At 64.6% G+C, this 41,350-nt stretch carries 53 protein-coding genes (1 of these 53 running past the window's edge); 47 read left to right on the forward strand and 6 right to left on the reverse strand.

The features are described from left to right. A protein-coding gene (locus FYW95_RS22580) for a hypothetical protein (protein ID WP_160050747.1) crosses the window boundary here: on the forward strand, positions 1 to 320 show its 3' end. Its footprint begins 457 nt before the window's first position; the window shows 320 of its 777 coding nt (coding positions 458-777); the start codon falls outside the window, past its left edge; the stop codon is at positions 318 to 320. 177 nt (positions 321 to 497) lie between these two features. Here FYW95_RS22580 and FYW95_RS22585 read toward each other — a convergent pair whose 3' ends face one another. Then, the gene (locus tag FYW95_RS22585) at positions 498 to 1,307 is read right to left on the reverse strand and encodes a transposase family protein (RefSeq protein ID WP_160050793.1); all 810 of its coding nucleotides are present in this window, start codon (positions 1,305 to 1,307) and stop codon (positions 498 to 500) included. 589 nt (positions 1,308 to 1,896) lie between these two features. On the opposite strand from FYW95_RS22585, the gene FYW95_RS22590 reads away from it, so the two are divergent. The 18 genes from FYW95_RS22590 to FYW95_RS22675 all read left to right on the forward strand — a co-directional run bounded on the left by FYW95_RS22590 (position 1,897) and on the right by FYW95_RS22675 (position 14,573). Beyond that, entirely contained in the window at positions 1,897 to 2,961 is a 1,065-nt protein-coding gene (locus tag FYW95_RS22590) for a hypothetical protein (RefSeq protein ID WP_160050748.1), read from the forward strand. Between the two features lie 29 nt (positions 2,962 to 2,990). Beyond that, a complete protein-coding gene (locus FYW95_RS22595; protein ID WP_160050749.1) occupies positions 2,991 to 4,256 on the forward strand; it encodes a hypothetical protein in 1,266 nt (421 codons plus the stop codon). A gap of 82 nt (positions 4,257 to 4,338) precedes the next feature. Continuing rightward, positions 4,339 to 5,469 carry a Kelch repeat-containing protein gene (locus FYW95_RS22600; protein ID WP_160050750.1) on the forward strand — a complete coding sequence of 377 codons (1,131 nt, stop codon included), beginning with the start codon at positions 4,339 to 4,341 and terminating at the stop codon, positions 5,467 to 5,469. A 198-nt stretch (positions 5,470 to 5,667) separates the two neighbouring features. Then, the gene (locus FYW95_RS22605) at positions 5,668 to 6,636 is read left to right on the forward strand and encodes a transposase family protein (protein ID WP_201294989.1); all 969 of its coding nucleotides are present in this window, start codon (positions 5,668 to 5,670) and stop codon (positions 6,634 to 6,636) included. A gap of 497 nt (positions 6,637 to 7,133) precedes the next feature. Next, positions 7,134 to 7,481: a hypothetical protein gene (locus FYW95_RS22610; protein ID WP_160050751.1), complete on the forward strand. Its 348-nt coding sequence runs from the start codon at positions 7,134 to 7,136 to the stop codon at positions 7,479 to 7,481. A gap of 82 nt (positions 7,482 to 7,563) precedes the next feature. After that, positions 7,564 to 7,800, forward strand: a complete 237-nt coding sequence (locus FYW95_RS22615; protein WP_160050752.1) for a hypothetical protein — start codon at positions 7,564 to 7,566, stop codon at positions 7,798 to 7,800. Between the two features lie 131 nt (positions 7,801 to 7,931). Next, on the forward strand, positions 7,932 to 8,192 hold the full coding sequence (locus tag FYW95_RS22620; protein ID WP_160050753.1) for a hypothetical protein: 261 nt from the start codon (positions 7,932 to 7,934) through the stop codon (positions 8,190 to 8,192). Between the two features lie 369 nt (positions 8,193 to 8,561). After that, the gene (locus FYW95_RS22625; protein WP_160050754.1) at positions 8,562 to 8,822 is read left to right on the forward strand and encodes a hypothetical protein; all 261 of its coding nucleotides are present in this window, start codon (positions 8,562 to 8,564) and stop codon (positions 8,820 to 8,822) included. 168 nt (positions 8,823 to 8,990) lie between these two features. Next, positions 8,991 to 9,212, forward strand: coding sequence for a hypothetical protein (locus FYW95_RS22630; protein ID WP_160050755.1), 222 nt, complete (start codon positions 8,991 to 8,993; stop codon positions 9,210 to 9,212). Positions 9,213 to 9,315: 103 nt separating this feature from the next. Then, positions 9,316 to 9,684 carry a hypothetical protein gene (locus FYW95_RS22635; protein ID WP_160050756.1) on the forward strand — a complete coding sequence of 123 codons (369 nt, stop codon included), beginning with the start codon at positions 9,316 to 9,318 and terminating at the stop codon, positions 9,682 to 9,684. Between the two features lie 79 nt (positions 9,685 to 9,763). After that, a complete protein-coding gene (locus FYW95_RS22640) occupies positions 9,764 to 10,219 on the forward strand; it encodes a hypothetical protein (protein WP_160050757.1) in 456 nt (151 codons plus the stop codon). 4 nt (positions 10,220 to 10,223) lie between these two features. Beyond that, on the forward strand, positions 10,224 to 10,421 hold the full coding sequence (locus FYW95_RS22645) for a hypothetical protein (RefSeq protein WP_160050758.1): 198 nt from the start codon (positions 10,224 to 10,226) through the stop codon (positions 10,419 to 10,421). A 64-nt stretch (positions 10,422 to 10,485) separates the two neighbouring features. After that, positions 10,486 to 11,067, forward strand: coding sequence for a hypothetical protein (locus tag FYW95_RS22650; protein ID WP_160050759.1), 582 nt, complete (start codon positions 10,486 to 10,488; stop codon positions 11,065 to 11,067). A gap of 23 nt (positions 11,068 to 11,090) precedes the next feature. Continuing rightward, complete coding sequence (locus tag FYW95_RS22655) at positions 11,091 to 11,276, forward strand: hypothetical protein (protein WP_160050760.1); 186 nt, start codon at positions 11,091 to 11,093, stop codon at positions 11,274 to 11,276. Positions 11,277 to 11,336: 60 nt separating this feature from the next. Next, the gene (locus FYW95_RS22660) at positions 11,337 to 12,059 is read left to right on the forward strand and encodes a DUF3560 domain-containing protein (RefSeq protein WP_160050761.1); all 723 of its coding nucleotides are present in this window, start codon (positions 11,337 to 11,339) and stop codon (positions 12,057 to 12,059) included. Positions 12,060 to 12,497: 438 nt separating this feature from the next. Further along, a complete protein-coding gene (locus FYW95_RS22665; RefSeq protein WP_160050762.1) occupies positions 12,498 to 12,734 on the forward strand; it encodes a MerR family transcriptional regulator in 237 nt (78 codons plus the stop codon). A 136-nt stretch (positions 12,735 to 12,870) separates the two neighbouring features. After that, a complete protein-coding gene (locus tag FYW95_RS22670; RefSeq protein WP_236572276.1) occupies positions 12,871 to 13,782 on the forward strand; it encodes a class I SAM-dependent methyltransferase in 912 nt (303 codons plus the stop codon). Next, positions 13,779 to 14,573, forward strand: a complete 795-nt coding sequence (locus FYW95_RS22675) for a hypothetical protein (RefSeq protein ID WP_160050763.1) — start codon at positions 13,779 to 13,781, stop codon at positions 14,571 to 14,573. Before FYW95_RS22670 ends, FYW95_RS22675 begins: the two co-directional genes overlap by 4 nt. Before the next feature lie 355 nt (positions 14,574 to 14,928). Here FYW95_RS22675 and FYW95_RS22680 read toward each other — a convergent pair whose 3' ends face one another. Together FYW95_RS22680 and FYW95_RS22685 are read right to left on the reverse strand one after the other, a co-directional pair. Further along, complete coding sequence (locus tag FYW95_RS22680) at positions 14,929 to 15,162, reverse strand: DUF4177 domain-containing protein (RefSeq protein ID WP_160050764.1); 234 nt, start codon at positions 15,160 to 15,162, stop codon at positions 14,929 to 14,931. A gap of 93 nt (positions 15,163 to 15,255) precedes the next feature. After that, entirely contained in the window at positions 15,256 to 15,783 is a 528-nt protein-coding gene (locus tag FYW95_RS22685; protein ID WP_160050765.1) for a hypothetical protein, read from the reverse strand. 74 nt (positions 15,784 to 15,857) lie between these two features. Between FYW95_RS22685 and FYW95_RS22690 the strand changes: the two genes are divergently transcribed. The 4 genes from FYW95_RS22690 (at position 15,858) to FYW95_RS22705 (ending at position 17,851) form a co-directional block, all read left to right on the forward strand. After that, positions 15,858 to 16,163, forward strand: a complete 306-nt coding sequence (locus FYW95_RS22690) for a hypothetical protein (protein WP_160050766.1) — start codon at positions 15,858 to 15,860, stop codon at positions 16,161 to 16,163. An 82-nt stretch (positions 16,164 to 16,245) separates the two neighbouring features. Then, positions 16,246 to 16,554: an HNH endonuclease gene (locus tag FYW95_RS22695; RefSeq protein ID WP_201294990.1), complete on the forward strand. Its 309-nt coding sequence runs from the start codon at positions 16,246 to 16,248 to the stop codon at positions 16,552 to 16,554. 13 nt (positions 16,555 to 16,567) lie between these two features. Continuing rightward, positions 16,568 to 16,792: a hypothetical protein gene (locus FYW95_RS22700; protein ID WP_160050767.1), complete on the forward strand. Its 225-nt coding sequence runs from the start codon at positions 16,568 to 16,570 to the stop codon at positions 16,790 to 16,792. 762 nt (positions 16,793 to 17,554) lie between these two features. Next, complete coding sequence (locus FYW95_RS22705) at positions 17,555 to 17,851, forward strand: hypothetical protein (RefSeq protein WP_236572277.1); 297 nt, start codon at positions 17,555 to 17,557, stop codon at positions 17,849 to 17,851. Here FYW95_RS22705 and FYW95_RS22710 read toward each other — a convergent pair. Next, positions 17,831 to 18,484 (reverse strand): hypothetical protein, encoded by a 654-nt coding sequence (locus FYW95_RS22710; protein WP_160050769.1) that lies wholly within the window; start codon positions 18,482 to 18,484, stop codon positions 17,831 to 17,833. The two genes, FYW95_RS22705 and FYW95_RS22710, sit on opposite strands and share 21 nt — an antisense overlap. A gap of 32 nt (positions 18,485 to 18,516) precedes the next feature. On the opposite strand from FYW95_RS22710, the gene FYW95_RS22715 reads away from it, so the two are divergent. The 24 genes from FYW95_RS22715 (at position 18,517) to FYW95_RS22835 (ending at position 38,947) form a co-directional block, all read left to right on the forward strand. Next, positions 18,517 to 19,014 carry a phage terminase small subunit gene (locus FYW95_RS22715; RefSeq protein WP_201294991.1) on the forward strand — a complete coding sequence of 166 codons (498 nt, stop codon included), beginning with the start codon at positions 18,517 to 18,519 and terminating at the stop codon, positions 19,012 to 19,014. Positions 19,015 to 19,079: 65 nt separating this feature from the next. Beyond that, positions 19,080 to 20,639 (forward strand): terminase, encoded by a 1,560-nt coding sequence (locus tag FYW95_RS22720; protein WP_201294992.1) that lies wholly within the window; start codon positions 19,080 to 19,082, stop codon positions 20,637 to 20,639. Positions 20,640 to 20,655: 16 nt separating this feature from the next. Continuing rightward, positions 20,656 to 22,110: a phage portal protein gene (locus FYW95_RS22725; RefSeq protein WP_160050770.1), complete on the forward strand. Its 1,455-nt coding sequence runs from the start codon at positions 20,656 to 20,658 to the stop codon at positions 22,108 to 22,110. Next, positions 22,103 to 22,891: a VG15 protein gene (locus tag FYW95_RS22730; protein ID WP_160050771.1), complete on the forward strand. Its 789-nt coding sequence runs from the start codon at positions 22,103 to 22,105 to the stop codon at positions 22,889 to 22,891. Before FYW95_RS22725 ends, FYW95_RS22730 begins: the two co-directional genes overlap by 8 nt. A gap of 181 nt (positions 22,892 to 23,072) precedes the next feature. Further along, entirely contained in the window at positions 23,073 to 23,579 is a 507-nt protein-coding gene (locus FYW95_RS22735) for a hypothetical protein (protein WP_160050772.1), read from the forward strand. A 9-nt stretch (positions 23,580 to 23,588) separates the two neighbouring features. Further along, entirely contained in the window at positions 23,589 to 23,999 is a 411-nt protein-coding gene (locus tag FYW95_RS22740) for a head decoration protein (protein WP_160050773.1), read from the forward strand. After that, on the forward strand, positions 24,000 to 25,019 hold the full coding sequence (locus tag FYW95_RS22745; RefSeq protein WP_160050774.1) for a major capsid protein: 1,020 nt from the start codon (positions 24,000 to 24,002) through the stop codon (positions 25,017 to 25,019). It begins immediately after the preceding gene. Next, entirely contained in the window at positions 25,016 to 25,408 is a 393-nt protein-coding gene (locus FYW95_RS22750) for a hypothetical protein (protein ID WP_160050775.1), read from the forward strand. The genes FYW95_RS22745 and FYW95_RS22750 overlap by 4 nt, the downstream gene beginning before the upstream one ends. A 157-nt stretch (positions 25,409 to 25,565) precedes the next feature. After that, positions 25,566 to 25,799 carry a hypothetical protein gene (locus FYW95_RS22755; protein WP_160050776.1) on the forward strand — a complete coding sequence of 78 codons (234 nt, stop codon included), beginning with the start codon at positions 25,566 to 25,568 and terminating at the stop codon, positions 25,797 to 25,799. Further along, positions 25,799 to 26,098, forward strand: coding sequence for a hypothetical protein (locus tag FYW95_RS22760; RefSeq protein WP_160050777.1), 300 nt, complete (start codon positions 25,799 to 25,801; stop codon positions 26,096 to 26,098). Before FYW95_RS22755 ends, FYW95_RS22760 begins: the two co-directional genes overlap by 1 nt. 5 nt (positions 26,099 to 26,103) lie before the next feature. After that, on the forward strand, positions 26,104 to 26,478 hold the full coding sequence (locus tag FYW95_RS22765) for a hypothetical protein (RefSeq protein WP_160050778.1): 375 nt from the start codon (positions 26,104 to 26,106) through the stop codon (positions 26,476 to 26,478). 75 nt (positions 26,479 to 26,553) lie between these two features. Beyond that, positions 26,554 to 27,231: a phage tail tube protein gene (locus tag FYW95_RS22770; RefSeq protein WP_160050779.1), complete on the forward strand. Its 678-nt coding sequence runs from the start codon at positions 26,554 to 26,556 to the stop codon at positions 27,229 to 27,231. 63 nt (positions 27,232 to 27,294) lie between these two features. Beyond that, positions 27,295 to 27,474, forward strand: a complete 180-nt coding sequence (locus FYW95_RS22775; protein ID WP_160050780.1) for a hypothetical protein — start codon at positions 27,295 to 27,297, stop codon at positions 27,472 to 27,474. Beyond that, a complete protein-coding gene (locus tag FYW95_RS22780; RefSeq protein ID WP_160050781.1) occupies positions 27,467 to 27,769 on the forward strand; it encodes a hypothetical protein in 303 nt (100 codons plus the stop codon). Before FYW95_RS22775 ends, FYW95_RS22780 begins: the two co-directional genes overlap by 8 nt. Positions 27,770 to 27,837: 68 nt before the next feature. Further along, entirely contained in the window at positions 27,838 to 28,245 is a 408-nt protein-coding gene (locus FYW95_RS22785) for a hypothetical protein (RefSeq protein WP_160050782.1), read from the forward strand. Positions 28,246 to 28,270: 25 nt separating this feature from the next. Beyond that, the gene (locus FYW95_RS22790) at positions 28,271 to 32,134 is read left to right on the forward strand and encodes a phage tail tape measure protein (protein WP_160050783.1); all 3,864 of its coding nucleotides are present in this window, start codon (positions 28,271 to 28,273) and stop codon (positions 32,132 to 32,134) included. Between the two features lie 13 nt (positions 32,135 to 32,147). Next, complete coding sequence (locus FYW95_RS22795; protein WP_160050784.1) at positions 32,148 to 33,116, forward strand: phage distal tail protein; 969 nt, start codon at positions 32,148 to 32,150, stop codon at positions 33,114 to 33,116. After that, positions 33,113 to 34,288, forward strand: coding sequence for a siphovirus ReqiPepy6 Gp37-like family protein (locus FYW95_RS22800; RefSeq protein WP_160050785.1), 1,176 nt, complete (start codon positions 33,113 to 33,115; stop codon positions 34,286 to 34,288). The genes FYW95_RS22795 and FYW95_RS22800 overlap by 4 nt, the downstream gene beginning before the upstream one ends. Positions 34,289 to 34,318: 30 nt before the next feature. Next, positions 34,319 to 35,257 (forward strand): hypothetical protein, encoded by a 939-nt coding sequence (locus FYW95_RS22805; protein WP_160050786.1) that lies wholly within the window; start codon positions 34,319 to 34,321, stop codon positions 35,255 to 35,257. Next, entirely contained in the window at positions 35,247 to 35,636 is a 390-nt protein-coding gene (locus FYW95_RS22810) for a hypothetical protein (RefSeq protein ID WP_160050787.1), read from the forward strand. Before FYW95_RS22805 ends, FYW95_RS22810 begins: the two co-directional genes overlap by 11 nt. 80 nt (positions 35,637 to 35,716) lie before the next feature. Next, positions 35,717 to 36,727, forward strand: coding sequence for a peptidoglycan recognition protein family protein (locus tag FYW95_RS28465; RefSeq protein WP_236572280.1), 1,011 nt, complete (start codon positions 35,717 to 35,719; stop codon positions 36,725 to 36,727). Between the two features lie 223 nt (positions 36,728 to 36,950). After that, a complete protein-coding gene (locus FYW95_RS22825) occupies positions 36,951 to 37,196 on the forward strand; it encodes a hypothetical protein (protein ID WP_160050788.1) in 246 nt (81 codons plus the stop codon). Between the two features lie 72 nt (positions 37,197 to 37,268). Further along, the gene (locus FYW95_RS22830; protein WP_160050789.1) at positions 37,269 to 38,021 is read left to right on the forward strand and encodes a hypothetical protein; all 753 of its coding nucleotides are present in this window, start codon (positions 37,269 to 37,271) and stop codon (positions 38,019 to 38,021) included. After that, positions 38,018 to 38,947: a peptidoglycan-binding domain-containing protein gene (locus FYW95_RS22835; protein ID WP_160050790.1), complete on the forward strand. Its 930-nt coding sequence runs from the start codon at positions 38,018 to 38,020 to the stop codon at positions 38,945 to 38,947. Before FYW95_RS22830 ends, FYW95_RS22835 begins: the two co-directional genes overlap by 4 nt. 109 nt (positions 38,948 to 39,056) lie before the next feature. On the opposite strand, the gene FYW95_RS22840 is transcribed toward FYW95_RS22835, so the two are convergent. Then, positions 39,057 to 41,084 (reverse strand): type ISP restriction/modification enzyme, encoded by a 2,028-nt coding sequence (locus tag FYW95_RS22840; protein WP_160050791.1) that lies wholly within the window; start codon positions 41,082 to 41,084, stop codon positions 39,057 to 39,059. A 41-nt stretch (positions 41,085 to 41,125) separates the two neighbouring features. After that, positions 41,126 to 41,350, reverse strand: a 225-nt coding sequence (locus FYW95_RS28470; RefSeq protein WP_236572282.1) for a hypothetical protein, incomplete at its 5' end; no start/stop codon positions are given.

Consider the following 41,350-nt stretch of genomic DNA (forward strand, 5'->3'; position numbering starts at 1 on the left):
TGCTCACCACGGAGGACCTCGGGAAGCTCCCGGAAGACGTTCTCGGGGTGGTCCGCCCGGAGTATGTCGACGCCTACCCCGACCTGTCCGGCGCCGACGCGGGACGGGAAATCCTCTGGTTGCACCGCCGCGCCGAAGCAGTCACCGGGCAGGCCGTAAAGACCGTCACTCTGGACGGGGTGCCGTGTCCTTCCTGCGGGCTGATGATGCTCACCCGCAGGGCTGGGGAGGATGCCGTGTGGTGTGCGGGGTGTCGGACCGCAATCCCTATCGGGGAGTACACGGAGTGGACCTGTCAGCTGACACGACAGGTGGAGTGACCTGTACCAAAGGGCGCCTTGTGACGAAGTGTCCTCTGTAGTGATCACGAGAGATATCGCGTGTCCCGAGGCTCGCGGTGGCAGGGATGGATGCTCGCCTGGCTTATGAAGGGACCCATGGTCTCAGCTGCCACCCCGATAAATTACCAGGAGGCAGTGAGGTTTTCTCAACGAAGATCATTTCCACTGCCCGTTGAGGACAAGAGCCGCGCGGGCAATGTCTCCGATCCGGTTCGGGCTAAGCGTGACACGCTTCAACGTCCTCCAGCGCTCCTTGAGCTCGGCGGCGGTGCGCTCGCCGAGCGCGCGAACGTGCCGCAACAGCGCGTTGTACATCCGGGTATCCGCGTGGAGCGCCCCTTCGCCTTTGCCCGTAGGGCGCTTGATGGGGGTGTGTACGCCGATACCCGCGCCCTGATAGCCCTTGTCCGCCAGGGTGGGCAGGCCCTCGGCCGCTGCTTTGTACAGGGCAGGCAGGGCGTGGATGCGGGCGGCGGTGATGTCGGGGGTGGAGCCGGGTTCGGCCTCGGAGACCCACAGCGGGGTGCCGTCCGGCGCGGACAGGAACTGGATGTTGCCGCCGAAGGCCTTGTGTTTCTGGCTGAACCACAGGTCATTGCCGTTCTCACGGACTTCCGCGAGACGGTCGGACTCGATCAGCGTGCCGTCGAGGACAAGGTGTGCCATGCCTTCGCTGTGACAGCGGGTCAGGACCTCATGTAGGTCGGGGGCCTGGTCGGTGAGGACGTCGATGCCTTCGTGTAGGTAGCGGTAGCCGGTGGCCTGGGAAACGTCGGCGTCACGGGCCAGGCAGTGCACGCAGCCGTGCTCACGGAACCAGCGCAGCACCAGCACCGCCTGGCGGAAGGGGCCGAGTGTCCGCGAGCCCTTCGGGGTGCCGATCCGCCGCCGGTGGGCGGCCAGGTGACGGGCGAGGAACTCAACGAGGTGGCGCGGGACGTCGAGGGTGGCAGAATAGGTGACCAACGTGAAGCCTCTGGTAGCTACGGACATGATCTTGTGGTGAGACCTGTCCTACCAGGGGTTTCACGTCTGTCTGGGGTCAGGGTCGGCCCGTACCGTCTTGTGTTCGCTCACAGCAACCTGCTATTTCGCTGAGAAAACCTCAGTGGTGGCTGAGTTCCCCGGGAGCATGATGCCCGCTCCACTTGGGAGCCCCGGCCTGCAGCCAAGATCACCGCATGGAGTCACTAAAGGTAACGATTTCGGCGGGATAATCTCACCCAGGGTGAACCAGGCCCATAGCCTGCACACCTGTTTCCGCTGTCCCGATCGCTCTTGGCCACACCAAAGCCTTTGAGCACGGCGAAGGCACACCTGCGCACGCTCGCCAATACCACAACTAACCCCAGAAACACATCACCCTCAAATGCAACAAAAGAATAAATTTCTCACAAAGAAACAGCATACTCCACTGTCGCGAGAAAGTTAATGCAGGTCAACCGCACTTAGGGCGAAACATCACTCTAACCATGAACCATGGCTTCATGTTCAGCTAAACCTTATGGTACGATCACCATGAAACATGCATTAGTTTCCCCCATAAGAGAGAAAGATGTTCCCCCAAAAAAGAACTCAGATCGCAGCCTCTCTTCTTGGAATCAGCCTCGTTGGAATCGTACCAAGCAACGCATTTGCCAATGAGTCAAACCAAGATCCCTTTGCTCAGCTGCAAACCGCCAAAATCGATCTTGGTGAGATCGATATCAATACACCATCTCACGTGTCGACCTTCAGCTCGACAGACGAATCTACTTCCAAAGTAGATGAATATCTGGAACAGCAGGCGCGGGAGGGAAACCTCGTTGATATCGGCGATGTGAGAACGGCACAGCTAGCTGATCCACTCACAGAAGGCACAATTGATCTCGTATGGGTAGATGGTCTCATTCCCAGCGAGATCAACCGGTCCGAGCTGCCACTGGATGACGAACAAAGCCAAAGCGGCATCGGTGTAGGATTCGCCCAGGAACCCGCGACAGAAGAAGAATTCAACTCCCAGACAGTAGGCATGGGATACAACTATGCAGAGCCAAATGGGATGTATAGAGTATCTAACGACTGCTGGTGGGGGTATTTTGAGCCAGCCTATTCATCCGAAGCCGGAAACCATCATCAAATGATGAGTTGCTATGAGAAATGGGCCGAATCAGGCACCAGGGAATGGGCATATAACCGGTGGGGGCTTTGGGACATGGCCGCTCACTCTTGGGGCAGAGCTGAGACAGTCGATTACACTATTCGCAGTCGCCCTTGGGCAGGAACCTCGAGCGACATCACCAAGCTCAATAGGTGGGTTCCCCTCGGTCCTTCGCAGTGCACTCCTTCAGGAGGCACTTTCAGCCTGACCTTCGCAGGAGCCGGGATCTCCGTTCCTATTGGAGACTGCACCAATACAGAGGTTGATCCCAATCTCGCTGAACGTTCAATGGGTATCGACTGGAATGGGAAAAGCAGTAACCAACTGGGGCTCGACTTCGCAATGCATGTGACGGCTCGCGACTCCAGCCTCATCCCCTCGTTCGCAGACTACAACTGGGCTGAAGTCCAGAACTGCGGAGCATTCTGCGCTCCTGGTAACCCGGTCTATGCACATGTCCACAAAGATAGCGGCTGGTAAATAAGTTGCTTCAATTGAAGAACAATGGGATGCCTCGCACCAAGCGGGGCATCCCGCCCTTGTATTTTATTTTTATTTCATTTCTTGCGCTCGCAGTAGTGGGTTCTCTTTGTTACATAAAAACAACAGGCGTGGGCACTATCCGGTCCGCAGGTCCGCTTGAGAAAGAAGATCCATGTGAGAATCCAACACCAAGAGAAACTTGCTCTTTTGTTGCCACTGGTTCGGGTACAAGTCGCTACGGGTTCATAAGAGGAACAGGCGAAGAAGCAGTCATCGTTGATGTGGGTGGCCCAGGGTCTTCCATCCTCTCAGGCAGTATAAGGTTGGAAGAACTTGCTTCCTCCTTCTCTCTCCCGAACGATTATAGCTTCGTCTTCGTCGAGGAACCTTGGGTCCAAAAAGATAACTCCGAAGACTGCAGGAACATGCTGCAAACCTTCTATGCCGAAACGCGGAAGGAAGGAAGCCCGAACTCAGGATCAGCAGAAGCACTCGTTAAAAATTGTCAAATTGAAAACCAGGAATCATGGAGTTTCACGAAAGAATCTTATAGTGAAATCGTTGAAGCGATCGAGATAAAGGAAGATGTCAAAGTAAAAGCCTTCCTAGGTTACTCATTCGGTTCCGCCAGGCTTTCCTATCTGGAAGGACGCGACTTGGACTGGGTGACATTGATCAGGCCTTTTCCGGTTGGCGCAAGCGGGGAAGAACTGATCAACTCCAGAGCAAACCAAGCCCAAAAAATAATCAGCAACATGGAAACAAGTAGACTGCCAGGCGGGAATAACCTAAATGGGAGATCTATTCCAGTAGAAGAGTTCGACTATATATCCGCAGAAATAGCCCTAGGCTATCTCACCCCTCGAGAAATATCTGTTTACTCAGATAAGTTGCGCGAAAGACAAGATGACCAGCTGGCTGGAGAGCTATCTGATTCGCTCTGGCTAAGGTATGGCGAAAGCTCGATGTCTCCAGCTTACCTATCCTACCTGTCAGAGGTCTGCAACATAACTTCGGGTTGGCCCCAGGAAGAGTACTCGAGTCACAGTCACCTTTCTGTGATTTCTGGAATGCACACCCCTTGCTCTTTTATGGATGGCCAATACCAAGATTTTTCCGTTTCATCAAAGGAAACTTGCGTGGTGGTTTCCGAAAATGATCCATTGACTGATCCCGGCTTGATTAGAAGATATTTTGAGGAAATCGAAGATGTCACGTGGATCGAGTCCAAAGAAAACTCCCACCACTCTTCCGATGGAACCATGGAATGTCTAAACGCCATTCAAAAATAACTATTAGCATCCGCCTCTCCGTTTTTCTGATCGGTAATCTTCTATGTTTGGAAGTTCACAAAAAACATGGGGTCATGGTCGAATGAAGTCAAAGGCAAAGGTGGCATCCCAGCTTCTGGTACTAACCTTCCTGATAGCTTCCTGTGCTACATCTCAGGAACATCAGTGGAATGCGAAAATTTCCGTGAGCAATATTTCGGAGAGCCCGCTCGCCCTGCGTAATGAACACAGTCTCATCTGGTCCGGCGAAGAGCTACTGGTTTGGGGTGGCCACAGCACAACTCAGCACGACTCCTTCTCCGATGGCGCCGCCTATTCACCTGAAACTGATTCCTGGCGAAGGATAGCGGAGGGAGAACTGGAGCCGAGAACCCGACACACAGCCGTCCTAGTAAGAGAACGAATGCTGGTCTGGGGCGGGTTCACTCCTGATTATTCTAACCGCGAAGACGGTCACCTGACACGAGAAGGAGCCTTCTACGACCCTAAAACGGATACTTGGGAACCTATTGCGGAAGCGCCGGAGGCGAGGTCCTCGGCACGAGCGGTCAACCTCGACCAGCATGTGATTTTTGCAGGAGGATATAATGAACTTGGAAGCAATAGTCTTCTCATATACTCACTAGTGGATGACACCTGGGAAACCATCCCCTTAACAGGGGCAGATGCGGGTTTCCAGGTATACGACCTGCAAGTGCTCAATGACTCGGTAATGATCATCGGAAATTCTTCGCTCAAACTGTCCATGGCGATGTTCCGTGTGGGTGAAACAAGCGCTCCAGTCCAGAGCATCACCGGTTTGGAGGAGATCCAGGCGGAGCACATTTTCACAGGGCTGGCAATCTCGCCTACGGGTGAAGCGCTAATGGCGGTGCGAGGCGGAGAACAAACAAATCTGTATGAGCTTGACGAACAGGGTCAGGCGGAATTGGTAGGCGAACTAGATTACAGCGATTTTCGCCCTCCAGTTTCCTCAGCCTCTTATCAATCCCAGGCGGGAGAAATGGAGTTCCTAAACGAGGCTATGTTGATAGCAACCGCACCTGGGGAATTTAGCCTTTGGAATCTGGAGGAAGGTACACACCACCGTTCACAGGAAAATGAACTGAAAGGCTACTGCGACCTTCTCATACCCATTTCGGAGAATACATTGCTCGGCTGGGGCGGTTTTGGATGTGAACCGACAGGAGTCAAGGTCGACATGAATACCTAGTGCTCCGTTAGCAGGGTTAGAGATCCTACGTCTATCTGTTTCTGGAATTTAAGGACAGGTTAGTTCTGATCGGGTCATATGAGGGCCTTTGGGTGGATCGGTGACGAGTTCAAAAAGCACAAGCTTGATCACTTGCTTACGAATTGGTGCGTGATAGCGGGTGAGGCAAGGGATGAACGGCTGTGGCATGATCCCGCCGTGACGATCAAGGCCAACCATGCGGTCCTGGCCCATCCACGGCTCACCGGAATCTCCCAACACCACCTGGCCGCGCTCGTGGAGAAGCTGGCCCGCCCCTGGGAAGCGGCCGTTAAAGACCACCAGTACCAGGTCCGGGTCGGGGCGAGGAAACGGGCTGCCGGAGCCGGTGCCGGGCACCGATTGGTCTTCGTCGACCGCCTAGTGGCCACCCTGATCCACCTGCGCCATGACCTACCGCACGCGGTCCTGGGGCGGCTGTTCGGAGTGGACCGGTCCACCGTCACGCGGGCTGGGAGCCAGATTCGCGTGCTGTTGGCCGAGCGGGGGTGCGCAGTCCCGAACCGTCCGGGGGTGCGTCTGCCCACCTTGTCGGACGTGTTCGCTTACGCCCAAGCCGAGGGTGTGGAACTGCGGTTGGATGCCACCGAAGTCCAGGTGCGCCGGCCCCGTGCGGGTCGGGGCGGGCAGCGGGCGTTCGTGGCGGGTAAGAAGAAGCAGGACACGATGAAGGCCACCGTCGTGGCCGACCACCGCGGGCGCACGCTGTGGACCGGCTTCCTGCGCCCCGGACGCATGCACGATGCCACAGCGGTTCGGCTCGAAGGCATCGACGCGTGCTTCCGCCACTTCTCAGAGGTAGAAGTGCTGCTGGACGACGGTTACTTCGGTCTGCGGCGTGATCACCCAGGTCAGGCCATCACACCACCGCGCAAGCCGAACCGGAGCGCCCTGCCCGAGTTCCACGAGCGGTGGAAGCACCACCGCCACACGCATTCCTCAGATCGGATCACCGTCGAACACGCCCTGGCCGACCACAAGCGCTGGAAGCAGTTGACACGCTGGACCCACCGGCACGAGAACCTACCGGGCCATCGCCGGACTGGTCTCCGACCGCACCGCGAACATCTGAAAAGCACGGCAGACGGGGCCACCACGCCTCACCCGCTATCACGCACCCACTCGTAATAACAGCCGCTGTCCCCTACCGCTGCCGCGTTTACGCCCCGACCGTCTTGGCAATGACGGGATTTGCTATCCGTGGCTGGCTTAATCTCGATTGGGCTGCCTCATCCGCGGTTCGTGTTCCTCAGTGCAGGGTTTCGCCTCGGGCTTCCTTCCGACCCCACCTCGCGATGACACCGTTGCCTTCGGCTCACGGTTAGCACCGTCTCTTCCCGCAAGAGACTTTCGACCTCAAGCGCCAGGCGTACCAGCGATGACGCCCCTGAGGGTTCCTCCGGGTCATTTTTGGTGCTTCTGCTGTGCCTGCAAGCACTTCGTACCGAGGAAGTACGTGTAGAAGAGGAGGAGGGGATGGGCGGCCGGCCCAGAGGCCCTAAGAGGAAAACCGCCCACCCCGCACCAAACAACTCACTGAAACAGGAGCCATCTCCACCATGGTAGAGGATCGGCCGACAGAGACCCTCCAACAGATCGCGGATCGGTATAAGACGACGCTGAACATGGTGCGACGGAAGTGGTCCCACCACGCCGCGTGGCCCCGTCCTGCTGGCAAGGAGGGCCAAGCCTTCATCTACTACTCCGACGAGGTGGACGAGGCGACCCGGGTCATCTTCGGTCTGCCCCCGGAGGAGGGCTCACCCGATGACCTCCTGACGTGGGAAGGGGTGTGCGCCTACTTGACCAAGGGCACCGTCACGGCCGAGCAGATGTACCACCGCCGTTGGAAGGGCACATGGCCCCGGGGGAGGGTTGTGGACGGGGTCGAGCGGTGGACCCGCGAGGAGGCCGAGGCCGCGCATGTGGCGATCGTGCGATCCCGGGGTGGACGCGGCAACCCCTTGCTCTAGGTCCCATCCTAGGTATGGTCTGACCACAGCTGAGGGGCAGGAAACCCCAACGCGGCACCGAACGGCCTACCGAGGAGTACGCATGACCTTCCAGCCCGGCGACCGCATCACCTACACCGGCGACAACACGAACTGCCACGGCCTGACAGGCGGCATCCTCAAGGCCTGCGACTGCGACCTTTGTGACCACCAGCAGGAGACGGCAGGCGCCGAAGGCGAAACCCCCACCCCCCGCTACGTATGCCTGGGCAGCCGGAACTCCTGGAGCATGTGGGTCGTGCACCACGTACCCGCCGAGCACATGAGCCCGCGCCCCTAACCGCGACAGCCCCCGGATCACCGGGGGCTTTCCTTTTCCCAACGCTCTTGCTCTAGGTCCTATTTTCCTTAAGCTGACGACCACGGCGGGGCAGGAAACCCCGCCTCCACCGAACGACACCGGAAGACCACATGCGCATCATCGACACGCCCCTCTACAAGGCCGCCGCCCGCGCCCTGGGCGACATGGACCTCCTCGACGCCGAAGTCGAAACCGCACGCGCCGCGACCTGGACGCAGCCCGAAGGCGAGCAGCGCATCAACGCAGTCCGGCACTACTTCGCGCTGCGCCGCGACCAGGAGGCCGCCCGCGCCCGGTACGCCGAGGCCAGCGATCGACTCACCACGGCCTGCCTCGCCCTGGGCGTCACCCCGCCCCTGCCCACCGTCTAGCCACCCCCCGGGGGCTGCCGCAGGGCAGCCCCCACCGAACGGAGTCCCATGCCCTACGCCCCCATGCTTGGCCGCCTTCACCCTGGCCACCTTTCGCCGTGCCGGTATGCCTCCCGGGGGTGCCGGTGCTACGTGCCCTCGGGACAAACGGGCACTCGGGCGAAAGTTCTGCGCCGGAAGTCCCAACGCGCCAAGGAGAAGCGCGCACTGGCCCGGAGTGTGTTCCGAGACCGGTAGCTCCCCACAAGAAACCGGCGCGTTATCTTCCAGGAACCAGCTTGTCTTGCTCTAGGTCCCATCTAGCGTAAGCTCAAGACCAGAAAGCGGGGCAGGAAACCCCGCCAGCGCCAAACGACCAAGGGAGCAAAGATGCACATCACCGAGACGCCGATCTACAAGGCCGCCACCGCCGCCCTGGAGGCGAAGATCTACCTGGAGGACGAAGTCAAGCGCGCATACGACGCCGCCCTGAAGCAGCCCCGGGGCGAGGAGCAAATGGCGATTTCCTTCTACTACCTCAGCCTTTGCGGGGACCTGAAGGCCGTAGAGCAGTACTACGCCGAGACCACGATGAACCTGATCGTCGCCTGCCGCGCCCTGGGAATCGAGCCCACCATTCCTACGGCGTAACGAAGCAACCAAGGGGCACCTTCGGGTGCCCCTTTTTGCCTGAACGCCCCCACTATGAGCGATACAGGTAACTCCATCGTCCAAGTACCAACCCCAAATTTCGACTTGCTCTAGGTCGCATCTTCCTTAAGCTGGAGCCAGAAAACAGCGACAGGAAGGGACGAAATCATGAGCGCCAACGACACCCTCAAGGGCCTCGAAGACCTCACCGAAAACGAGTACCAGAAACTCGTGAAACTAGGAGCCGAAGTGCAGGCATGCAGGGCCATCGTCAACATTTCCAGGAATCTCAGTTTCCTCGGAGTCCTCGACGACGCAGAGTACGCCTTCACTGAGGCATGCGAGCAGTACGGGGCCGACCCTGACGAAATGAGAATGGAACTCGCCTAAAACCAGGGTTCCTCTGGCACCGAAAAACCAGGGGAACCCTGCTTGCTTCACCCCCCACACCGAGACAAGCTGAAGCCAACACCGAAACGAAAAGGAAAACACGATGAACATTGACGACAGCGGTTACATCTTCGACGAAGGTTTCAGCGAGAACGCGATCCTGGCCATCCTCGACGCCTGCGCCGAAGACAACGGATTTACGCCCCCCAACGGCAACGAGGGCGACATGATCGACCGGTTCGTGCGCGCATTCAACCGGTGCGCACCCAAAAATTACACCTTGAACGCCACAGACGCGACCATCGAAGCACCCTGGTGCAGCGAACTGGAAGAGGTAGAGAACGACATCCGCGACCCCAAAGAGATCATCCCCGACGACGAATCAGCCTCCTGGAAGCCCACCGAAGAGGAGATCGAAGATCTTTTCTACGAGACCGCGGAGAACGCTTTGAAAACCTTCTGGAAGAAATAGCACCGACAGATAAATAACTACGGCCAGCGGGCAGGAAACCCGCTCCTCCGCACCAAACGAAACCATCCCAGGAGCCACAATGTTGCACCCCATGGCCGCCACCGCACCGCCCACCACCCTCACCTTCAATAGCACCCACGCAGTCATCACAGGAGTCCGCTACCAGCACCTCGGCACATGCCGCGTATGCCGCAAGAGCAGCCACACATGGAGCGACAACGGCGAACTCCGCGTCGGCCTGCACATCCGCAACAACGGGAAGACCTGCCGGTGGTACTCCGAACTCCACCCCGCACCCCCGGTCCCCCATGACGCCTGCCCCCACTGCGGAGCAACAGGACGGTGGTGGTACCCGATGCGGAACACCAGCCCTCTCGACAGCAACCCCTACTACGTGAGCGCCATGGGTGACGCCTACGAGCGAGAGCAGGAGGTGTACGCACGCCTCCGAGAGGTGCGTCCCGAGGCGTGTGAACGTGCCGACCGCGCCGACGCGCGAGGCCACAAGCGGTTTCCGGCCCCGAAGGGTGCGTGACCTCATGCCCGACCTCGACCACGCCAGCGACGAGTTCCGCGCGCTCCTCACGGTGACCGTCTACGCCGTACTGACCACCGCGGGCCCCTCCCTCACCTTCGACATGGAAGCGATCAAGGCCCACGCCGAAGCCCGGGTCCTCTTCAAGCAGGTCTGCGACCTCGGCGGCATCCACCCCGACGACATCGCTGCCTACTTGTAACCCCCCGGTGGGGCGGGCAGGAAACCCGCCCCACCACACCACACGACACACCAGGAGCCCACCCATGTCCCTCTCCCCGTACTACGAAGGCGCACCCGAGTGGTACATCCGCGCCGCCAGGGAAGCACTCCAGCCCCTCCCGAACTGGCTCACCATGCCGTCACCAGGACACAGCGCCGAGGTGCTCCACGACCACGAGCACGGACAGGTCAACATCGCGGTCGCCATCGACACCGGCCGAACGCAGTACTACGACCGGCCGCGCCCCGGAGCGGCACGGGAGCAGTGGACGAAGGCCCGCATCGACGTGGCAGAACGGTTGGAGCAGGCCGGTTTCACCGTCACCCGGCTCACGCTCGCCGGTTTCAAGGCCACCGCCCCCGAACCCGATCCCAACGACACCCCCACGGTCGAGCTTGTCCGCTCCCCGGTGCTCGGCGAGGTCGGCCGGTACACCGCACACATCGCGGGACACCCCGAGCTGGTCGGCGACATCGACGCACACTTCGAGGTGATGCACAGCAACGGCTACACCCTGACCAGCCCGAAGAACACCACGGTCGGCCGGTACCCCACCGAACACGACGCCGCCCACGCCTGGGCCCTCCACTGCGGATTCCCGCCGCCCACCATCGTCACCCGCTGAACACGACCCACGGAAAGGACCTCGTGCACGCCCCCATGCTCGCCGCGACCCGGCGCCCCGGACACCTGGATTGCCGGTGCCAGGAGATCGATCCCACCTCGCAGCGCCGGGCACGGCGCTGGATCAGAAGGCAGAAGCACACCTGCAAGCACGCCGCTCGCCGGTACTGGAAGCGGCTGCTGCGCACCGAGATCACCCCGTATCTGTAAGCGCCTGGGGGCAGGCAGGAAACCTGCCCCACCACCAACGACACCGAAAGAGCCACCACCATGAGCACCGACAAACCGTCCTTCGCAGAGCGCGAGGAAGCCCGCCGCGACCGCGCGCTGGAGCGGGCCGACAGGTTCTCCGGGTACGCGGGCAACGCCGCACGCCGAGCAGACGCCGTGCACCGCCGCGCTGACGACATCGCGGAGCACTTCCCCCTCGGACAGCCGATCCTTCGAGGCCACTACTCCGAGCGGCGCGCACGCCGCGACCAGGAGCGCGTCACCAAGGCCATGTTCAAAGGCGTGGAAGAGGCCGGCCGCGCGAAGTACTGGACGAATCGAACAGAAGGTGTCGAACGCAACCTGGAGAAGCGGTACGACCCGCACGTCACCCTGCGGCGAATCGACCGGCTCGAAGCCGAGCAGCGCAGCATCGTCCGGCACCTACGCGACCCGTGGGATGAAGCCCACCGGGTACAGCTCCTCAACCGCCAGTCCGAGATCGAGGAGGAGCTCGTCTACTGGCGCAAGGTCGTAGAGGAAGCAGAGGCGTCCGGTGTGAAGGTGTTCTCCTCCGAGGACTTCAGCAAGGGCGACTTCGCGCTCATCGATGGCGTGTGGTGCGAGGTCAAACGCGTCAGCAAGAAGACGGTCACCATCGGGTCCCTGATCGGCATGGTCGGCCGGAAGATCTACCGACTCTCCGACAACCCGTATGGGTGGACCGACACTGTGGTGTACAGCAAGGTCAGGGGCAGGAAGAGCGCAGAGGAGATCGGTTAGCAGATGTAGAGCGCAGGGGCGTGCCAACGAGAGTACGCACGCCCCTTCTGTTCGCTGCGGACGGTGTGCTCTGATAGACGAGCTTTCCTCAGCCTTGGATGGTGTCCCATGGTGAAGATGACCGGCCAACCCCGCTCCCTCCCCCTCCCGTCAGGAGGGGTCTCTGGGAAACAGAAGTTCAGCCATATCAAGCACAGCGAGCGCAACCAGATGAGAGGAGCGGGGATGAGCTGGAAGGAGATCGCCGCAGAGAACAAGCGACGGAAGAACACCGGAGCCCCTCCCGTCCACTAACACCCCTAGAAACTTTTTCAGGCGCGACACGCCGGGCGTGTCAAGTTTCAGAGCCCGGCACGTAACGCGTTACGTTTGAGGCCTGGAAGAACCATGCCCTCAACCGATCCGGTTGGGGGCTTTCGTGTGTCCGGAGGTGCTCGCGTGGAGCTGCTCGACGTCAACCAGCTACTGACCTACGAGCAGGCCGCGCGCCAGGCCGGTGTCAGCGTGCCCACGGTGCGCATGTGGAAGAACCGTGGCCACCTCCCGGTCGCCCAGGACCCGCACGGCCGCGATATCTACGTCGGCCGCTCCCCGCGCTTCCGGCTCCTCGACGTCGCCAAGGCCGAGCACGCTACCCGGCAGGCAGCGCGCCGTCGCCCTCTCGTCCCGGCCTGAAACATCTCGACGGCCGCTCCTCCCCTACCCCTTCGGTGTCTCCGCTCGGCGCCGTCTTCGCCTCGGCCGTCGCCAGGGATCGGTGGCCGACCGCGCGTGTCCCATCCCTCGCCTGATCTCTGGGGGACCTCTACCTGTGCAGCAGACTCTGCCCACCGACGCCAAGCCCCGTATCGACGTGGACGGCATCTTTCCGTTCTCGATCCTGCGCTCCGACCGGGGTATCTGGCAGAACCGCAAGAAGGCCTGGGCTGAGCTGGGCTTCGACTCCCAGGCCGGACGCGAGGGCGTCAAGACCTGGGACACCAGCTCACCGTTCGGCAAGCAGCAGCTTATGAAGATCAGCAACGGGCTGAGCACCTTCGACCCTGTTCTGGCCGAGGTCAGTTACGAGTGGTACGTCCTCCCGAACGGCAAGATCCTCGACCCGTTCGCCGGGGGCAGCGTGCGCGGCCTCGTCGCCGGACACGGCGGTTACGACTACCTCGGTGTGGATCTGTCCGCCCGCCAGGTCGAGGCCAATGAACTCCAGGTCGAGGACTGGCAGCAGCGCGGACTGATCGAGGGCAGCGTCGAGTACATCACCGGCGACGCCGCCGACGTCGTCCCGAAGCTGGCTGACGAGTCCTTTGACTACGTGTTCACGTGTCCGCCGTACCACGATTTGGAGGTCTACTCCGACGCTCCCGATGACCTCTCCAACATGGAGTGGGACGACTTCGTGGACGCCTACACGCACGTGATCGCGGAGTCCGCGCGCACCCTGAAGAACGACCGGTTCGCGACGTGGGTGGTCGGAGACCTCCGGGATCGGAAGGGCAACATCCGCGGGCTCGTCCCGCTGACCATCGCCGCCCACGAGGCAGCCGGGATGCACCTGTACAACGACGCGATCTTGCAGAACGTGCTCGGGACCGTTCCCCTGCGGGTCGGCAACCAGTGGCGGGCCTCCCGGAAGATGGGGCGTCACCACCAGTACGTCCTGACCTTCGTCAAGGGCGACGCCAAGAAGGCCACCCGTAACATCACCAGCCCGGAAGCCGAATGACCTCCTCCCTGCTCGCCCACGCCCAGGCCTTCCCCGACTTCACCCCGACCATCACCCCGATCGAGGAACACGACGGGATTCTGGTGAAGCGCGAGGACGCCTGGGCGCGCGGTGGCGCCTCCGGTGCCAAGGCCCGCGCCCTGTTTACCGTGGCTTCCGGCAGCCAGGGAATCGTGTCTGCTGGGGCGCGTATCAGCCCTCAGTTGGAGCGGGCTGCGCTCGTCGCCCACGCCCTCGGCATTCCCGCACGACTCCACACCGGTTGGGGCAAGGTCACCCCGGAAACCTCCGTGGCCGTGTCCGCTGGTGCGGAGCTGTTCCGCCACCGTCCCGGACGACTCTCGGTCATCCGCGCCCGTTACCGGGCCGACGCCGAACGCTACGAACCCCTGGGGTGGGCGTGCGTCCCTTTCGGCATGGAACACCCCACCTACCTTCAGCAGGTCTCTGAGCAGGCGTCACGCCTGCCGTGGGTGCGTCGGATTATCGTCCCGGTTGGGTCGGGGATGACGCTCGCCGCGATCCTGCGCGGCCTGAACGCCTCGGCCAACCCCTCCCCCGTGCTCGGTGTGCGGGTCGGCGGCGACCCCACCCGGACCCTGAACTGGTACGCGCCCGGGTGGGAGGACCGCGCCACGCTCGTGGACGCCCAGGACAGCTTCGACACCGCAGTCGGCAACATGCTCGGTGACCTGCGACTGGACCCGCACTACGAGGCCAAGACCCTGCCCTTCCTCCAGGAAGGCGACCTTCTGTGGGCGGTCGGAATCCGCGCCTCCGCCCTCACCTAAAAGACGTGCCCGGCAGGCACCAGGAAACCAACACACCAGGTGGGGCGCAGCATCTCGCCACCACCACACCGCCTGTGATCCCTGCCGGGCAACACACGTGTCCTCCAGCGTGTGGCTCCACCACCCCCACACACCTCTCCCTGGGTGGATGTCGAGCCCGCTGGAGGACACCCAATCCTTTCCCCGGTGCTGGAGAGCCGCGCCATAAGCACGCTGGTGATCATCGCCGACGACATACACCACCTACGCGAATCCACCCAGCCTGCTGTGATATGTGCAGGGAATATTGGGTTAACGACTCAACAGCACACGAACTGCGGAAATTAATTTAGCCCAGAGCAGACCGACTCAAAAATCAGCCTCTCCTCGGCCGCTTCAACACGTATCGAGAACCGATCTTTGCTGTCGGTGTCGAATCGATTCCGACAAGCTCCCATCCTTGAGCGCCAAGTTCGTTGAGCTTCTTCTGCGGGTCGTACATTTTTTCCACAACCATGTACTCCCACATCTGTGGAATCGCCTGCGTGTGCACCACTTGAGGAGGTGCTGCCCCTGGGTGAGGCTGTTGGTAATGCTGCTGGTTATACATCGTTCTCCTCCCACCCTACTAGCTCACGCCGCAGAGAATCATTGGTAGGCGCTACGGATTCGCGGAACGTTCGGCAAGCTCGCTTGGGATGCCCTACAGGCCATGCTTCTCCATAAAAGCAAGCATCTTTGCCCGCCGCTTCGCGTACTCCTCTGGGGTGATTTTCCCCGTGTCCAACATCGCGTTCAGTTCCGCAAGTGGCTTCGCCACAAGTGGATGATCCAAACCCTGTGGTGTCTGCTCCATCGACACATCCCGCCACGTCTTCACCGGACCCGCGTCTGGGGCAAGTATCGCCTGTTCCAGCTCCGGGCCTCCCCACGCCACCTTGAACGAGCGCGGCCCGGCAGCAGTGTGCAGCGTCATCTTCCCCAACGATCGGTCCACCCCAGCGACGGGGAGCAGCACCGTCGATGTGGCTGGCCTCCCGAACAACGCGGCGGCCACGAATAGCACACGTTTACTGGTAGCAACCGCCACAGCGGCTTTCCCGTCGAGGCTGACGGACCCAACGGCGTTCACAGTCTCGCTGCTGTTCAGTTCACGATCAGCCGCAGCGAGGGCCTTCTTCAGACCGATGAACGATCCGTGTCGGGCTGCCCGTTCGAGGTCTTCACGCACAGCTTCACGCCCTTTCTGGCGTTGCGGGGGACTTAGGCTCTTATGATCCCACCACTCCAGTCCTGGAAGAAACCGTGAGCATCCTCCAGATCACCGTTCCCAACGCGGATGAGGCAGTTCGTCACCGCGCCGTCGAAGCCCTCATCAACCAAGACGTGCAGATCCAGGCCGCCACCCTCAACGACAGCACCCCAACCCAGCCGAAGCGCGACTTCGCTGGTGTGGTGCTCGGAGCGGGATTCGCCGTGATCTTCGGAGCGCTGACCGCCTACCTGGCCTTCCTCGGCGGGTGGTGGATCGCCCCCGGTGTCCTCAGCGCCCTGCTCAGCCTCGTCGGCCTGATTGGAATCGTCGCTTCCCTCACCGAACAGGGCCGCTGACAGCTGTGCCGGCCACTACGCACAGCGGTAGGGTACCGAAATCCCCAGGGCGGACAACTACACAACGTAACAATCGGGGGTGGTGGGCATCGCTACCGGCTGGGAAGGCTCCCGACGCCGCGAGGAACTCCCTCCGAACTGGCCGACCCTGCGCGCGCAGGTCATCGAACGCGACCACGGCCTATGCCAGTGGCGCATGTCCGACGGCAGCATCTGCGCCGAGGACGGCACGGACGTCGACCACATCCGCGACCGCGACGACCACCGCCTCCGCAACCTCCAACTGCTGTGCTCCTGGCACCACGACCGCAAGACCGCGAGGGAAGCCAACGCAGCGAAGCCCCGCTTCTCACCACGCCGCCCACGCGAGATCCACCCCGGCCTGCTCTAACCCACGGAGGCACATGAGCGACTCACCCGAACCCCTCCGCGTACCCGTAGCGTGGCGCACCCCAGGATGCCCACCCGCCGAGGTGGAACTCCCCTACGACCACGACGCCACTGTCGAGCACTACCGAGCCCAGCCCCTCCGCTGGATCATCGGCCACCTCCCGCCCCTCCCCTTCGGGGACGAACACTGCGTGTGGACGACCGAGCAGCTCGACCCCAACACGGAGACTCCTCGTTAGTTGTGCCAGTGCTTTGCACGGCGGAAATCAATGTGGCCGAACCCAGAGTGCAGGTGCCCGCCCTCCCACTCGGCGCGACACTTCCTGCACACCAAGGGACGGCGCATGCGCACCCACGAGTAATCACCGCAGGCCCCACACAGGCCAAGGTAGACGTTCGGCCCCTTGAGCGAGGACCAGGCCATGTACCCGTAGCGAGGACGAGGGTAAGGGTCGTTTTCGTCCCACGGAGGCGGGATCGCCGGGTGACCAACGAGAACAAGCTCGCCGTTAGGCCACTCGCACTGGCACCTCTCGGGGCACTTGCATGCGCGTACCTCCGCGAGTTCCTGTGCCTTCTCGATGCGGGGTGTCTTGGGCCCCTTGACCTCGATCCAGATACCGAAGTCCGGTAGCCAGAAGTCAGGCAGGTAGGTGTCGCCGCTGGGGAGGGTAATGGTGCGGGGTTCATATTCCCAGGTGGTACGGATACCGTCGAGAGTGGCGGCCCAGTCTGCTTCGAGTGCCGAGCGGAACGTCGTGGATCCGTACTGTGTGGGTCGGGAGTACACCTGGTCTTCTGGCTGCCCAGTCACTTGTGCTCTTTCTCGTGGGGGGTTGATGGACTGATGGTGCTTGTCCGACTCCCCAACCCGCTGTTGGGTTCACAACGGTCTCCTGCCACCGATGGCCCCCCTGGGGGGAGCCCCCTCAGGCCCCCTCAGACCCCCGGGAAAGTGCTGCCGCCCGGGTTTTGTACGGGTCTGGGGATTTGGGGCCTGGGTGTGGGTGGGGTGGTACCTCGACCACTGCATCCGCCCGGACGGCACCCTCGAACCTTGGGCGGAGGAGATCGTCAACACCGCCCCCGCCACGTACACGGAGGTGTCCCCGTCCGGGACCGGCCTGCACCTGTGGGGTACCGGCACTCTGGAACGTGGCTGGCGTATCCGCCGCGACGACCACGCGAACATCGAAGCCTACGGAGACGGTCGGTACATCACCGTGACCGGGAACCGGTACGCGAATGCGCCGAACAAGCTGGCGGACCTGTCCGGGCTACTCGACGCGATCCTCTGACCCCTCGTCCAAGGACGGTTCCGCGCTGGCCAGTAGCCACGCCGGAGGCAGGTCGGTGGTCCACTCACTAAGAGCCTGCGTGGACCACCGAGCACACACGTGCTCAACCCGTAGGAACTCGTCGTGGACCTTCTTGACCTCCTCATGGTTCACAACGCGAGGGAAGTAGGCACCCCGCAGAGCGACCACCACATCAGCTACTCGCATGTAGTGCTCACGCCACTGCGAGTGGAACCAGGCCAGCAAATCGTTCTTGCCTTCGCTGTGCAGCAGCATCCTGACCTGAGCAGCGCGACTCTCCGCCCACAGCGAGCTCGTGCGGATGGCTTCGCTGTCGACTTCCTGAAGGGCCGCTTGGAGTTTCCCGCACGCCTCCACGAACGACGCCACCACCGATCGGTTCAGAGCATCTCGCCGAGCCTCTTCGTCCCGGGCTGCGCGCTCCGCCCGCTCGGCTTCCTCCTGGATCCGCCGGTCCCGCTGCTCCTGCCACCGGCGGAACTTCTCCTGCTTTATCTCATGCCGAGCGGTTCCCACCGCTACACCAGCCGCCACCAAACCCGTCAACACACCTGTCACGACCGCGCCGAGAAGCTGCGGAAGGTACAGGTCGGTGTTCCACCAATCGAACATGGCCGAACCCTAGCGGGGAAGGAGGACCAACCATGGCTGGTCGAGGCCCCGCTCCGAAGGACCCCAACCGCCGAGCACGGCGCAACTCCGAACCGGCCCCGCAGACCCTTCTGCGCTTCGAGCACTCGGAGCCTCCCGAGCTGCCTGATTTCCGGGTGCACGACGGTGAGGAGCTGGTCGAGTACCAGTGGCCTGAGCGAACCCGTGAGTGGTGGGACCGGTGGCGCAACAGCTCCCAGGCCGAACACTTCAGCAGTACGGACTGGGAGTTTCTCCTGGACACCGCACTTCTGCACGCACGTCTGTGGTCCGGGGAGACCACGGTGGCCGCCGAGCTGCGGCTGAGGGTCGCGAAGTTCGGCGCGACGGTCGAGGACAGGGCGAGGTTGAGGATGCAGTTCGCCGCCGCGGACGAGGCCGACGCCAAACGTCCCGCCCCCGCTGGGAAGTCCGCGCGGGAGCGGCGCGGTGCGCACATGGGGGTCGTCCGCGACCTTCCCGCGAAGCCGAAGGACGCCGAGGGAGCTTGACCAGGGGGTGATGGCCCATCCCCTGGAAGCCGACCGTCCCCGGCGAGGTCCCCACCCTCGGATACATGGTGATCGACTGGATCGCCGAGATGCTCGCCGCCCCTGACCGAGCCCATTACCAGCCCTTCGTTCTGTACCCCGAGCAAGAGGACTTCATCTTGAAGTTCTACGAGCTCGACCCGCGCACCGGCCGCCGCCGGTACCGACGCGCGGTGCTGTGCCGGCCCCGCGGCTGGGGGAAGTCGCCGCTGCTCGCGGCGATCTCGATCGTGGAGGCGCTCGCCCCGGTGTACCCGGACGGGTGGGACGCCGAGGGGCAGCCGGTTGGGATGCCGTGGTCTGAGGTCCGGACACCGCTGGTGCAGATCGCGGCGGTTTCCGAGGCTCAGACGAAGAACACCTGGTCGCCGCTGTTGGAGATGCTCCAGGGTCCGGTGTTGGACGCCTACCCCGGGCTGGAGCCGTTGGAGGGGTTCGTCAACCTGCCCCGGGCCGGGCGAATCGAGCCGATTACCAGCAGCGCCCGGACAATCAAGGGCAATCGGCCGGTTTTCGCGGTCCTGGATCAGTCCGAGGAGTGGGTCAAGTCCAACCGCGGCACGAAGCTCGCGGAGACGATCCGGATCAACGCGGCGAAGACCGGCGGGTCCACGCTGGAGTCCCCCAACGCCTACACCCCGGGCGAGGGGTCGGTGGCGGAGATGTCCGCGCGGGATTGGCACCGCATCCTCGAAGGCAAGGCCCTTGACGACGGGATGTTCTACGACACCCGCGAGGCTCCTGCGGACATCAACCTCTACGACCGTGACGAGCTCCGCCAGGCGTTGGCCTACGTGTACGGCGACAGTGCGGACGTCAACGGCGGTCATGTGGACCTGGATGCCCTGATCGGCACGATCATGGATTCCTCGACCGACCCGCAGACCGCGCGGGCGGACTTCCTCAACCAGGTCACCCACGCTCAGAATTCGTACCTGTCCCAGCCGGAGTGGGGCGCGTGCCGACGCGAAGACCGGGTCCTGGTCGACGGCGACATGGTGACGTTGGGATTCGACGGGGCGATCCGCAACGACAGCACCGCGCTCGTGGCCTGCCGGTTGTCGGATGGGCACACCGAACTCCTGGGCCTGTGGGAGAAACCCGAAGGTCCGGCCGGTGAGGGTTGGGCGGTTCCGGGAGCCGAGGTGAACGCGGCTATCACCGCAGCGTTCCAGCGGTTCACCGTTGCCGCGATGTACTGCGACCCCGCGCACTGGCAGGACTACGTGGACCGTTGGGCCGCCACCTATGGCGACAGGGTCCAGGTCCGAGCGACTGCCGACCGGCCCTTCCACTGGTGGACGAACCGGCACCGGATCATGGTCGCCGCGGTGGCCCGCTTCGAGGAAGCCGTCCGCCAGCTCGACGTGTCCCATAACGGCGACCTGGCTCTGACCCGCCACGTACTCAACGCCCGCCGCAGGGTCCTGGGCCAGTCCGGGATCAGCGTCGCCAAGGAGTACGCAGGCTCCCCGAACAAGATCGACGCCCTGGTCGCGATGATCCTCGCCTACGCCGCCCGGATGGACTGCATCGCCCGAGGCATCACCGCCGAGCCCGCCGTCATGGGCGGCTGGTCCTTCTGACGGAGAGGAGGCCGGTGTGCTGGACGAGACCCCGCTCTCACCGGACTGGTGGCTGCTCCGGTTGGGGCGCAGACTCCGGACACGGCAGGGCCAGCTCAACGAGTGGCGGAACTACTTCACCGGGGAGCCTCCGCTTCCGGTACCGCCGAAAGGACTGCGGGACCAGTACAAGCGGTTCCAGGAGATCGCTCGGACGAACATCTGCGGCCTGATCACCAACAGCTCCGTGAACCGGCTGGCAGTGACTGGCATCGCGGGCCCGGACGGGGAACCCGACGAGGCTGCGTGGGCGTGGTGGAAGACCAACCGGCTCCCGGCACGTCAGAAGCAGTTGTACCGGTCGGCGCTGTCGCAGTCGGTGGCCTACGTCGTGGTCGGCCCGCACCCCAAGGACCCGCGCCGTCCCCTCATCACGCTCGACCATGCGAGGAACGCCGTCATCGAGCGCGATCCGGCGACCAATGAGGGGATCGCCTCGCTGCGCGCGTGGCACGACGACATCGAGGGCGTCGGCCGGGCCGTGGTGCAGACCCGTGAGTGGGTCGTCCGATACGAGACCACGAAGCCCTTGTCGGGACGGCAGGGACTGCCGTGGGGGCGCGAGTCCTGGCGTATCCGCCAGCCCCGCACAGACGACGGTCCCCCTGGAGTGCAGCGGAACCCGTGGGGGCGGATCACCGTCGTGCCGTTCTCGTGCATGCCCCAGCTCGGGGAGGACCCCGAACCGGAGTTCGCGCAGGCGATGGGCATCCAGGAGCGGCTGAATCTGTCGATTCTGAACCGGATGACGGCGGGCAGGTACAGCGCCTACAAGCAGAAGTGGGTCAAGGGCCACAAGTTCACGAGAGCGATCGATCCGGCGACCGGCTTGGAGGTCCTCGACCCGGTCACCGGCCAGCCGGTGGTGGAGCAGCCCTTCACCCCCGGCCCGGACACCGTGTGGGCCAGTGAAGGGGAGAACACCCAGTTCGGGGAGTTCTCCCAGATCGACCTGACGATGTTCCTCAAGGAGCACGAGGCCGACATCGTCTCGGCCCTGCTGGTTACCTCCACCCCCGCGTACTACTGGCTCTCCAGTCTGGTGAACATCTCGGCGGACACGGTGACGGCGCTCGACCTCCAGCACATCGCGAAGGTCCAGGAGCACATCGGCAACTTCGGGGAGTCCTGGGAGACCGTGAACGCCCTCGCCGGCCTCGTCGCCGGGGAGGAGCGCGACCTCACCCAGGCGGAGGTGCGGTGGCGCGACCCGCGCCAGCTCAACCCCGCCGTCGTGGTCGACGCCGCCGTGAAGAAGAAGAGCCTCGGCTACCCGTTGTCGGTGATCGCAGAGGACATGGGCGAGCCGCTGTCGCGGATCAAGCGGATCACCGCCACGGCCGCCGCGGACCAGATGATCGCCGCTGCCCTTCAGAACCGGACCAATGCACCGTCGCCGTCGCCGTCGCCCGCCGAGGTGACGGGTGAGTGAGACGACCCAGGCCGCGATCGTCACCGAGTACACCAACACCACCCAGCGGCTCCGCACCATCCTTCTCCAGGTGCTCGCGGAGACCTTCGACGGACTCGGATCGTGGCACATCCAGGACGTGGACACCTTCCTTGAACAGGCCTTGCCGGTGGTGCACGCCGCGCATGGGGCGATGGCGACCCTCACCGACGCCTACCTCGCCCAACTGATCGCGGACCAGCTCGGCCTCGTCGCCGTGCCGCTCGGCCTCGAAGCCGTCCAGGCTCCGCGCGGCATCCCCTTGGAGGAGACGTATCGGCGACCATTCGCGCAGGTCTGGTCCGAACTCGCCCAGGGCCGCCCCCTCGCTGAGGCGGTACAGGCCGGGCAGATCCGGCTCGCGTCCATCGCGGCGACGGATCTCCAGCTCGTTCGCACCCGTACCACCCATGATGCCCTGGCAGAGGACGACCGGGTGGTCGGGTACGCGCGCGTTCCCAAGGGCAGTGAGACCTGTGCCCTGTGCCTGATCGCCTCGACGCAGACGTACCGCAAGAAGGACCTGATGCCTGTTCATCCGGGCTGTGACTGCGGGGTCCGTCCCCTCACGCAGAAGTCCGGGCCAGACGAGGACCTCCTCGACGCGGTACATGAAGCGATCGCCCGGGATCTCGGCCCTAGGTTCCAGCATTTCGCGGGCGAGAACTACAGGAACTTCATGGTCGTCCAGGAGCACGGGGAGCTGGGGCCGGTTCTCGCCGTGCGCGGAGAGACCTTCACCGGTCCTACGGACATTCCGTAGCGGCCACATCCACAGGTACCCGTCACGTGCGGGTGCCTGGCCATGCCCACCGCCCGTCACGGGCCCCGACTCATCCCGACAGGGGAAGACCACCATGCCTACCCGCACTGAGACGAGCACCGACTCGTCCGCCGAAACGTCCACCGGCCGGGGTTATCCGGAGAACACCCCGGTAGAGGACATGACCCTCGAAGAGCAGGCAGCGTACTGGCGACACCACGCCCGCAAGAACGAGGACCGGCTCAAGAAGCAGCCCTCCCCCGCAGAGCTGAAACAGCTCCGTGAGCAGGCCGCCGAACTGGAGCGCCTCCAGGAGGAAAACGCCACCGCAGACGAGAAGGCACTCAAGGCCGCCCGCAAGGAAGGCGCCTCCGCCGAGCGCTCCCGGCTCGGTCAGCGCCTGGCCGCCGCTGAACTCCGCGCTGCTGCCGCTGGGAAGGTCGCCGGATTCGATGCCCTGGTCGAAGACCTGAACCTGTCCAAGTTCGTCCGTGAGGACGGCGAACCGGACGCCGAGGCGATCACCGCGACCGTGGAGCGTCTCATCGCCCTGGCCCCGGCAAGTCAGGGCGGCCAGGAGGAGCAGCGGCAGGCGGCCCCGGACCTGGAGCAGGGGCCGCGTCCGGCCCCGGACACCACGCCCTCTGTGCAGTCCGGCCGCGATCTGTACGCCAACTTCAGGAAGTAGGAAACCCCGTTGGATCTCAGCATCACCGAAGAGTCGATCGGCTCCGAAGACCACTCCTGGCTCGGTAGCGCCCACGGCACCGACACCGGCCGCACCATCACCCTGGACACCTCCCTCATCCCCGCCGAGGTGTACCGCACCGGGTGGGTTCCCTCCGGCCTTCCCCTGGGGCGGGTGACCGCCACGGGCCTGTACGGGCCTTACACCCCTGGGGCCGAGAACGGCGATGGCCGGGAGCGGTTCGCGGGCGTGCTGCTTACCAGCATCCGAGGCCCCAAGGCACCCGGCAACCCCATCGCAGGCGCGCTCCTGGAGCACGGCCGGGTCCACACCAACCGGCTACCCGTCGCCATCCCCGACGCCTCCGCCGCGCAGGCCGACCTGCCCACCCTCATCCTCACTGAAGGGAGCACGCTCTAGGTGCTGCTCACGCACGAATTCGTTCCCGCCGCCGAGCTGACCGGTTTCGCACGGGCCGCGCTCGCCGACCTACCGGAGAACGAATTCCGACTCAAGACGTTCCTGCCCGACCTGGCCGTCGATGACCTCCAGTACCGGTTCAACCGGGGCGGCGGTGGCCTCACCAAGGCCGCGACCTACCGGGCGTGGGACACCGAAGCCGGGATCACCTCCCGCGAGGGCCTCACCCAGGTCACGGGTGACTTGCCGCCGATCAGCCGCAAGATCCCGGTGATGGAGTACGCCGCGCTCAAGCAGCGCCGCCAGGAGCAGCGCATCACCAACCTGATCCTGCGCGACACCCAGCGGATCGTGCGGGAGACCGCCGCGCGTGTGGAGATCGCCCGCGCCTCCGCGCTCGTCAACGGACGGGTGGACCTGCCCGAGCTGAAGATGTCCGTCGACTTCGGGCGCAACAAGGCGATGGCGCCCAAGGCCACGGTCCTGTGGAGTGAGGTCGGCGCGACGCCGCTGTCGGACCTCATCGCGTGGATGCGCGAGTACCGCAAGCGCAACGGCATCGCGCCGAGCGTGATCGTGACCAGCATGCGGGTACTCGGTGTGCTGATGACCAACGAGGAGATCCGCGGTGCCGTCTACGGGGCGGCCGTAGCCAACTCCCCGTCCTACGTGTCCCAGGCTCAGCTCGACACCGTGCTGAACGCGCACGGCCTTCCGTCGATCAGCGTCTACGACGCCCAGGTCGAACTCGACGTGGGTGCCACCTCGGTCCTGCCCGACACCCATTTGCTGATGCTGCCCGGGGCCGGTGTGCGCCTCGGCGACACCCTGTGGGGCACCACCCTGGAGTCGCTGTCGGCGGACTACCAGATCGAGGACGGCGAGGAGCCCGGCATCGTGGTCGGCACCTATTCCACTCAGGACCCGGTGCACCTGTGGACTCGCTCCAACGCCGTCTCGTTGCCGGTTCTGGGTTCTCCGAACATGGCGTTCTCGGCGACCGTCCTGTCGAAGGCGTGACGGTGTGGGCGACACCGGAGGAGTACGCGCTGCGCGCGGGCGTGGGCCTGACGGACTCCTCCCGTCCGCAGATCAGCGCCCTGCTGGAGGACGCCGAGGCGGTCATCCGGGCGCATCTGCCGCCCGCCTATGAGCCGCCCGCCCCGGTGGCGAGGGCGATTCTCATCAAGGTTGCCCGTAGGTCGAAGATCAACCCGGGTGGGCGCACGTCCAAGACGGTGGGGTCCACCGCGGAGTCCTATGACGACCGGGGCGGCCTGTTCGTCACCGAGGACGAGGTGCGCGCGCTGACCGCTGGCCTCACGAGACCTTCGACGGCCTACACGGTCGGTGTGGCTGACCCCGGCATGCGACAGGTCGGAGGTGCCCCGTGGCCCGGCCCCCGGTGACCGGCCCCGTCGTCTCCTCCGCTGGGCTGATGGCCGACCCGCCCGGATAGAAGGGAGACGCGCCCTGGAGCCGCTCGGGGGCGACACCCTCACCATCATCCCCAGCCCCGGGCGGGACCGGTTCGGTGATCCCGCCCCGGGTGCTCCCCCGTTCGACGTGGAGGGCTGCAACCTCCAGGACCAGTCCAGCGAAGAGGTTGACCAGGGAGAGCGGCAGGTGGTCGTGGACGCCCGCGCCTTCTTCCCGTCCGGCACCCCGGTTTCCTCCCGTGACCAGGTGCGGCACGGCCCCGACGTGTACGAGGTGCACGGCCGACCGGCCCACCGCCGTGACCTGGACGGGAACCCGCACCACATCGAGGTGCGGCTGCGCAGCGTGGAGGGGGTGTGATGGCCAAGGCGTCCTACTCCCGCAACCACAAGGGCACCGGCCGGTTGATGCGCACTCCCGAGATGCTGCGGGTACTGGAGGAGGCCGCGCAGCGGGGCGAGTCGGCCGCCCGCGCTGCCGCTCCCCCGGGTTCGACGTTTCGTGTGGAGTCCTCCAGGCGGGGTTCGGGGGTGTGGAAGGACCGGGCCGAGGCCCGGTTGGTCAACGCCTCCCCGGACGCTGTCGAGGCCGAGTACGAGGGCCCCGGGCCGGGGCCGCTGAACACCGCCATCGACGCGATCGAGCGGGGCGGCGGATGAGGGGCGTGTTCGTGGACGCCGAGCTCGCCGTGCTCGACCTGCTCGATGACCTCACCGTCAGTGAAACCGCCACCGTCGTGGACACCACCGTCACCGACGACCTGCCCGCGCTCCAGGTGGTCCGGACCGGGGGCGGCGATGACCGCTTCACGGACGTGGCCCGCATCGACGTCACCAGCTACGCCACCACCGACGCGGAGGTCCGCGCCCTGGCCGCCGCTGTTCACGGGCGGATGCTCGCTTTCCCGCACCGCACCGCGGCCGGGGTGATCGACCGGGTGGAGACCGACACCGGCCCGCACACGGCGTGGTCGCGTAACCGGGCCGTGCGTGCCCGACGCGCCACCTACCGGGTTTCGGTGCGCCGCCGCCCCCGCTGACACCACCAATTCCCCAGCCCCGAAGGCATGCCTTCGGGGCTGCGACCCATGCCGAGAAAGGGAGGCTGCCCGCTCTTGGCCGGCAAGTCCTACGACGAGCTCGCACAGAAGCAGAACGAGCTCATCCGCAAGATGACCGACGGGTCGGTGCTGCTGGCTCCGTCCAGCGCGGTCCCGATCCTCAACCTCACCGACCCGGAGGACTCCCTCCTCGCGGACATCCCCGACGACTACGGGGATCTGGGGTGGCTGTCCACGGATGGCGCGCAGTTCTCCAACGAGACTGAGACCAGCGAGGTGCAGTCCTGGGGTGCGGTCGAGCCGACCCGGTCCGACATCATCAGCGACATCACCACCCTGGCCCTGACCGCGCAGGAGACCAACCTGCGCACGCTGGGGTTGTACACCGGAGCTGACCTGGCCGCGATCACCGCCGCTGCGAACGGTGAGGTCATCATCGACAAGCCCAGCAGGCCGACGCCCCGGTACTACCGGGTGCTCGCCCTGGGCGTGGACCTCACCGAGGACGGCGAGATCTACATCGGGCGGATGCTCCCCCGCGCCCGGGTGACCGCGAAGGACCAGCAGAACATGGCGGGCGGCGACGACCCCCTCAGCTGGCCGGTCACCATCACCGGTTACCAGGACTCCTCGCTCGGTTTCTCCGAGCGGCGGTTCTTCGGCGGACCGGGCTGGCTGGCACTCCTGGACAAGATGAACATCCCCCTGGCTTCCGCGCCCGCCCCCTCATAACCCCTGCCCGTAGGGCCGCACACCCGTCGTGTGCGGCCCTTTCGCATGCCCCAAAGGAGCCCCGTGACCGCTTCCGGATTCACGCCGGTCGAGTTCACCTCCCCCGACAAGGCGCGTACCCGTATCGCGCGCACGCCTGCCCAGGCCGTGCGCCTGCGCTTCAACGGCTGGCGAGAAACCGCCCCGTCCCCCGCGCCGCGCCCGATCACCCGTAAGACCAGCAGCAAGGAGAACGGTGGCTAAGCGCACCACGAAGAAGGCCCCGAAGACCTACGACCTGCGCACCTACGTGCAGGAGGCCACCAAGGCCCCTTTCGACCTCCTGGTCGATGACGAGACCACCATCAGCGTGCCCGCGCCGAGCGTGCGCGTGATCCTCGAACTGGCGAAGGTGCCCGAGGACGAACCCCTGGAGCTCCTGGAGCTGTTCGTCGGAGACAGCTTCGAGGACCTGTTCGACGCTATCGGTGACTGCCCGGCTGGCGTGTTCGAGAAGCTCCTGGAGGACCTGCGGAAGCACTTCGGCCTGGGGGAATAGAGCGCCTCGTCGGCCTCCTGGAGCGGTACGGCGGGGCGATCCGCGCAGACCTGGCCAGGTTTTACGGGGTGGACCTGCTCGACTTCTTCCGAGGTGACCTCACCGCGGACGGGTTGCTCCAGTACATCGACCGGCTTCCCGCGCACGGGCACTTCATGGCGGAGGTCGCCCAGGACGACGAGCTCGCCGCCGACCTCCTGGCGAACGGAGACCTCCCGGAGCCGGGGCCGCCCCCGTTGACGGACTTCTCCCCCGAGGTCCGCGTCATGGCGGACATCGCGGACCGACTCGCCCAGGTCGTGCAGGCGATCGGCGCTGCGGCAGGCGCCTCCTGGCCGGTCACACCCCCCTACCCGCGTCCGAAGACCGCGCTGGACCGGGCCAAGGCGAACCGGTCCCGGCAGCGGCATCAGCGGCTCATGGACTTCATCAACCAGCGGCGCAAGAAGATCCGGGCCCGGAGACGCGCCGAGTAGCTCATGCGAGGGGGTGGTTTCCTCCGTGGAGCAGGCCGGTACCGCGTTCGTGCAGGTCGTCCCGTCCTTCAAGGGCTTTCACCGGACCGCGTCCAAGAAGGTCCGGCAGAGCATAGGGCAGGTCGGGACCGGTGCGGGCAAGGAGCTGGGCGATTCCGTCGCCAAGGGCGCAGAGCAGGGCCTGGGCCGTGTCACCGCGAAGGCAGAGGCCTCCGGGCAGAAGGCCGGGAGCAACTTCGCGAAGCGGCTGGTCTCCTCAGCGACCGCTGGCCTGAAGGCGCTCCCGGGCAGTGTTTCCGCGGCGGCGTCCAAGTCGGTGTCCGGCGTGAAGTCGGCTGCGGCGAAGATGTCCGCCGCGTGGCAGCAGGTCGCCTCGGACGCTTCCGAATCGGTGCAGCAGGCCGGACAGGAGATGTCCTCCGGGCTGCGCACCGCAGGAGCGGCAGCCGGTGCGGCAGGCGGGGCGGCACTCGGCGCTGGGTTCGCGGACGCGATGGACCTCTCTCGTGCCACCGGGGACTTCAAAGCCCAGCTCGGTGTCACCTCCGGTCAGGCCGAGCAGCTCGGTAACACCGCGTCGTCTCTGTTCGCGCGTGGGTTCGCCGGATCGCTGCCGGAGGTGTCCACCGCCGTGGCGGCGGTGCGCCGCAACATGCAGTTCATGGCCGACGCTTCCGCCTCGGAGTTGGAGGAGGTGTCGCGTCAGGCCCTTACGGTGGCGCGCGCCCTCGACATCGACGTGAACGAAGCCACCAGGTCGGTCGCGAACATGGTCTCGACCGGGCTCGCGCCGTCCGCTGAGGCCGCGATGGACCTGCTCATCCGTGGTGGCCAGCGGGGCGCGGACCAGTACAACGACCTCGCGGACACGATGCAGGAGTACAGCACCCAGTTCCGCGACCTGGGTTTGTCCGGTCAGGAAGCGATGGGGCTCATCGTCCAGGGCATGGAGGGGGGCGCGCAGTCCTCCGACAAGGTCGGTGACGCCCTCAAGGAGCTGAACATCCGGGTGAAGAGCCTGGACGGTCCGGCTGTGGAGGCGCTCGATTCCCTGGGATTGAGCGCGGACCAGATGGCGCTGGCGTTTTCCACCGGCGGCCCGGCTGCGCGTGAGGCCTTGGAACAGATCCTGGTCGGCCTCCAGGGCGTGGAGGACCCGGCGCTGCGGTCGCAGTTGTCGATGGACCTGCTCGGGACGCAGGCCGAGGACATGGCCGGGGCACTCGGCAACCTGGATCTGACCAGCGCTGCGCAGGGACTCGGCGATGTCGCCGGGGCGGCGTCCGAGGCGGCGGATGCGGTGGAGAACACCGACGCGAACAAGCTCACCGCGGCCTGGCGCGGTCTGAAAACCGAGCTGGCGGGCGAACTCGTCCCGGTGTTGACCAGTGTGGCAACGTGGGTCACGAACAACATGGACGTGGTGAAGGCCGCCGCCATCGCTGTGGGCCTGTTCGGTGCGTCCTATGCCGCTTTCACCGTGGTCGCGTCCGGCGCGAAAATGGTCATGGGCCTTATCCGCGGTTCGACTCTGGCATGGAGTGCGGCGCAGTGGGTTTTGAATGCGGCCCTCAACGCTAACCCTATTGGCATCGTGGTTTTGGCCATCACTGCTTTGGTGGCTGGCGTTCTCTGGGCCTATAAAAACGTGAGTTGGTTTAAGGACGGGGTCGATGCTGCTTTCAGTGGCATCGCTGCGGTCGGGACGTGGCTGTGGGAAAAAGCCCTCAAGCCGACTTGGGACGCCCTCGTGGGCGCCCTGGGGTGGGTCCGTGAGAATCTGTGGGCACTTCTCGGCGCTGGCCCGATTGGCTGGATCATCTATTTCGGCACGATGATCTACCAGAACTTCGGCAAGGTGAAGTCAGCTTTTTTGACGGCTGGCGAAGCAGCGCAGCGTTTGTGGCGTGATGCGATCAAGCCGACGTTTGATTTCATCGCACAGGCCGCCCAGTTTTTGATCACGCTGGTGATGACCGTTCTGATCACGCCACTGTACATGGCGTTTCAGTTGCTCGCCGCCGTGGCGACGCAACTATGGACCTCCGCACTCAGACCGACCTTTGATGCGATCGCAGCGGGAGCCGTATGGCTCTGGGAGAATGCCCTTCTTCCCGCGTTCAATTTCATCGTCGGTGGAGTCCGCTCCCTAGGCTCCATTTTTTCTTGGCTGTGGTCCAGTGTCGTCAGCCCTGTCTTCTCATGGATCTCCGGCGCTGCGTCGAAATGGTGGAATACCACCAAGGCGGTTTTTGCTGTAGCGAACAGCTATGTGCGAGCTGTTCTGGCCGCCGTCTTCTTCTGGCTGAGAGATCGCGTCATCTCCCCAGTCTGGACGGCAATCCGGTCCACGATTTCCACGGTGTGGAATTCTGGCATCCGGCCGGTGTTCGATTCTCTGCGCTCCGGGGTTGACCGCGTGAAGTCAGCTTTCGAGCTGGCGAAAGATGGCATCCGCGAGGCATGGAATCAGCTCAAGTCCATTACAAAAAAGCCCGTCCAGTTCATCATTGACACCGTTTATAATGACGGTGTTCGCGTGGTGTGGAACAAGGTTGCCGGACTTGTCGGAATGGATAAGCTCGACAAGCTGAAGTTCGCTTCGGGCGGCATTCTACCGGGCTACACGCCCGGCCGTGATGTTCACACTTTCTGGTCACCTACCGCTGGCGGTTTGGAACTCAGCGGCGGCGAGGCCATCATGCGCCCGGAGTTCACCAGGGCCATTGGTAAGTCCGGTGTCAACACCCTGAACCGGGCCGCTATCCGTGGCGGGGTGGGGGGAATCCGCGAAACCCTCGGTTTCTCCCGGGGCGGCGTATACCCCATTCGTCGGTTCAGCACCGGTGGGCTGGTGGAAAGGCTCGGCACCTTCACCGAGAACCTGGGCAATATTTTCAGCGGCGACGGCCTGAGGGCTGCCGCTGAAAGCGTCCTGAACCCTCTCATCGAACTGATGGGAGGCGAATTCACTCAGGGCAAGTGGGCCGAAGCCATGGTGAGCCTGCCCCGAACAATCATCGACCGTCTCGTGGGATGGCTGGAGTCCGCCATCGGCCCCAAGCTGGGCGGCGACGGCAAGAAGGTCGTGGAGACCGCCCGCTCCTATCTGGGGCTGGACGGAAACCCGAACCGTTTCACTGACGCATTTGGAATGGGCGGCCAGCCGTGGTGTGCGATGTTCGTCAGCGAAATCGTGCGCGAAGCGAAAGCGTCGAAGGCATACAACGGAATTCGCTCCGCAGCGGTGGCGACCTTCGCTAACGGTATGGAGAGCGTGTCTCGCTCGTCCGCGCGAGCTGGTGACCTCGGTGTCTACCGGGGTAAGGGGCCGGGCGGCTGGCAGCACATCAACATCTACGACGGCGAAGGAAAGACGGTCGGCGGCAACGAGGGCAACGCCGTCCGTGAGTCCTCTACCTACCCCAGCAGGGCGGCGAAGTTCCTGCGGCCGAAGTTCGCGACCGGCGGCATCTGGCAGCAGGACCAAGACTTCACCGCCGAGCAGGACACCCACCCCACGACGAGGCTCCTGCGCGCCACCGACCGCATCCGCGGCTTCGCCCGGGGCGGTCACCCGCCCGTGGGCCGGTGGTCCCTCGTCGGTGAACGCGGACCCGAATTGATCCGCTTCGGTTCCCCGGCCCGCGTGTACCCCTCCGAGGAGTCCGCGTCCATGGTCGCTGCGGCAAGCCGTGCTCTGGCGACCACCCAGGCGGCGCACCAGGTGTTGCAGCCGAGTCAGGCGTCCGCCCTCGCGCAGCGCACCCACCGCCGACAGAGCAGTGGCCACACCTTCCACGTCCACGAGACGCGCAACCCCCGCGTGACTGCGAAGGCGACCGTGGCGGCCCTGCGCGACTACGAGGCCCTGCACCCCACCAGGTAAGGAGGCTGCCGGTTTGCCGATCCTCTACCACCCTCCTGGGCCGCCGCCTCCCGCCCCACCGGTCCCGGCCACCGACGACGCCGGGGCACCCCCGGTCGTGACCTGGACCGGGGCGGGAGGACAGACCATTCGCCTCACCGATGACGTGTCGGGCTACCTGCTCATGCCCGGGGTGCGTGGCATGGAGCTGCCCGAGTTCACGCACTACGAGCGCGAGTCGGGCGCGTTGGACGGCAGCATCATCACCGGCAGCCGTGCACTGGCCCGGGAGATCTACCTGCCGGTGTACGTCCACGGCCGCACCCGCGCGGAGGCCGTGAAGCGGCGCGGCCGACTCGCGCTCGCGATGAACCCCCGCCCGCCCCACGGGGGGCCGGGGGTCCTCGAAGTCGCCGACCGGTCGGGCGCCCGCCGCAGAATCATCGCCCGGTACGTCAGCGGTATGGCCGGTGACGAAGGCACGGACCTGGCCGGGGCGTACTGGTGCACCTACGGAATCACGTTGACCGCCGAGTCGCCGTACTGGGAGTTGGACGCGATGCGGCGCACCTGGCGGATCGAGGGCAGCCCACAGCGATGGCTGCCCCTCCCCCCGCTGCGGGTGCGTGGCTCCAATGTCATCGGGGAAGGCATGGATATCACCAACCCCGGCAGCGCGGACTCCTGGCCGGTGTGGAGACTCCGAGGGCCGATGGGCACAGGAACGCTGATGCGCTCCCGGACCCTCGGTGAGGAGCTGGTGTTCGACCGCGCCCTCGCCGATGGTGAGGCGGTCACGATCGACACCCGACCGCGCCGAAAGAGCGTCCGCGACCACAACGGGGCCAACGCCTTCCGACACCTTCGGCGCGGTTCCCGCCTGTGGCCCCTCGCACCCGGCCCCAACACCGTGGACGTGGTGCTCTCCGGCGCGGCGGACGGCACCGCTCTGGAACTGGAGGTCGTCCCACTCGACGTCACCGCGATCCGGGGGGACGTGTGAGTGGCTGGCAGCTGTGGGTCCGTGACCGGGACCGCAGATGGCTCGGGGTCGTGGACGATGAGCACTCGCTGTCGGCCACCCGCCGCCATCTCGCCCTGGGTGCCTGGCAAGTCGTCGTGCAGGCCGGGTCACAGTCCGCGGACCTCCTTCTCGAAGGTGCCGGGATCGTGCTCCTGGACCACGACGGCGACGTGCTGTTCTCAGGGCCGAAGCGCCCCCTGGAACGTACCCATGACGGGGATCCGGACGGCAACACCCTGACCTTCACGGGCGTGGACGACACCGCCTGCCTGTCCCGGATCGTCTACCCCTCCCCCGGCACCGCGATCACCAGCTCCGGTGCGTTCCACTCGGCGGAGCACTGGACGCGGACCGCTCCCGCCGAGATGGTCATCCGAGATCTGGTGAACGTGAACGCCGGTCCCGGCGCCCTACCGGACCGGCGGGTACCCGGACTGGTGGTTCCTCCGTCGTCGGGACGCGGTTCGTCGGTGACGTCCCAGCTACGGCTCGACAACCTGCTGGAATCGGCCTGGAGCCTCGCCCAGGTCGGTGGGATCGGGTTCACCGTGGTGCAGGACACCGACACCTCGGACCTGCGCCTGGTGTTCTACGAGCCGAGCGACAAAAGCGACTACGTGCGGTTCGGAGAAGGGCTCGGAAACCTCGCCTCCTACACCTACGCGGCGTCTCCTCCGGAGGTCACCGACGTGGTCGTCGCGATCGGCGGTGAGGGCACGGCACGGAAGTTCTACCGTTACGCGCGCCGGGACCCACTGTGGCCCAACGTGGTGGTCGAGGAACTCGTCGACGCCCGCGACCTAAAGCAGGAACCGGGCGACGACGAGGACTGGGTGGATCCCGGCATCGCCTCCGAGCAGCGCGCCAGCGAACGCCTCGACGAGGGGGCGGCGACCGCAAGCGTGTCCTTCGAGCCCATCGACACCGACGCCGTGGCCTACCGGCGCGACTACGACCTCGGCGACATCGTGACCGCCGAAATCGACCTGGGCGAGATCACCGACATCATCCGGGAGGTCACCCTCACCCGCACACCCGACATGGGCGAACAGATGCTGCCGTCCATCGGCGAGCCGCCCGACCAGCCCGAGATCTACCGCCGCGTCGCCCGTCTGTCCCGCGACGTGGACCAGCTCAAGACCAGGAGGTGAACACCACTGGCTGAGGACTTCGGGGCGTTCGTGAACAGTCCGATCGCCTCAGACATCGCTCTCGCCAGATTGCACCGCAGATGGGGCGCCGACGGGGTCGTCGCTGACGGCCCCGACGCCCTGGACCGGCTCACCGTCACCGGAGCCGGGACGTCACAGATCACGATCGCCCCCGGCTACTGCGTGGTCGGCGGATGGTTCTACCGCACCGACAGCCCGATCAGCCTGAACGTCGCACCGAACGAGGGAGCGCAGCCTCGCCGCGACCTGGTGGTCATCCGAGCGAACACCGCTGAGAACGCCTGCTTCCCGCACATCATCCAGGGCACACCAGGTGGCAGCACTCCCACACCGACCCGCGATCCCAGTGGCAGGTGGGACCTGCCGCTGGCCGAGTACACCATCGCGGGCCAGTCCGCAGTGGTCTCCTCCTCGGATGTGAACACGGCGGTGCGGCAGTGGACCGCACCCACCGGGGCTGTGCCCTGCACATCCGGTGCCCGGCCCGCGTTCCCACACGAGGGCATGCTCATCTACGAGACCGACACCGGCCGAGTCGCGCTGTGGTCGGGAAATTGGATCACCGTCTCTGAGACCCGCTACCCGACCCCCTGGCAGCCCCTGCTCCTACGGTCGGGATACTCCCAGCCGAACCACGGCCAGTCCCCGGCCTGGCGGTGGGACGCCCCGGACGTGGTTCGTCTGCGCGGCCGGATCGACCGGTCCAACGGTGACGCGATCCCTCACCGCGCCTACGTGGCCAGGGTGCCCGCTGAGGCCCGGCCCCGCGAGCTCCAGTCGATGGCGGTCACGACTACCCACCGCCGTGGTTCCACCGCGTCCACCAGGGGCGTCACGAGCCGGTTGGAGATCCATCCGGCTAGCAGGGACACCGCTGGCCGCCTCTTTCTGTGGACCATCTATAACCCTTCGTGGGTCGGCCTGGATGGAGTGACCTATGCCCTCTGAACTGCCCGCCTGGCTGGCCTCACCCGGCCTGTGGATCGGCGGGATCGCCGCCCTCGTGACCGGCCTGACCGTGATCGGGATCGGTGCCCGCAAGGTGGTCCGGCTCCTCCGGCGCATGGGGCACCTCATAGACGACCTGATGGGTGAGCCTCCGCGCCAGGGGCACCCCGAAGGCCGCCCTGGGCTGATGGACCGGGTGACGTCCCTGGAGAAGGAGGTGAAGGTGGTCAGCCACGAGGTCCAGTTCAACACTGGCACGTCGCTGAAGGACAAGGTGCGCGAGGTCAAGGAGGTCGTGGACAAGCTCGCGGCCCGCGAGCAGACCGCCCCCGCTCAGCGGGACACCGCAGCCCACCCGGAATCGCGCAACCGCACCTGACCTCCACACCCTGACCTGTCTTCAGGCCCCACACCTCCTCTCGTGTGGGGCCTTTCCTATGCCCGCAGAAAGGCATCCGTATGATCCTTCGTCCCCGCTCCTACTTCGGCTGGGGTGGTTCCGGCGCGTCCTACGCAGATCCCACTCGTGGCTTGGTGATCCACTACAACGGCCCTGCTACGAACCTGAGGTCGCATTCCGACTGCATCGCGTACTGGAAGCGGGTCCGTCGCGACCACATGCGCGGCAACGGCTGGGCAGATCTGGGCTACAGCTGGGGTGCGTGCAGGCACGGCGAGGTGTTCACCGGCCGTGGCCTGCGCCGTTACCAGGCCGCTCAGGGGACCACGCGCGGCAACTCCGAGTGGTACTCGGTGACGCTGATGCTCGGCGGCAATGAACAGCCGACCCAGGGGCACATCCAGGCCGTGCGGGACCTGCGCGCCTACCTCATGGCGCGAGGCGTCGGCGGCGCGATCCGAGGGCACCGCAGCTTCGTATCGACTTCCTGCCCGGGTGATGTGCTCTACGAGCTGGTCCTGGACGGCACGTTCGGTGCGAGGGGTAACGGCAACCCGAGCAGCGGCGGCGGGGGCGGTATGACCTCCGTGCGGTCCATCCGCTCCCAGCAGACCGCCGTCAACGGTCTCGGACACAACCCCAAGCTGGACATCGACGGGCTGTGGGGCCCCAAGACCGAGGCCGGAGTGAAGTGGCTCCAGGGCAAGGTCGGCGTGACCGCCGATGGGCTGTGGGGACCGGCGACCGAGGCAGCGTACCGGGCTGCCGGTGGTGACGCTCCCATCCAGGTGAAGACGAAGATCCCGCCGTTCCCCTTGCCCCGCGGATGGTACTTCGGCCCCCGCTCCGGACCGGCCGCGTCGGTGTCCGGTTACTACTCCCACCGCTCGGACCTGCGCCGCTGGCAGAAGCAGATGCTCGTGCGCGGCTGGTCCATCGACGCCGACGGCTTGTACGGGCCGCAGACCGCGCGCATCGCTGAGCAGTTCCAGCGGGAGAAGCGCTTGGGCGTTGACGCGCTGATCGGTCCGGCGACCTGGGCCGCCGCCTGGACCGCGCCGATCACGTGACCCACCCCGAGGACCACCGCCCCCGCCCTCGTCCTCTGCTGCTCGTCGCGGCAGTGGGCTTCGCTGCCGGGGTGCTCCTGAGCGTCGGGGTGTGGTCCCTCAACGACCTCGCCCTGTGTACCTGGGGCCCCGCCCTGATCCTCCCCCTCCCTTGACCGGAAGGACCACGCCCGTGGTTCACCGCTCCGACCGATTCAACCGACCCGAAAGGAACCACCTCCTCATGGCTACCACCGCCACCAAGACCGACGCCAAGAACCGCAGCACCCGCACCAGCTTCCAGAACCTGCTCGGCGCGATCCTCTCCGTCGCGCTGGTCGCGGGATCCGGCGCTGTCCTGGACACCGTGACCCCCGGCGACCTCATCGACTGGGCGACCCTCGGCGCGGCTGCGGGCACCGCCGTGATCGGCGCTGTCGCCTCCTACGTGCACCGGCTCGTGGACGGTGACAAGACCCCCATCCGGTAACCGCTCAACCACGCGAACACGAGGCCCGGCAGACCGTGAAGGTCTGCCGGGCCTTTCTGTGAAAGGAGAAGAGTGCGGTACTGGTTCGGTGGCCAGCCCTCCGACTACGTGATCGCGCCCGGGGAGCAGGTCCTGCTCAGTGACGAGAGCGTGGGGTACCAGCCGCTCCTGGTACCGGGCGTCACCTTGTGGGTCTACGACTACGAGAGCGGCCACCGGCTGACCGACCTGCTAGACAGCATGGGAAACCCGGTTGAAGATCTGCGCACATCTGACTACGGGCTGATTCCTCGGTTTCGTGGTCCCGACGAGGTGCGCCGGGTCCTGGTCGGCCCTGCCCCCGAGCCCAACGGCGAGGAGGAGCAGAGCAGCCCCGGGCGGTGGGTGCTCACCTCGACGGACTGGCCTGTCATCGTCGCCCAGGTCGAAAACCGCGTCGCGGTCCTGGAGGAAAACCCGGGTGGTGGGGAGGAGGGGCCCGAGCCGGTGGCGACGGCCCATCCGATGATCTGGTCGCAGCCCCAGGTTGAGGCCCGCACGAGTTCTCACCGGTACGTGAACCTGGAGAGTCGCCAGCAGACGGTCACGGTGGTGCGCGCCGAGGCCAGTGTCGTCAGCGGCCAGGTCGATGTGCACCTGTTGACCGTGGACATGGTGACCGGCACGGCGACGGTCGGTGCGGCGGTGTCCCTCACCTCGGAAGCGCCGACGAACACGATCTCCCCTGACCTCGCGGTGAGCGCGGGGACCGGGGTGACCGTGGGTGTGGAGGTCGCCGAGGGCACCGAGGCCGAGGGGTTGACGGTGCAGGTGATGATCCGTTGATCCTCCTCGACAACTCCCTGTCCGGAGAACCCGGGACCAGGGTCAGCGACACCACGCTCGCGGACAGCGCGACGGCCGGCACGGTGACGGTCCGCGCAGCCGGGTCTCGGGCGGTCTACGACGACACCTACAGCGTGCACAGTCAAGGCGGAATCCGTCTGGAGTCGGGGCACCACCGCGGAGACACCCCGGCTCTGCGAGTCGCGTTGCCTTCAACTCCGTGGGCCCTCCGCTGGTACATGCGCGCTCCGTCGTTGCAGAGCGCCGGGTTCGGCACGAACGAGGTCCGATGGGTGGCGGACTCCGGAGGGCCGGGGCTCCTCTTCCGCGAGTCAGCCGGTGGCCTCGCCCAGGTGCGTGCCCAGCCCCGGGATTTGGCCGCCGAACTGCTTCCCCACGAGTTCACTGGACCGGGTATCCGTCTGACCCAGGTGCTCCGCGTCGAGCTGCGCCAGGACACCGACCATCTGGCTGTACGCGTCTTCGCCGAGCACGACGAGCAGGTCCAGGACTCCTGGACGTTCCCTGGCTTTGACCTCTCGGGCACGCTCTCCCTAACCGGGTACCGGTACAGGGCGCGGCCCACCCTGTACTGGGGCGACCAGGGCAGCGCCGTCCGAGAACTCCAGCTCGACCTCATCGACCTGGGGTATGACCTCGGGCAGTGGAAGGCCGATGGCGACTTCGGCAACGCGACCTATGAGGCGGTCCGCAGCTTCCAGCGTGCACGGGGGATCTTTCCTGAGGACGGGATTCCGGGCCCCGAGACCAGGGCCGGGGTCGATTTCGCCCTCGGCCGTGTGCCACCCCCGCTGTGGTTTTCCCATCTCGCGCTGTCAGACGGCTCTTGGGTGGGACCGGCGGCCCTGCCGCCGGAGCCTCCGCCACCCCAGGCCTCCTATATCACCCTAGGACTGCCCATCTGATTTAAAATAATAATACGGATATTTACCCACCACTGCTATGCCGTTTTGGGTTCTTTGCCCCCTTGCAATAGGCATTCCTCTGCCAGCCAGGCTTTGGGCACCCCATGCATCAGAACATACCGTCTTGCGTCGCAGTAGAGTCCAGGTCGTAGCGAGGTTTCCTGTCCTTGTTCTCCTGCGGAAACTTGACTCCCTTGGACTTCAATTCGCCAAAGGTGAGGATGGGTCCCGCAATTACCTTTTCCAGGATTTCACTCTGGGCGTCTTCCAGATCAGTGACCCGGCGAAGTGAGGTGAGAAGCTCATTGAACTCTGTAATCCATTCCTTGGGCCATGAACCCAAGTGGATGTCATCTAGAGGGCTTGTCTTCTTACCTCCGGGGTCAGCCTTGCGGTATGAGAACCACTTGCCAATGACGTTCATGCCACTGACATCGTAGTTCCACATGCGCTCAGTGACGGGACCGAAAACTCCCTGTCCAACCTTGATCTGACCTTCACCATCCTCGGCTGGAACATAGGTGATCTTACCGGGAAGATCCGAGCCGATGGAAGAGAGATTCTTCGGTCGGCGCGGGTCCTTGGGGTCAAAAGCGATCTTCCCCTTAGGTCGCCCATCCAGATGGCTAGAGAAGGCTTCACCGTAGGTAGCGGCCCAAACGACTTGGCGCCCAATATCGCAGACGGCAGACCACAGTTCAGGATCAGCTGTGAGGGGCACACGAACCCCGGGCGTCACCAACTCCTCCGCGAACTGCTTAGTGAAAGCAGGATTTGCAGTGATGCCAGCGGTGTAGGCAGCTAGGTCATGTGCTGTCACAGTCAGCCCGAGAGTTTCTTCGAGCTGGGAAAGCATGCCTGGAGCCACGTTAGGAGATCCATCAGGATGCCGCAGCGGAAGAATCCGGCCACCCTCGCTTCCCTTGAAGTGATGCTTATCAGGAATGAGAGTGGAAAATGTTATGGCAGGACCTGAAGTAATAGCCTGTGAGTGTTGTTCGGTGATATAAACTTGACCGCCGACAGACTCGGCCGACCAAAGATCCCTGCGAGCACGATCGATAACTCGATGATCAGGGATAATCCACTGCCTGTCAAATGAACGGTAGGCGATCCGCTTTGGCGGTGGACATGCCCCATCTTCCTTTCCGATCGGCTTGCCATGGGATGGCGCATTAGGAAGACTTTCCTTAGTGCTTTCTACAGTGCAACCATGTGTCTCCTTGAAAAGCTTGGGCTTCTCTTGTGGTTCTGCTGAGACAAGCGAGTTCCAGCGATCCTGTAGAACACTTGGATGGGGAGCGTAAATCCATGTGCGCCCTGGGGTAATTCCTGGAGTCACCCAGCAGAACAGATCTCCCAGGGCAGGGTAGTCATCCCAGGCTGACTCGGCCGCAGGAAGGAAGGGTGCCTCCCAACCGGTGCGAGCGGACTGCCATCCATCACCATCAAGTGTTAGGGCATCGAGCTGATCGTATTTCTGCTCCCGCTTGCCAGTGACCTTCGTGTAATGGATCTTGGCTGGGGTATCGGTGTCGGTATCCGCACGCCGGACGAAGATGGCGATGGCCAGCGGTTGCTGCACACCAGGGAAGACCCGGGTGGGCACGTCGGGCTGCATGCCCTCGGGAGTGACGTTGATGATCCACCCCTCCGAACACGTCTCCCGAAGGTAGCGGCGCATGCCCTTGAACCCTGGGCCCTTGAGGTAACCCGAGGTGGTGATGAAGCTGACCACCCCGTGACGATCCTGAGGGTGGGCGTCGAACACCTTCCACGTCGCCCAGGCCCAGAAGTAGATGTAGAGGTTTTTGAGCACGTACTCCACACGCCCATTGCCCTCTTTACGGAACCGGTCCAACGGCCGCTTCTCGTCGGCGTTGGTGGTCCCTGCTTCCACCCATCCACCGAGCCCTTGAGCACGCTCGTGGTAGGGCGGGTTGCCGATGACCACGGTGACCGGAGTATCGGCTTTGATCTTGTTGGCCTGCTTGTGGGACTTGGCCAGAGCAGCCAGGTCCGGAAATACCGCTGCCTCTGCGATGAACGGGTCGTCCAGAGTGTTAGTCACGTGCAGCCGGACACCGTTCTTGGGCAGCTGCGCACCGTAGCTCTTGAGTATGTCGACCGCACGCATCTCCGCGACGGTGTAGGAGCCCATCTTCAGCTCGAAGCCGATCAGTCGTTGCGCGAGGTCGGTGATGGAGGGCCCGACAGCTCCGGGACCATCGAGTTCCTCAGCGCGTTTGGCGGCGTGGTCGATGACGGCGTGCAGATAACGACGTGGTGCGCGATAGCTGACATCCCGGCCTGAGCATGCGAACGGCCGTGCGGGACGATCATGATTGTGACGTCAAAATGGGCCCGCACGGCCTTGAGCCATCGTATCTGCACCGGGATCCC

Origin of the sequence: Nocardiopsis sp. FR4 (genome assembly GCF_009830945.1) — a bacterium.
In the GTDB taxonomy this organism is placed as follows: domain Bacteria; phylum Actinomycetota; class Actinomycetes; order Streptosporangiales; family Streptosporangiaceae; genus Nocardiopsis.

What these genes read in the sequence shown, in the direction of transcription:
- FYW95_RS22735 (WP_160050772.1), top strand. Translation starts at nt 23,073, where the DNA reads ATGACCCTCGAAGAGCAGGCAGCGTACTGGCGACACCACGCCCGCAAG.
- FYW95_RS22600 (WP_160050750.1), top strand. Translation starts at nt 4,339, where the DNA reads ATGAAGTCAAAGGCAAAGGTGGCATCCCAGCTTCTGGTACTAACCTTC.
- FYW95_RS22650 (WP_160050759.1), top strand. Translation starts at nt 10,486, where the DNA reads ATGTCCCTCTCCCCGTACTACGAAGGCGCACCCGAGTGGTACATCCGC.
- FYW95_RS22715 (WP_201294991.1), top strand. Translation starts at nt 18,517, where the DNA reads ATGGCTGGTCGAGGCCCCGCTCCGAAGGACCCCAACCGCCGAGCACGG.
- FYW95_RS22680 (WP_160050764.1), bottom strand. Translation starts at nt 15,162, where the DNA reads ATGTATAACCAGCAGCATTACCAACAGCCTCACCCAGGGGCAGCACCT.
- FYW95_RS22825 (WP_160050788.1), top strand. Translation starts at nt 36,951, where the DNA reads ATGGCTACCACCGCCACCAAGACCGACGCCAAGAACCGCAGCACCCGC.
- FYW95_RS22720 (WP_201294992.1), top strand. Translation starts at nt 19,080, where the DNA reads ATGGTGATCGACTGGATCGCCGAGATGCTCGCCGCCCCTGACCGAGCC.
- FYW95_RS22810 (WP_160050787.1), top strand. Translation starts at nt 35,247, where the DNA reads ATGCCCTCTGAACTGCCCGCCTGGCTGGCCTCACCCGGCCTGTGGATC.
- FYW95_RS22635 (WP_160050756.1), top strand. Translation starts at nt 9,316, where the DNA reads ATGAACATTGACGACAGCGGTTACATCTTCGACGAAGGTTTCAGCGAG.
- FYW95_RS22615 (WP_160050752.1), top strand. Translation starts at nt 7,564, where the DNA reads ATGACCTTCCAGCCCGGCGACCGCATCACCTACACCGGCGACAACACG.
- FYW95_RS22645 (WP_160050758.1), top strand. Translation starts at nt 10,224, where the DNA reads ATGCCCGACCTCGACCACGCCAGCGACGAGTTCCGCGCGCTCCTCACG.
- FYW95_RS22640 (WP_160050757.1), top strand. Translation starts at nt 9,764, where the DNA reads ATGTTGCACCCCATGGCCGCCACCGCACCGCCCACCACCCTCACCTTC.
- FYW95_RS22620 (WP_160050753.1), top strand. Translation starts at nt 7,932, where the DNA reads ATGCGCATCATCGACACGCCCCTCTACAAGGCCGCCGCCCGCGCCCTG.
- FYW95_RS22675 (WP_160050763.1), top strand. Translation starts at nt 13,779, where the DNA reads ATGACCTCCTCCCTGCTCGCCCACGCCCAGGCCTTCCCCGACTTCACC.
- FYW95_RS22595 (WP_160050749.1), top strand. Translation starts at nt 2,991, where the DNA reads ATGCCTCGCACCAAGCGGGGCATCCCGCCCTTGTATTTTATTTTTATT.
- FYW95_RS22590 (WP_160050748.1), top strand. Translation starts at nt 1,897, where the DNA reads ATGTTCCCCCAAAAAAGAACTCAGATCGCAGCCTCTCTTCTTGGAATC.
- FYW95_RS22840 (WP_160050791.1), bottom strand. Translation starts at nt 41,084, where the DNA reads ATGCGTGCGGTCGACATACTCAAGAGCTACGGTGCGCAGCTGCCCAAG.
- FYW95_RS22660 (WP_160050761.1), top strand. Translation starts at nt 11,337, where the DNA reads ATGAGCACCGACAAACCGTCCTTCGCAGAGCGCGAGGAAGCCCGCCGC.
- FYW95_RS22630 (WP_160050755.1), top strand. Translation starts at nt 8,991, where the DNA reads ATGAGCGCCAACGACACCCTCAAGGGCCTCGAAGACCTCACCGAAAAC.
- FYW95_RS28465 (WP_236572280.1), top strand. Translation starts at nt 35,717, where the DNA reads ATGATCCTTCGTCCCCGCTCCTACTTCGGCTGGGGTGGTTCCGGCGCG.
- FYW95_RS22700 (WP_160050767.1), top strand. Translation starts at nt 16,568, where the DNA reads ATGAGCGACTCACCCGAACCCCTCCGCGTACCCGTAGCGTGGCGCACC.
- FYW95_RS22625 (WP_160050754.1), top strand. Translation starts at nt 8,562, where the DNA reads ATGCACATCACCGAGACGCCGATCTACAAGGCCGCCACCGCCGCCCTG.
- FYW95_RS22610 (WP_160050751.1), top strand. Translation starts at nt 7,134, where the DNA reads ATGGTGCGACGGAAGTGGTCCCACCACGCCGCGTGGCCCCGTCCTGCT.
- FYW95_RS22710 (WP_160050769.1), bottom strand. Translation starts at nt 18,484, where the DNA reads ATGTTCGATTGGTGGAACACCGACCTGTACCTTCCGCAGCTTCTCGGC.
- FYW95_RS22760 (WP_160050777.1), top strand. Translation starts at nt 25,799, where the DNA reads ATGGCCAAGGCGTCCTACTCCCGCAACCACAAGGGCACCGGCCGGTTG.